The sequence below is a fragment of the Streptomyces sp. NPDC126499 genome (genome assembly GCF_040302485.1).
Taxonomy (GTDB): domain Bacteria; phylum Actinomycetota; class Actinomycetes; order Streptomycetales; family Streptomycetaceae; genus Streptomyces.
The window spans coordinates 1-57,671 of the sequence record NZ_JBEOUO010000005.1; the positions used below are offsets into that span (position 1 = coordinate 1).

Below are 57,671 nucleotides of genomic sequence, written 5' to 3' on the forward strand. Positions count from 1 at the left end.
CTCCTGCCCACAGTCGTCACTCTTCCTCCCAGGAGTCCCCTGATGGACACCCCTCTCTCCACCATCGCCGTCGTCGGTCTCGGCCGGCCCGACGGCGGGCTCGCCGGTGGGTCCGGCAGCGGGTCCGGCGGCGGGTCCGGCGGCGGCCGGCCCGCAGGACGGCGCGTATGGCGGGCATGGGGCAGCATTCGCGTACGGCGGGTACGGCGGTTACGGGGCGTCCTGCGCGTACGGCGGGTCCTTCGGGTACGACGTGCACGACGGCTACGACGGCTACGACACGGAACCGGACGTCGACGAGCTCACCGATCTCCTCCAGGCCGTCCTGTGGTTGGAGCAGGTGCCCGGCACGGCGGGCCTTCTGCCGTCCTCGGCCGACGTCCAGCGCCGCCTGGAGCGGGCCCGGCTGCTGCAGCCGCTGCGGCTGCTGGTGCGGGACACCTTCCACGGCCGCTCGCGCGAACTCGACGCCCTGCGGGCGTACATCGCGCTGCCGACCGAGCCCGCCGAGCCGCCCGTGCTCCTGCACGGCATCGGCGGCATCGGCAAGAGCACCCTGCTCGCCCGCTTCCTGCTGGACGGTCTGCGCGAGGCCGCGCCGGACGGATTCCCCTTCGCCTACGTCGACTTCGCCCGCCCGACGCTCTCCCTGCACGAACCGGCGACGGTGATCGCCGAGGCGGCCCGCCAGCTCGGCATCCAGTATCCCGGCCGCCGCGCCGCTTTCGACGCCCTCGCCGACCGGTGCGGCGAGACGGCCGCCGCCCAGCGCGGCGAACGCGACCGGATCGACGAACTGTCCCGGCTCTCCGCCACCCGCGCCACCATGGGCCGCGCGTACTCGGCCGGGTTCCACGCCCGCGCCAGCGCCCGCGAACAGGAGCTGGCCCGCGAGCTCGCCACCCTGGTCGCCGAGGCGGTCGCCCCGCCTCCCGGCACGATGGAACCGCCGCTCGTGATCGCCCTCGACTCCTTCGAGGAGGCCCAGTACCGCGGTTCTCCCGTCCTCTCCCGCATGTGGGCGGTGTGGACGGCGCTGCGCGCCGCCTATCCCCGGCTGCGGTTCGTGGTCGCCGGGCGGGCCCCCATCGACCACCCGGCGCGGGTGCTCGCGCCGCGCACCATGGAGCTGACCGAGCTCGACGAGCAGGCCTCCGTCGACCTCCTCATGTCCTGCGGCGTCGACGACGAGCCGGTGGCGCGCACGCTGTACGGGCACGTCGGCGGCCATCCGCTCAGCCTGAAGCTCGCCGCGCGCACCGCGCTGGCCCTCGGCGAGGACACCGGCTCGCTCGGCGGGCTGCTGCACGACCTGACCTCGCGACGGCGGCTGCGGGGCAGCGTCGACCGGATGCTGATCCAGGGCACCCTCTACGAGCGGATCCTCCATCACATCGCCGACCCCGACGTGCGCGCCCTCGTCCAGGCCGGTCTGGCGCTGCGGGTCATCACCCCGGAGCTGGTCCGCGAGGTGCTCGCCGGGCCCGCCGGGGTGACGGTCACGCGGGACGCCGAGGCGGACCGGCTCTTCGGCATGCTGACGTCCCGGCTCGACCTGATGGAGTCGGCGGGCCCGCGCGCGATCCGCCACCGGCCCGACCTCCGGTCGATCATGCTGAGGCTGTCCGACAGCGCGCGGACCGATCTGATGCGGGCCGTGGACGGCCGGGCCGTGGCCTACTACGCGGCCCGCGACTCCGTACCGGACCGCGCCGAGGAGATCTACCACCGACTGCGGCTCGGCGACAACCCCCGTACCGTCGAGGCACGTTGGCGTCCCGGCGTGGAGCACCACCTGGCGGGCGCGGACCGGGACATGGCGCCCCGCTCGGCGGCGTTCCTGCTCGGCCGGATCGGCGGGCACGTGCCGGACCGGCTCATGGCGGAGGCCGATCAGGAGGACTGGGAGCGGATCGCCGCCCGCGAGGTGGAGGACCTGCTCACCCAGGGCTACCCGGAGGTGGCCGCGCGGCGGCTGGCCGAGCGGCAGCCGTGGACACCGTGCAGCAGGCTGCACGCCCTGCTCGTGGAGACCCTGGCCCGCTCCGGACGGGGCGCGGACGCCCGTGAGACCGCCGAGCGGGCCGTGGACCGGGCGGAGGAGGCCGGGTGCGCGGAGACCCGTCTCGAACTGCTGCAACTGTCCGCGCGCCTCGCGCAGGACGCGGGCGACTTCACCGACGCCGACCGCGCCCTGAAGGAGGCCGAGGCGGTGGCGGCGGGCCTCGGTCTGCCGTACGAGTCCCTCGGCGTCCTGGTGGCCCGGTCCCGGCTCGCGGCGGCCGCGCACGCGGACTCCGGCGAGACGGACGCCCGGCTCGCCCGCAGCCTGCGCGGCCTGCCCGACGAGGCACTGGCCCGCCAGCCCGCCCTGGCCCGCGCCGCCGCCGTCTCGGCCAGCCGGGTGGACCCGCCGGCCCTGGCGCGCACCCTGCGGCTCGTGGGGCTGCCCGGTGACGACGAGGCCGTGGTGGCGGCGCTCGCCCGCTGGATCGAGACGGCGATGACGGACGAACCACGGCTGCGCGAACCACTGGCCCGCATCCTGGCCTCGGCCGCGGCGGGCGCCCGACCGTCGAGCCCGCCCGCTCCGTCGGCACTGTCCGGGCCGCCGGTGCTGTCCGGGCCGTACGGGGACGACTCCTACGGGAGCGACCCGTACGGGAGAGGCCCCGCCGAGATCGGCCCGCACGGAAGTGGCCCTGCCGAGATCGGTCCGTACGGGAGCGACCCGTACCGGGGCGGCCTGCACCACTCCCCCGTCGAGGAGGCGCTGTGGGAGGCCCGGCGGCACGGCACCCTGGACAGTCTGGCGTGGCGGGCGCTGACATTGAGCGACCGCAGCGGTGATCTGCTGCGCGGGGTGGCCGAGGCGGTCGACGCCGGCCGGTCCGGGGCAGGAGGGCGCCCCTGGTACCGGCCGGTGCCCGGCGGCACGGACCTGGTGGGGGTGACTCCGCCGCCCGACCAGGCCGAGGCGGCATGGCGGGACGAGCCCTATCTGACCGCCGAGGAGCTGCTCGCGGTGGAGACCGCGGCCATGGAGGCGGGTCTGGCCGACCGGGAGCTGCGGGGCCGGCTCTTCGCGGGCGTCAAGGACCACTTCCGGGCGGCGCTGCCGCCGCAGCCGACCCCGTTCGCGCAGGTCCGGTCCGATCTGCGGACCATGAACCGGGTCGAGCGGCTGATGGAGGGCGAGGTGCCGCTGGAGCTGTGGCTCCGCAACGCCATCCGCCTGGCCGCGGAGCCGGGGCCGGTCGCCGTCTTCCAGCGGGCGCTCGACCATGTGGTACGGGACGCGGCGGGCGAGCCGGAGCTTCCGGCGGAGTTCCTGTCCGCCGAGTTCAAGGAGGAGATCGTCGTACGGGACGACATGATGCCCTTCGAGTTCCTGCACGAGGGCTTCCTCGCCGGCGGGGCCGTCGCCCGGCTCACCGTGCCACCGTACGAGTCGGGCAGGCCGCTGCGCCCCGCCTATCCGCACGCGGGCACCGGCTGGCTGATCGCCCCCGGCCTCCTCGTCACCAACCACCATGTGGTGAACGCCCGCAACGGCATCGGCGGCGGCCGGAAACGGGTCGCGGAGGAGGACCTCCAGCTCCAGGTGCGCAACTCGCGCTCGCGCTTCGACTACGGGGCCGACCAGGCCGAGACGGAGGAGGCGACCGCATCGGGGCTCGTCGCCTGGGACGAGGAACTCGACTACGCGGTCCTGCGCCTGACGGAGGCTCAGCCCGAGCGGCAGGTGCTGCGGGTGGCGACCTCACCGTTCGAGATCCCCGGCACCGACGCCCCGGCCGTGAACATCATCCAGCACCCCAAGGGCATGCCGAAGCGGGTGGCGTTGCGCAACAACACGGTCTACCAGGCGGACGAGAAGAACCTGGCCTACTTCACCGACACCCAGGGCGGCTCCTCCGGCTCCCCCGTCTTCACCGACCGGTGGACGGTGGTCGCGCTGCACCGCGGCGCCCGCCGGATCAGCGGCGTCGAGTACCGGGGCAGGACGAGCGCGGTCGTCAACGTCGGCACCCAGATGAGCCGGATCCTGGCCCATCTGCGGGGGAACCGACCCGAGTTGTACGAGGAGATCATGGCGGCGCAGACGGCGCTGCCGCCGGAACCGGACCTTTGAGACAGCACCATGTGAGAGGTGACGGGAGATGCCGTACGGATCACGGAGGGGCTCGCACAGCGGGTCACCGGTCGCGACCGGCCCCGAGCAGGTCTTCGGCGATCTGGGCGAGGTGGCCGCCCGGGTCCGGGCCCGGCTCGAAGAGGAGCTGGAGATCCAGGAGTCCGCCCTGGAACTTCCGCCCGGTGCCGCCCCGGCCGCCGAGATCGGGCGCTTCGCGCAGGAGGAGCGGGCCCGGGTCCTGGAGGCGGGCGTCTTCGGCCTGGAGAAGCTGGCGCGCGGCCGGTCGGACGAGATCGACGAGGACGAGTACTTCGGGGTGGAGGCGATCGTCCTCCTGGAGGGGCGGCCCGCGATCCTGGTGCAGGGGCAGGACTTCGCACCGCAGCCGGGCGACTGGTCGGTGCTCGACGCCGAACGGGCCGCGATCCGCGAGTCGATCGCCCGGGTGGGCCGGGTCGAGGTCACCGGCCACCCGAACCTGGACTGGGTGGGGACGGCCTTCCTCGTGGGCCCTGACACGGTGATGACCAACCGGCACGTGGCCGTCGAGTTCAGCCGCGCCGAGGACGCCGGCTGGGCCTTCCAGCAGGGCATGACGGCCCGCGTCGACCCCGGCGAGGAGCTGCCCCCGCACCCCGCGCCCGGCCCGGTGCCGGCCACCGGCCCCCTTCCGTACGAGATCACCGAGGTGATCGGCGTGCATCCGGACGTCGACCTGGCCCTGCTGCGGATCGCCCCGCCCGACGGCGAGCCGCTGCCCACGCCGCTCGCCGTCGCGGCCGACGCGCCGGCGGAGCTGTCCGGCCGGCCGGTGTACGTCGTCGGCTACCCGGCCTGGGACGGGCGCCGCAACGAGCCGGAGTCCATGCGGCGGATCTTCATGGACGTCTACAACGTGAAGCGCCTGCAGCCGGGCACGGCCACCGAGTTCACGCCCGGCGGCCTGGTCATGCGGCACGACTGCTCGACCCTCGGCGGGAACAGCGGCTCCCCCGTCTTCGACCTCACCGACCACCGGGTCCTCGGTCTCCACTTCGGCGGGCGGTACCGGATGGGGAACGTGGCCGTGGCGCTGTGGGAGCTCCTGGAGGACCCGCTGCTGGCGAAGGCGAACGTCAACTGGGTGTGACGGCAGCGGCCGGGCAGCGGCCCGGCGGCAGGGGCGTGCGCTACGCGTCGCCGAGGAGCCCGAAGACCGGGAGGAGACCGTGCGGCCGCCGGTCGACGGGCAGGGGCTCGACGAAGTGGACCCGGGCGCCGAGGGCCTCGGCGCCGCCGTCGACCGTGCGGTCGTCGCCGACCATCAGGGTCTCGGCCGGGGCGAGGCCGAGGCCCTCGCAGGCGAAGCGGAAGATGCCCGGGTCCGGTTTCTGGACTCCGAGCTCGCAGGAGAGGGCGTAGACGTCGACCCACTCGTCGAGGCCGTGGGCCCGGAAGACGGGGCGCAGGTCCCAGCCGACGTTGCTGACGACGGCCACCCGGACGCCGCCGCGGCTCAGTTCGCCGAGGGTACGGGCGGCGTCGGGGTAGGGGCGCCAGGCCTCGGGGGTCTTGTGGCGCTCGTAGAGGGCCTGGCACAGCTCCGGTTCGGTCACGCCGGCCTCGTGCATGAGGGCCGTGTACACGGCGCGGTGCCGTTCGGCGTCGAGGTCGCGCTCGGCCCACAGCGCCTTCAGCCGGCCGGGCATCCGTCGCGGGTGCGAGCCGCCGGGCATCGCGCCGTGGAAGGCGAGCCGTTCCACGGCGCGGGCGAACTCGTCGCCGGCCAGCCGGATGCCGGTCGCGGCGAGTGCCGCGTCCAGCCAGTGGGCGACGGGCTCGATGCGCAGCAGGGTCCCGGAGAAGTCGAACATGACGCCTTTGATCACCCTCAGATCGTACGAACGGCCGCGCGGGAACTCCAGGACCCCCGCACGGAACATACCTCCGGGGGTATGAGCGAGGGAGGTCCAGCCGGGAGAAGACGCGGGGTGGGGAGGCCGAGGCGGACGGACGGACGCGAGGAAGGGCGGACGGGCGGACGGGCGGACGGGCAACCGGGTGGACGACCGGGGAAGCGTCGGACCGGACGAGACAGCCTGTCGCGGTCCGTGGCGATCGAGGTGACGCGTGCCAGGGTCGGCCCGGACCACGGTGATTTGCCGGTCCCCCGGGACGGTGCGCTAATGAAATCCCCTGGTACTGCACGTGCCACCAGCGACATGGGAGCAGGCATGACCGACGGTCCCGAGCCCATCAGTGCCGACGCCCTCCGGGCCCTTCGGGAGGAGCTGGCCGAGCTGCGCGCCGAACGCGACGCGGCGGCCGCGACGCTGGGGGACGACGACACGGTCGGCGACGACGCCGACGCGGCGGACGAGCTGCGGCGGGCCTCGGACGTCGCCCGGCTCGACCGGCGCATCGCCGCGATCGAGGGCCGGGTCCGCGAGGCGGGCCTCGCGGGTGCGCCGCCCACGGACAGGGTGGGCGTGGGCAGCACCGTCACCGTGCGCTTCGAGGACGGCGGCGAGTCGACCGTCCACATCGGCGAGCTCGCCGACGCGGACGACCCGGCCCTGGTGACCTCCGACAGCCCGCTCGGCACCGCCCTGATGGGCCGACGGGCCGGCGACACGGTCAGCTACCGGACGCCCGGCGGCCCGATGTCCGCGACCGTGGTCTCCCTCGGCGACTGAGGCTCCCGGAGGCCGACCCGGCGCGCCGGACGGCGGAGCGGATCACGCTCCTGGCGGCACGCCCGCCGACGGCCCGGTGACGGTACGAGGTGGGACGCCAGGTGCTGGTACGGCACATGCCCGGTGACGGTACGGGGTGGGACGCCCGGTGACGGCGGCGCATGCCCCGTGACGGTACGGCGTGGCGTGCCCGGTGGTGGTACGGGGCGGGACGCCTGGTGGTGGTACGGGGCGGGTCCGCGGGCGCCGGCCCCGGCGGGGCCCGCCGGCCTCGTCCTCGTACGCCCGGACCCCGGTTGCGGGGCTCATGGGCCGGGGTTTGAGTGGGAAGGCCCCCCACTCGTTCAGGAGCTCCAGATGTCGATGGCGTTCGGTTCCCCCTTCGGTCCCTCCGATCCGTTCAGCGAGCTGTTCAACCGGTTCTTCGGCATGTCCCCCGCCTCCTCGCCCCCGGCCGTGCAGCGCGTGCCCATCGGGCGGCTCCTGACGGAGTCGTCCCATGAGCTGCTCCGCCTCGCGGCGCGCAAGGCCGAGGAGGACGGCACGACGGACCTCGACACCGAACACCTGCTGTGGGCGGCCACGCAGGTGGAGCCTTCGCGCAGGATCCTCGCCGAGGCGGAGGTGAGCCCCGACAAGCTCGCCGAGCAGATCGCCACGGTGCTCCCCCGCGAGTCCGGCGAGCCGTCGTCCGAGCCCGGCCTCACCCCGGCCGCCAAGCGGACCCTGGCGCTCGCGCATGCCCGTTCGCAGGCCGGCGGCGGGTCGTACATCGGTCCGGAGCACATCCTGGGCGCGCTCCTGGGCGACCCGGACTCGGGTGCCTCGCGTTTTCTGCGCTCCGAGGGCGTCGACGCGCGGAAGCTCGACGGGCTCGCGGACCGGGCGGCCCGCACGGAGAGCGCTCCCGCCGCGCCGAAGGAACCGGCCACGACCCTGGACGAGTTCGGCCGGGACCTGACCGAGGAGGCCAGGGCGGGCAGGCTCGACCCGGTCGTCGGACGGGCCGAGGAGATCGAGCAGACCGTGGAGATCCTCTCCCGGCGCTCCAAGAACAACCCGGTGCTCATCGGCGAGCCCGGCGTCGGCAAGACGGCGATCGTCGAGGGCCTGGCCCAGCGGATCGTCGCGGGCGAGGTCCCCGACACCCTGAAGGACAAGCGGGTCGTCTCGCTCGACCTGTCCGGCATGGTGGCGGGAGCGCAGTACCGCGGCCAGTTCGAGGAACGGCTGAAAAAGGTCATCGAGGACGTCCGGAAGGCCGAGGGCGAGATCGTCCTCTTCATCGACGAGCTCCACACGGTCGTCGGCGCGGGCGCGACCGGCGAGGGCTCGATGGACGCCGGCAACATGCTCAAGCCCGCCCTGGCGCGCGGTGAACTGCACGTGGTCGGCGCGACCACGATCGACGAGTACCGCAAGCACGTCGAGAAGGACGCCGCACTCGAACGCCGCTTCCAGCCCGTCCTCATCCCGGAGCCGACCGTCGAGGAGACCGTGCAGATCCTCGAAGGGTTGCGGGACGCCTACGAGGCCCATCACCAGGTCCGGTTCGCCGACGGGGCCCTCGCGGCCGCCGCCGAGCTGTCCGACCGCTACATCAGCGACCGCTTCCTGCCCGACAAGGCCATCGACCTGATGGACCAGGCCGGCGCCCGAGTACGGCTCCGCAGCACCGGCCGGTCCACCGAGGTCGTCGAGCGCGAGGACCGGCTCGCCAAGCTGCGCCGCGAGAAGGACCAGGCCGTCGCGGGCGAGGAGTTCGAGAAGGCGTCGGAGCTGAAGCGACGGATCGCGGAGGTGGAGGCCGAACTCGCCGGCATCGAGGAGCGGCGCGAGGGCGTCGTCTCGGTCACGGCCGCCGACATCGCGGACATCGTCTCCCGTCGTACCGGAATCCCCGTCGCGCAGCTCACCACCAGCGAGAAGGAACGTCTTCTCCGCCTGGAGGAGGAGATGCACGCCCGGATCGTCGGCCAGGACGAGGCGGTCAGCGCGGTCTCCGAGGCGGTGCGCCGCAACCGCGCCGGCATGGGGGACCCCAACCGGCCCGTCGGTTCCTTCCTCTTCCTCGGCCCCACCGGCGTCGGCAAGACCGAACTGGCCAAGACCCTGGCCGAGCTGCTCTTCGGTGACGAGAACCGGATGATCCGGTTCGACATGAGCGAGTTCCAGGAGAAGCACACGGTCGCCCGGCTGGTCGGAGCGCCTCCCGGGTACGTCGGCTACGAGGAGGCCGGCCAGCTCACCGAGAAGGTCCGCCGCCGGCCGTACAGCGTGGTGCTGTTCGACGAGGTGGAGAAGGCGCACCCGGACGTCTTCAACACCCTTCTGCAGATCCTGGACGACGGGCGGCTGACGGACGGCCAGGGCCGCACGGTGGACTTCCGCCACTGCGTCGTCATCATGACGTCGAACATCGGCGCCCACCGCATCCTCGCCCACCGGGGTGACGCGGCCGAGCTGAAGGACGAGCTGATGGAGGACCTGCGGGGCCGGTTCCTGCCCGAGTTCCTCAACCGCATCGACGACATCATCGTCTTCCACAGCCTCACCGAGCAGGACCTGTCGGAGATCGTCGAACACCTCCTGGACCGCAGCAGACACCGCGTCCACGCCCAGGGGCTGAAGCTGGAGGTCACCGAGGCGGCGAAGAAGCTGCTCGTCGCCCACGGCTACCAGCCGGAGTTCGGTGCCCGTCCGTTGCGCCGCACCATCCAGGCCGAATTGGACAACCGGATCGCCTCGCTGCTGCTCGGCGGGGAGGCCAACCCCGGCGACACCATCGTCGCCGACGTGATCGAGGACTCCCTGCACTGCACGATCCGCCGCGCCGCCGAGGGGATTCCGTCGGAGGGTCTGGGGTAGACGCGCGACGAACGCACGTGGAGACGTACGGAACGCGGGCGGGAGCGCACAACGGGCACGCGGACACGTGGACACAACGGCACGAGGGCACGAGGGCACGAGGAGGAGGACGTGGTTCCGAAGGCCGCGCTGAGCGAGTACCACCGGCGCCGGGACTTCTCCCGGACCGCCGAGCCGAAGGGCGGAGGGACGTCCGCCGCGCCGGGTGCGCGGCCGTCGTTCGTGGTGCAGATCCACGACGCGACCGCGATGCACTTCGACTTCCGGCTCGAAGTGGACGGGGTGCTGAAGTCCTGGGCGGTCCCCAAGGGACCGTCGGCCGATCCGCACGACAAGCGCCTCGCGATGCCGACCGAGGACCATCCGCTGGAGTACCGCGACTTCGAAGGGGTGATCGCCCCCGGCGAGTACGGGGCGGGCACGGTCATCGTCTGGGACGAGGGCACCTACCGGAACCTGTCCGAGGACCGCTCCGGCCGCGAGATCCCCTTCGCCGAGGCCCTCGACCGGGGGCACGCCTCCTTCTGGCTGGACGGGCACAAGCTGCACGGCGGCTACGCCCTGACCCGTATCCGCGACGGCTCCGGCGGGGAGCGGGAGGCGTGGCTGCTGGTGAAGCGGGCCGACGGGCGCGCCCATGAGGGCGACGGCGGCACCGATCCACGCCGGGCCCGGTCCGCCCGCACCGGCCGCACCCTCGGCCAGGTGGCGGGGGACGCCTCGTGACGGCGGCCCGGAGCGGGGCGAAGGAGATCCGGGTCGGCCGGCACACCGTGGAGGTCGGCCGTCCGGAGAAGGTCCTCTTTCCGGCCGACGGCATCACCAAGGCCGATCTGGCCGACTACTACCGGCGGGTGGCCGCCCGGATGCTGCCGCATCTGCGCGGCCGCCCGCTGATGCTCGAACAGCGTCCCGACGGCATCGACGACCCCGGCTTCATGCGGAAGGACGTCCCCGGCCACTTCCCCGACTGGCTGGCCCGGGTGGAGCTGCCCAAGGAGGACGGGACCGTCACCTACGCGCTGTGCGAGGACGCGGCCTCCCTGGTCTATCTGGCAAGTCAGGCGTGTGTCACCCCGCACCGCTGGCTCTCCCGCGCCGACCGGCCCGACCACCCCGACCGGCTGGTGTTCGACCTGGATCCGCCCGGCGACGACTTCGACGCCGTCCGCCGGACGGCGCGGCGGCTGCGCGTGCTCCTCGACGAGCTGGAGCTGCCCTCGCTGCCGATGTCGACCGGCTCGCGCGGCCTGCACGTGGTGGTGCCGCTGCTGCGCCGGGACTCCTTCGACGACGTACGGGCCTTCGCCCGGGAGGCGGCGGACCTGCTGGCCGACCGGTACCCGGACGAGCTGACGACGGCGGCTCGCAAACGGGACCGCCGCGGGCGGCTCTACCTGGACGTCCAGCGCAACGGGTACGCCCAGACCGCCGTCGCCCCCTACGCCGTCCGGGCCCGCCCCGGCGCCCCCGTCGCGGCGCCGCTGGCCTGGGACGATCTGGACGATCCCGACCTGACCGCCCGCCGCTGGACCCTGCCGGACGCGGACCAGCTCCTCGCCCGCGACCCGTGGCGTGACCCACCGCGCGGCCGCTCCCTCGCGGCGGCGCGGCGCCGGCTCGCCGCCCTGCGGTCGGACCGGTGACCTTTGCCGTAGGCCGGGCGCGTACCCGACCCCAGCCGTTATCTCGGCCCAGGAGAGTGGTGGGACCGGACGGTGAAGGCTTGGTGACTCAGACTCCGATCCGTGTCCAGGTGTCGCCGGCGCGGAGCCAGAGGAAGCCGTCGCGCCCTTGGGCGCAGCGCATCACGACAGGACCGGGGAGTCGCAGCTTCTCCTGGGCGGTGATCACCCAGGCATCACCGACGAGCTCCGCGCGGCTCAGCTCGACGTCGGGGCGGTTGTGGAACCGGTGGCTGAGGATCATCCGGGTGCCGCGGACGGCGATGCCGTCGGTGTCTTTCACAGGGTTGCGGTAGTTGCTGACGTCACCGGTGGCGGGGTCCACTCGGGACAGGAAGGCACCCTCGTGGCTGTACCAGGCGAGCCAGGCCACGGCCTCCTCGGTGGCGCCTGCGCTTCCACCAAGGGGCCATACCGGTAGCCGTCCTTGAGGGCTCCAGGTGTGGATGCCGTCGGTGTCCCAGCGGGCCAGGCCGGCACTGGTCTCCGGGTGGTCCCCGTAGATGCCCTCGTCACCGTAGGAGGTCCAGATGCCGCCGTCGCGGTCCGTGACGATGTAGTCGATGTCGTCACCGATACAGAGGTGACTCACCGGGTGCCCCCCAGGGGAGTACACCACCGCGTTCCTCTCCCAGCTCCCGTCCCGGTCCCGCCTTGTACGGCCTGATGCCAGCAGAAAACGTGACCACGAAAGCAGGGCCAGGTGGCTCGTCCCCGGGCTTATGCCGGTGACACGGATGCGGTGTTCCGCTCCGTCCGAGATCACGACCAGTATGCCGTCACACGGAGCCGTCACACTCCATCCGACCCAACCCTTGACGTACGGGGAACGACGCAGGTGCCGTTCCTGAACCAGCACCACCGCAAGTTCGCTACCCGGTCCGACGCTCCACCACAGGGCCCGCCAGCCGGCCCGGGCATCCTCAGGGGGCAAGCTCCACACGACCGGCGGTTCGCCACGTGCCATCGACATTCACCTTTGGGACTCCAGGGCACAGCGGCACCCGAAGACGCGCACGTTACCGGACGGCGACTGTAGCCCTTCGACCGACCCCTGGCCCGGAGCGTTTCTCTTTGATGGGTCGGTCGGTTGACGGGCGTGTCCGTCCGATCGCTGGTTACCGATGCGATGCGGACACGCGCCGGGGCCGGACCCGTCCTCGGACGGGGCCGGCCCCGGGGTTCGTCGGTCGTGGGGAGGTCAGACGCGGTCCGCCGCGATCAGGAGGTACTGGAAGGAGCCGTCCTTGTACGACTCGATGAACGCCTCCTCGATGCCGGTGACCAGGGAGGAGGTGGCCCGCAGCTCCCAGTACGGGAGGGTGTCGGCGGTCAGGTCGATCACCGCCTGCGGCACGAGGCGGTTGTCGGCCATCGCGCGCAGGTATTCGCGGCGGGAGTGGATGTTGCACTCGAAGTGGGCGTTGATCTGGGAGACCCACTTCGAGGGCTGCCCGTACTTCGGGTTCCAGCAGCCGGTGATGGTGACGTAACGGCCGCCGACGGCGAGGACCCGGGAGTGCTCGGCGAAGAGGTCGTGCAGGTCCACGTACATGCTGGACTCGTTGTTCCACGAGCCGGCCATCTGCCCCGTCTCGAACGGGGTGTCGAGCATGTTGCACACCCGGGCGCGGACGTGGTCCTCGATGCCGAGTTCCCGGGCCCGCCCGTTGGCGAAGTCGGCCTGCTTCGCGGACAGGGTGACGCCCTCCACCGTGCAGCCGAAGCGCTGGTGGGCCATGACCATCGAGCCGCCGCGGCCGCAGCCCGCGTCCATCAGCGTGTCGTCGCGCCCGATCGGGCCGAGGTGGTCGAGCAGGATCTCGGCCTGCGCCGACTCCAGACGGTGGAGCTCGGCGATCAGCTTCTTCTCGTACTCGCTGTCCTCGGGGTCCCCCAGAGCGGCGTGGTCGACGGCGCCGACGCCGTAGTGGTGGTGGTAGAGCCCGTCGACATCGCCGAGGCGCAGGTTCACGGGCCTGGCCTCGTTGTTCCAGTAGCGGGCGATGTCCCCCTGGTAGGGCGTCGCGGGCGACGGGACGAACGCGGAGGCGTTGTCGGCGGTGGTGAACTCGGTGCTGGTCACAGATAAGGGTCCGTTTCTTACCAGAAGTCGGGCAGGCTGTAGCGGTAGGTGTTGGTCTGGTGCCAGTAGTGGTTGCCGTCGACCCACACGGCCACGCCCTTCAGGAAGCGCAGCACGGTCGGTACGGGGCAGGTGGCGGCCAGTTCGGCGGCCTCGGCCTCGAAGGCGTGCATCAGGTCGTTGTGGACCTCGACGGCCTTCAGATAGGCCTCCTTGTCGGAGAGGCCCTCGCGTTCGGCGATCACCACGGGCAGGTTGAGGTGCTTGCCGGGGCTGTTGAGCTCCTTGGTGTAGGAGTACAGGTCGTTGACGATGGTGGTCGCGTTCCCGGCGAGCGCGATGACCCGCTGCATGGCGGGCTGGGCGTGCAGGTCCGCCGGCAGTTCGTAGCCGCCGACGGTGTCGGTGATGGTCGGGCAGGGGCGGAAGTTGTTGAACTGGCGCATCGCCAGGTACTCCCACACCTCGGGTACGTGGCCGGTCTCGGCCCAGGCGGCCTCGGCGAGATAGCCCATGTGCAGCCGGGCCATGTCGTGCCGGTAGCGGTCCGCCTGGGAGGCGGTGGCCGACTGGACGAAGTACGCCATGGCGGAGCGGTAGGCGCGCCGCGGGGCGTCCGAGCCGAGCGACTCGGCCCAGCCGGGGGCGTACTCCGGGGTGGTGTGCAGCGGGTCGAGGGCCGTGTGGGCGAGCAGGAGCCGGCTGCCGAGGCCGATCGGGGAGCCGCCGTGGTCCTCGCAGTAGCAGTCGTCGACGGCGTTCTCGGCCACCATCAGGCGGGTGGCGATCATCAGGTGGTCGACCGTCGGGGCGTCCGGGTGGCAGGCGACCATGTAGCGCCCGACGGAGAAGCCGTCGAACTCGCCTTCCCACTCGTCGGGGAAGAGGTCGACCTCGTCGACCGCCCAGTCCTTGATCCGGCGGCTGACCTCCGCCACCCGGGCCTGGTCGGGCTCCGGGATCGGGTGGTGGTAGAGGCCGGGGATCGGGGTGCCCTCCGCCGGGGCGGGGGCCTGCGGCGGGGCGGGCGGCTCGGGCCGCCGGGCCAGGGAGAGTGCCGTGGTCCCGAGCCCGCTCGGTCCGCGCAGGATCCGTGCGAGCTCGGGGTGGGGCGGTGCGGGTGCGGCGGCGGGTGCGGCCGGCTCGGAGGGTGCGGCCGTCCCGGCGGGCGGGAACGGGAGGGCCGGCGCGCCGGGCAGCGACGGCCGTGCGGGCGGGGCGGACGAGGAAGGGGAGGGCGGGCTCGACTGCACAGGGGAAAGCCCGGGATCGGGCATCCGTGGCTCCTTGCTGGGGTGAGTGGGCCGTCCCGGCCCGGGGAAGCCCGGCGCGGCCCTCGGAAGGTTCCTCGACGGGCGTACTAGTCGCGCCTGCGGGCGATCTGCACGTTCTCCAGCACACCGAGCGCGTCGGGGACGAGGACGGCGGCGGAGTAGTACGTGGTGACCAGGTACGAGATGATCGCCTGCTCGCTGATGCCCATGAAGCGCACCGAGAGGCCCGGCTCGTACTCCTCCGGCAGTCCGGTCTGGCGCAGCCCGATGACGCCCTGGTTGTCCTCGCCGGTACGCATGGCGATGACGGAGCTGGTCTGCTCCTTGCTGATCGGGATCTTGTTGCAGGGCAGGATCGGGACGCCGCGCCAGGCCGGGACGAGCTGGCCGCCGAGGTCGACGTGGTCGGGGTAGAGCCCGCGGGCGTTGAACTCGCGTCCGATGGCGGCGATCGTCTTGGGGTGGGCGAAGAGGAACTTGGTGCCGCGGCGGCGGCAGAGCAGTTCATCGAGGTCGTCCGGGGTGGGCGGGCCCGAGTGGGTCTGGATCCGCTGCTTGAAGTCGGCGTTGTGGAGGAGGCCGAACTCGCGGTTGTTGACGAGCTCGTGCTCCTGGCGCTCGCGCAGTGCCTCGATGGTGAGCCGCAGCTGTTCCTCGGTCTGGTTGTGCGGCCCGTTGTAGAGGTCGGCGACGCGGGTGTGGACCTTGAGGACGGTCTGGGCGACGGAGAGCTCGTACTCGCGCGGATTGAGCTCGTAGTCCACGAAGGCGCCGGGCAGTTCGACCTCGCCGACGTGGCCGGCCGACATGGCGATCTCGGCCTCGCCGTGACGGTTCTGCCGCTGCTTCGGCAGGGAACTGAACGCCTGGATGTGGGCCTCGAGGGCGGGCGACTGGGCCATCACGGAGGCGAAGTCGGAGCGGGAGAGGGTGAGCAGGGTGCCGGGGGTCTCGGCGGTGGCGGTGTAGTCCCACGTGGCGTCGGCGTCCAGGAGGGCGTTCTCGCCGAACCGGTCGCCGTCGGCGAGGACGGCGACGGAGACCTCGTCCCCGTACTTGCCGGTGGAGGTCTGGTTGACGCGGCCGTGGGCGATGAGGTGGATCTGGTCGGCGGGGGCGCCGCGCTCGACGAGGACCTCGCCGGCGCGGAAGTCGCGCTGGACGCAGCGGCCGGCCAGGGCGGTGAACACCTCCTCGTCCTCGAAGCCGCGCAGCAGGGCCAGTTCGCCGAGCTCGCGGGGGATCACGCGGACGGCGGCGCCGTCCTGGACGAACTCGATGACCCCGTCTCCGACGGTGTAGGTGAGCCGGCGGTTCACCCGGTAGGTGCCGCCCTTCGTCTCCACCCAGGGGAGCGTGCGCAGCAGCCACCGGGAGGTGATCTCCTGCATCTGCGGGGCGGACTTGGTCGTGGTGGCGAGGTTCCGGGCAGCCGCGGTGCTCAGGCTGGACTGCTGCCGCGGCGGCTCCACCTGAGTCTCCGGACCGGTCTCAACGGTCATGGAACGAGCACTCCTTCGGAAGGCGGAAAAGCGGAAAACCCGATGCAATCACCGGGAATCCGGGCCAGACCGGCCAGATCGGCCAGATCCTGGGGAACAGTAACGCTCCGTGCGCACGGTGTGCCGCATGGGACCGGAGGCATTACCTCGATGCGGTGATCTTGTCCGTCGCGGGGTTTATCCCGGTGACCGACCACATTCGAGCCAGTCGCGCGAGGGCGCCCGGGCGGCGTTCCGTCGCCGCGCCCGAGCGCCCCATTGCCTTTCCTGTCACGCTTCGTGAGGTTTCACCGGCGGGGATGCGCAGCGTTCGCGCGGTGCTCCGGGGCCGCGTCGCGGCGGCGGAAACGCCGGTGTCGTCTTCGTGGGGAGAGGTTTCCGGCCACCGTCAGGGCCGGACGCGCTCCGTGGACGGTCGGGCCGTCGAGAGCGGCTCGGCGATGTCCTCCAGGGAGCGGCGTTCGGCGTTCACCGCCAGGAACACGGCGACGAGGCCGGCGACGCACATGAGGGTGGCGCCGACCTGGAAGGCGAGGACGGTGTCGGCGACCACGCCCGACTCGGTGAGGCCGGCGAAGATCAGGGGGCCGCTGATGCCGCCGGCCGCGGTGCCGAGGGCGTAGAAGAAGGCGATGGCCATGGCCCTGGTCTCCATGGGGAAGACCTCGGAGACGGTCAGGTAGGCGCTGGAGGCGCCGGTCGACGCGAAGAAGAGCACCGCGCACCAGCAGGCGGTGAGGGTCGCCGCCGACAGGGAGCCCCGGCCGAAGAGCCAGGCCGTGGCGAACAGCAGGAGGCCGGACAGCAGGTAGGTGGAGGAGATCATGACGCGGCGGCCGACGGTGTCGAAGAGCCGGCCGAGCAGCAGCGGGCCGACGAAGTTGCCGGCGGCGATGACGGCGAAGTAGTAGCCGGTGTGGCCGGTCGGCACGTCGTAGAAGGTGGTGAGGATGGCGCCGAAGCCGAAGGTGATCGCGTTGTACAGGAACGCCTGGCCGATGAAGAGCGACAGGCTGAGGACGGCGCGGCGCGGATAGCGGGCGAAGACGGTCTTCGCGATCTCGCCGAAGCCGACGCTCCTGCGCTGGTGGATGGTGATGTCACGGGCGGGCGGCGGGAGCTGTTCGCCCTTCTCGCGTTCGATCTCGCGCTCGACGGAGGAGACGAGCTGCTCCGCCTCCTCGCCGCGGCCGTGGATGAACTGCCAGCGTGGGCTTTCCGGTACGTGCCGGCGGACGAGCAGGATGACCAGGCCGAGGACCACGCCGAGGGCGAAGCTGAGCCGCCAGCCGAGGTTCTCGGGGAAGATGTCGGTGTCCAGCATGACGATGGACAGCAGGGCGCCGCCGATCGCGCCGAGCCAGTAGCTGCCGTTGATGATCAGGTCGACCCGGCCCCGGTAGAGGGACGGGATCAGTTCGTCGATGGCGGAGTTGATGGCCGCGTACTCGCCGCCGATGCCGAAGCCGGTGAGGAAGCGGAAGAGGAAGAACCACCAGACCTCGGTCGACAGCGCGGTCAGCGCGGTCGCGGCCAGATAGACCGCCAGGGTCACCATGAAGAGCCGTTTGCGGCCGTAGCGGTCGGTCAGCCATCCGAAGAACAGCGCCCCGGAGCAGGCTCCGGCGACGTACAGGGCGGCGGCGACGCCGGTGACCTGCGCGGAGGTGATGGCGAGTCCGCTGCCGTCCTCGGCGATGCGGCCGGCGACGTTGCCGACGATGGTGACTTCGAGACCGTCGAGGATCCAGACGGTGCCGAGGCCGATGACGATCATCCAGTGCCAGCGGGACCAGGGCAGCCGGTCCAGGCGCGCCGGTACGGCGGTGGTGACCGTGCCGGTCTCCGCGGGCACGGGCGCGGACGACGATGGGGCCGTCATGTCAGCATCTCCTCCTGCTTGTGGTTTCTCCTCGTCAGGCGGCGCCGCCACTGGCGCCGTCCACGGCGTTCGCGCCCGTGCCGGTCGAGCTCTTCCATCAGCCGCCGTCCCCGGTGCTCGGGGTCGAGCTCGTCCAGGACGCGGTCGACCTCGGTGAGCATCGCCCCGTACAGCTGCCAGCGGGCGGGCTCGCGCAGCGCGAGGGCGAGCAGCAGGCCGGCGGCCCGGTCCCGGCAGACGCGGGCGGCCCGCAGTTCGCCGGCGAGCCGTGTCTCGGCCGCCTCGGCCGCCTCGCTGCCGGACACGGTGACGAGGACGGCGAAGCTGACGAAGGCGTCGGCGGTGTGCTGGGCGGTCTCCTGCAGGGCGAGGGCGGTCGGGCGGGGCAGCAGGTCCCGGCCGGCGCGCTCCTTCGCCAGGTCGGTGATGGTGCGGGTCAGCACGCGCAGCACGACGGCGCAGATCTCCAGCGTGTCGAGGCCGGTGCGCAGCACGATGCGGTGCAGCAGCCCCTCCTTGACGCGCGGGTTGAACCGGAGGCTGTCCTCGGCGGTGCGCAGGGCGCCGTCGACGTCGGCGACGTCGTTGTCGAGCCGGCGTGCCTCGTGCAGCCGGGCCGCGGCCCGTTCGTACGGGGGTGCGCCGGTGAACTCCTCGGCCACGTCGAGCAGCAGTCGGCGCATCCGCCGGGCCAGGTCCTCGATGGACTCCCCGGCCGTGTCCACCCAGACGGGCGGCGCGAGCACCAGGTTGAAGAGCATGCCGACGACGGCGCCGATCAGGGTCTCCAGGACCCGGTCCCAGGCCGTGTGGGCCACCTGGGTGACGCCGAGCACGAGCATCGCGCTGATGGCGACCTCGGGGATGAACTCCTCCACCTTGACCAGCCGTCCGACGAGGAGGGAGGCCAGGATGACGAGGGCGAGGCTCCACCAGGAGAGGCCGACGAGCACGCTGAACGCGATGGCGATGAGCACGCCCACGACGACGGAGTTGACCCGGCGCAGGCTGGTGGTCAGGGTCGAGTAGAGCGTGACCTGGACGACGAGCAGCGCGGTCAGCGGCGCGGTCAGCGGCACCGGCTCGCTGCTGAGCCAGAGCGCGACGACGTACGACAGGGTCGCCGCCGCCGTGGACCGTACCGTCTGGACGGCGAACGGATCGCGCCGCAGCTTTCTCATCAGCTCGGTGTCCCGGGCACTCCGCCTTATGGGCTGCGTCACGTGCTCCCTCGCTTCGCCGTACGGTGTCCCGCCCGCCCGAGCGTGCCATCCCGCCCCCGTCGGCGCTCTTCCGGCACACCGGGCCCACGTCCGTGTGCCCTCCGAAGGGGGAGGGCACGTCACACGCCTGCCCCGCCCGGCGCGGTCCACGCCCGGGGTCGGACGACGGGGAGTCCGTACGGCGGAGGGCCGGGCGCCGGGCGGCCGGGAGCGCGGCCGGGGGGCGGCGCGACCGGGGGGCGCGACCGGGGAGGGTGGCGCGGCGGTCTCAGCGGCCCTTGTGCAGTAGCTCGTTGACCAGCGCGCCGTCCGCGGGCAGCACCCGGCCGTGCCGCAGCGTCATCCCGAGGGCTTCGGCAAGACCGTTCAGGCCGGTGTCCACGGCCGCCTCGACGGCCACGGCGAGGCCCGTGACGGCCGCCCGCCCTTCCCGTACGCCCGTCAGGGCGAGGCCGGCGGCGAGCAGGAGGGCGGCAGGGCGGCGCAGCCGGGGCGAGCGGGCCGGACCACAGCCGGCCGACCCGGAGGTGGCGCCCGGTCTCCCAGGGCGGCGCCCGGGTGTGATCACGCGCCCCCGGCCGGCCGACGGCCTCGGCAGCCCTGGTGTTCCTCCGCTGCCCGCCGGGCGAGGAATCGCCTCGCCGCCTCGACCGTCTCCGTGCGGAGCTCGTCGACGGTCACGCCCCAGCCTCCTCCCAGCAGGCCAGGTGCCGGCCGCGGTCGACGAGTTCGCCCAGCGCCTCGGGGTGACCGAGGCGGTCCGAGAGTTCCGCCCAGATCAGGTCGGCGCCTGCGGCGGGATCCAGTGTCCCGTCGACGATCTGTTCGGCGACCCAGGTGACCTCGGCCCACAACGCGGCCCGGGGGTCGTCCGGTGCGCGGAACGACAACCCCAGCTCCTCCAGCACGAGGTCGAACAGCGGGGGTGCGTCCGGCTCTTCGCTCCTTGTCAGTCCGGCCAGGAGGGCGAGCGAGGGACTGCTCACGCCGGCGAGCAGCGCGTCGAGCCCCGCCTGGACGAGCCGGTCGGATCCGACATGCCGGCCGAAGGCCCTTTCCTTCGCGAGGTGATGGAGCTGCTGGAGGGCGTCGGAAGGGGCGGGGTGGTTCGGCGCCGCGGAGGGGGCGGCGCTCACCGCTGCTCGCCGCCACGGGAGTGGAGCACGGCCGTCGCGATCTCCCGCACCCGGTCCATGGTGATTCCCGTGCGCTGTTCGACGGCGAGAGGGTGGTGGGTGGGTTCGAGCTCGACATAAGGCCGCTCGCCGACCGGGCGGGTGTGGACGTGGGTCTTCAGGTTGAGGGTCGTGGCCGGGTAGACCGGCAGGTCGGTGGTGAGCCAGCCGAAGTACGGCTCCTCGCTCTCGCGGCCCGGCCTGTCCCACAGGTCCGCCGCCCGGGAGAAGTTCGCACGGCTGAGCGAGACCCAGACGCCCCAGGAGAACACCTCGCCGGCGTCGACGACGGGTATCTCGATGAGGCCCTTGACGAAGTAGTGCTGTCCGCGGACCACGCACTGGTCCGACGAGAGCAGGCAGTCGCCGGCGTCGGCGAAGGCCGGCTCCCACACGGCCGGGGCCTCGGCCGTGTAGTTCATCGGCAGCTCAGGGTGGTGGGCCCCGCAGCACGTGCAGGTGAATCCGGGATCACTCGTCATGGGGCTGGAGCCTAGTGACGGGCGTCGGTGCGGCGTCGGGCGGGCGGCGCGGTCGTCCACGCCGGTCAACCTCTTCAAGGACGCCGGGCCCGGGGCGGAGTGTCGTCATGGCGGCGGTGCGTGACCGAGGGGCTGGCCCAGCAAGAGATGGTTAGGTTAGCCTTACCTCACCGTCGCCGACCCGTCCCGCGAGGAGTCACCTTGAGCGCCGCCCACGACACCGTCCCGCCCGAGCAGACCGCGGCCGAGCACGTCCGTTCCGTACTGGCCAGGGCCATCTCCCTCTCCCTCACCCTGGACGGCCAGGACGTCGACCTCATCGGCATGCACTCCGTGGACGCCGAAGGACGGATCACCCTCCATCTCCCTGCCGACAGCCCCCTGGCCCTCCGGGTCGCCACCGGGCCGGACGACGGCCCCGCCGCCGTGCTGGAGTTCACCGACATCGCCCCCACGCCGCTGCGCGACCGGGTACGGGCCAGGGTGACGATCTCGGGGCGGCTCGCCCCGATGGTGGCGTACGGCGGCGCCGCGGCCCGGCTCGAGCCGGCGCGGGTGACGCTGCGCACCGCGACCGGGACCCACGAGGTCGGCCTCGGCGCGTTCACCCTTGCCGAGGCCGACCCGCTCGCGGTCGAGGAGGCCGCGATGCTCACGCATCTCGCCGACGCCCACGAGGAGATGGTGGCGGACCTCGTGGTCCTCGCCGGATCCCGCCTGCCGCACGGCGTGGTGCGGGCCCTGCCCCTCGCCGTCGACCGGTACGGCATCACCCTGCGCTGCGAGTACCGCGAAGGGCACTGTGACCTGCGCCTGCTGTTCCCTGCCACGGCCCGCGACGCGGCCGAGGCCGGGGAGCAGGTCAGGCGGCTCCTTGCGACGCCGCGCTGCGCGCACCACCACCGCCACCCGTCCCCCCGCCCCTGACCCGTCAGCACAGCGCGTCCCACTGGTGCAGTGCCCGGAGGGCGGCGGCACGGAGGCCGGGGGCCGCGGGGCCCGATCGGGCCTGCGGACCGGCGGGGCCGGCGGGGCCCGGGGTCAGGAGGAAGTCGGCGACCGGCGTGAGGAGAAGCGGGGTGCCGGCGGCGGGGGTGAGGAAGCGGGCCCGGTCCCAGGTGTGCCGGATGACGGTGCGGCGGAGCAGGATGCCGTGCCGGGCGAGGCGGGGCGGAGTACGGGAGGCCGCGGCGCGGCGCCGGTGTTCGGGGGCGAGCTCGCGGGCGAGAGCGGCGCGGACGGCGGCGAGCGGGCCGAGCGGGAGGTGCTCCGCGGCGCGGTCCAGGAGCGCGGCGGCCTCCGGGGCCAGCCGGTAGGCGGCGAGGACGGCGGCGGTCTCGGCGGCGTCGAAGGAACGGCCGGTGAGCGCGGCGACATCGAGGAGGGCGAGGGGGCCGGGGGGCGGCGCGGGCCGGTGCAGCCGGGACTCGGCGAGGGCGATGAGGCACTCCACGTGTTCGTCGGCGACCAGGTACGGCCGTACGGGCACGGTCGACCCGTCGCCGGGAAGCGCGGCCGTGCTGAGGTGGACGCGGTACCAGGGGTCGGCCAGCGGGTCCTCGGCGGGCCAGTGGACCGTGACGGCGGTGTGGTGCGGGCGCTCGCCGAGCAGGGACACGTCGACGTGCTCCACGGGGTGGTCGGTGACCACCCGGATGACGGCCTGCCAGAGCGCCGCCTCGTCGGGGGCGACGAGTTCGAGGCCGTCCAGGGGGCGGAGCAGACCCGGCGGGTAACAACCGGCGAGCGGGAGACCGCGGATGGCGCGGACACCCGTGGCGCGGGCGAGGTCGGCGGCCAGGCGGGCGTAGTGGGCGGCGCGGTCGCGGGCCCGGCGCAGTTCGGCCCGCGCGGGCTCGCCCATCCGCACCCCGTCGCGGACCAGCGCGGAGAGCACCAGATGCGGCAGATGGCGGCAGGACCGGGCGCGGTGGAGCAGTTCGGCGGGCCCGTCGGCCGGGTCGGCGTCGAGCAGCCGGTACAGCAGTGCGGTATTCACGGACGTCCGCCTCCGAAGGTAGGGTCAGGGCCCGGCTCCACCGGCGGGCGCGAGGGGCGGGCGGCGGGCCCCGTACCGTCTCCGGCCGGCCCGCGGCACGACGATTCTGCCCAGCGGGGTTCAACACCCGGTCACCACACGCTCAACACACTCTCGACACCGAGTACGACGCTGTGGTTAAAAAGGTGACACAAATCTGACATGCGTGCCGACGGGGGTGGGCACCGTGTTCCGGGGTGTTGGGGGCACAATGGGCGATCTCCGTTTCTCGTTACTCGGTCTCATGCGGGCTCACCGGGGCACCACCGCGCTCAAGGTGGGAAGTCCGCAGCAGCAGGCGATGCTGGCGGTGCTCCTGCTGCGGCCGGGGTACGCGGCGAGTGCCACCGATCTGATCTCCGCGCTGTGGGGCGAGGAGCCGCCGGGCGCGGCGATGACCACGGTGCGCACCTACGCATGGCGCTGGCGCAAGGTGCTGGACGCCGAAGGGAAGGGTGGGGAGGGGCCGGCCGGGGGCAGGGCCGGGACGGGAGCTCGGGCCGGAACCGCGGCCGGGGCCGAGCGTCCGGCGTCGAGCGTGCTGGTGTCCATGGGTGATGGCTACCGGCTGGTCCTGCCGAAGCTCGCCGTGGACGCGGCCCGGGCGGAGGCACTGGGCACCGAGGCGGAGCGCACCGCGCGGACCGATCCGCTGCGCGCCCGTGACCTGCTCAACCAGGCGTTGGAACTGTGGCAGGGCGAGCCGCTGGCCGGCATCCCCGGTCCGTTCGCGGAACGGCACCGGCAGCGGCTCGAAGAACTGCGCCTGACCCTGCTGGAGGAGCGCATCGGCCTCGACCTGACGCTCGGCCGCCACTCGCGCTGCATCCCCGAGCTGACCTCGCTGACCACCGAACACCCGCTGCACGAGCGGGCGTACGGGCTGCTGATGCGGGCCCTGTACCAGGCCGGGCGGCAGGCGGACGCGCTGGCCGTGTACCGCGGAGTGCGGCAGTTGTTCCTCGCGGAGCTGGGCGTCGCTCCGGGTGCGGAGCTGGATCAGCTGCACCGGAGGATCCTGGAGGGCGATCCGGCCCTGGCCGCTCCGGAGCCGAGCACGCTGACGGTCACGGCGACGGGGACGGGAACGGGGACTGGGACGGGGGCGGGGACCGGGACGGCAACACGGGCAGGGGCGCGCCCCGGGGAACCGGGTCCCGGGGAATCGGGGCCCGAGGCGGGGCGGCGGGCTTCGGAGGAGTCACCGGAGTCGTGGCGGGACACGGAGGCGGCCCGGGACGGCGGCGCGGAAGGGGCCGGTTCCGGTCCTCGCGCGGCCGGACCGGGCCGCCGGACCGAGCGGGAGGGCACGGACCCGGGTGAGGCGGGCCCAAGACCGGCCTCCGCACCGCCCAGACCGGCCCAGCTCCCGCCGGACGCCGCCGACTTCACCGGACGGACCGCACCCGTCCGGATGCTGGTCGAGGCGCTCGGCACCCCCTCGGCGCAGGCACTGGTGATCGCCACCGTGGTCGGCATGGGCGGGGTCGGCAAGACCGCGCTGGCGCTGCACGTGGCCCACCGGGTCCGGGAGAGCTATCCCGACGGCCAGTTGTACGTGGACCTGCGCGGCTCCGACCCCGTACCGGCCGATCCGGAGGCGGTGCTCAGCGGTTTCCTGGTGGCGCTCGGGGTGCCGGGCGACGCCGTGCCGGACGGCCTCGACGCACGTTCGGCGCTGTTCCGGTCCGTGGTGGACGGACGGCGGCTGCTGCTGGTGCTCGACAACGCCAAGGACGCGGCGCAGATCCGGCCGCTGCTGCCCGGATCGGTCGGCTGCGCGGTCCTCACCACGGGGCGCACCCGGCCGGCCGGGATCCCCGCCACGGTCCCGGTCGACCTGGACGTGTTCCAGCCCGCCGAGGCGCTGGACCTGCTCGGCCGCACCATCGGCACGGCACGTCTCGAAGCGGAACGGGAGGCGGCGCGCGAACTGGTGGTGGCCTGCGGCCATCTGCCGCTCGCCGTACGGATCGTGGCCGCCCGGCTCGCGGCCCGCCCGGGCTGGACCGTGGAGACCCTCAGCCGCCGGCTCCAGGTGGAGCGGCGGCGGATCGACGAGCTGCGGATCGGCGACCTGGCGGTCGCGGCGGCCTTCGAACTGAGCTACCGGCAGCTGACCGCCGACCAGGCGCGGGCGTTCCGGCTCGTCGCCTCGGTGGACGGTCCGGACATCGGGCTTCCGGCCGCCGCCGCGCTGCTCGACCTCGACGAGTACGACGCCGAGGACCTGCTGGAGGCGCTGGTGGACGTGGCGATGGTGGAGTCGCCGTTCCCGGGCCGCTACCGCTACCACGACCTGCTGCGGGCGTTCGCCCGGCGGCGTCCCGCGGAGGGGAAGGGCTCCTCCGCCTCGGCGGGGCACGGTACGGCGGCGGGCGGCGAGACGCCGGTCGGGGAGGTGGTGGTCGGAGAGGTGGTGGCGGCCCGGGACCGGCTGCTCGACCACCTCCTCGCCACGGCCTGTACGGCCTTCCAGCACGCGGTGCCGGGCGATCCGGCGGCGGGCGCCCTGGGCCCGGCGCACTCCCCGGGCGTGGCGCTGGCCGGACGTGAGGCGGCGCGGGAGTGGGCGGCGGCGGAGCGGGCGGGCGCGGCGGCGCTGGCGGCCCAGGTCGCGGCGGACGCGAGCGCGGGTACGACGACCGGGACGACGACCGCGACCGCGCCGACGGCTGGGGCGGTGACCGGCGTGCCGGGGACGGCGCTGCGGGCCGCGATCGACCTGCTGATCGCGCTCACCCCGTTCGTCCTCAGTCCGCCGAGCCGCCAACTGGCCACCACGGCGGACGCGTTGGCCGAGGCCGCGGTGCGGCACGGTGATGTACGGGCGGCCGGGCGGGCGCACTTCCTGCGCGGGAACGTGGCCCTGGCGGCGACCCGCCTCGACGCGGCCGAGGCGGCGGCCCGCCAGGCGGTGGCCGCGGCGCGGGCCGCCGGTGACACGGTGATCCTGCGCCAGGCGCTCAACGACCTCGGCCTGATCTGCCAGTTCCTCAGCCGCTTCGACGAGGCGGTGGACCACTACGACGAGGCGCTGGTGCTCGCGAACGAGCTGGGACACCGCTCCGGCGCCCTGGTGACGACCGTGAACGCCGCGCTGGCACGCGTACGCAGCGGGCGGGCCGCCGAGGCGGTGGAGATCTGTCACGAGGTGCTGGCCGAACTGCGGACCCGGCAGGACGACCCCGGGCGGGCGTACACCCTGTACGTCCTCGGCCTGGCGCTGCACGGACTCGGGCAGCACGAGGAGGCGTTGACCTGGTTCGGGGAGTGCCTGGCGGTGGCGACGGGGGCCGGTCTGCGGGACCGGGCCGCGCACGCGCGCTACCGGCTCGCGGACAGCCTGCGCTCGCTGGGCCGGGCCGACGAGGCGCTCGACCACGCCGGGCAGGCGCTGGTGCTCTGCGAGGAGCTGGGGGCGGAACGGGACCAGGCCCAGGCGCTGTGGGTGCTGGGCCGGGCGCTGATGGACCTCGGGCGCGGGGCCGAGGCCGGGGCGCGGCTGCGGCAGGCGTACGAGATCTTCCGCCGGCTGGGGCTTCCGGAGGCCGCCGAGGTGGCGGTGCTCCTGGAGGAGCCGGCGTTCGCGCTGGTCGATCCGTAGGGCGGGGGAGAAACGGTACTGCTCAGGATCGCGGAGGCGGATGCGGATGCGGATACGGATGCGGCGGCAGGGGCGGGGGCGGGACCGGCTCAGGAGCCGGTGCTGTTCCAGTCCTTGTCGTCGGTCGGGGTGGGGGTCGGGGTGGCCACCGTGCCGGTGACGGCCACGCCCTGGTCGGTGCCGGCGACGCCGTCGGCCATCGCCGTGCCCGCCGCGCCGAGGGCGATCACCGCGCCGAGACCGAGGCCCGCGACGACCAGGCGGATCCGGGTGGCACCGAGGGTGGTCGAACGCTTCGCCATGACTGCTCCCTAGGACGTCTTCCCTGGTGGGAAGGGGTTTTCCGGGGCTTCCCGAAGTGCTCCGGGCTGATGGCACCACCATGGCAAGGCGCGTTCAACGGCCGATCGACGCACGAGCACCGTGCGTCGATCGCCGTCGTTGATCGGGGGCCGAGCGGGGGCTGATCGGGGGCCGAGCGAGGGTTGACCGGGGTGTCGGTCGGGGCGTTGGTCACGTGTCGGCCGGGGCGTTGATCCGGGTGTTGTCGGGGCGTGGGACGGGCGCCACGTCAGAGGGACCCGTACGGGCTCAGCCTGCCTCGCGGATCTCCAGGGTGCAGCACTTCACGCTGCCGCCTCCCTTGAGCAGCTCCGAGAGGTCCACCCCGAGGGGCCGGAAGCCCCGTTCGCGCAGGCGGGCCGCCACTCCGGTCGCCGCCTCGGGCAGCACCACGTTGAGCCCGTCGCTCATGAGGTTGAGCCCGAACGCCTCCGCGTCCTCCTCCTCCACGAGCACCGCGTCCGGGAAGAGCCGTCGCAGCACCTCCCGGCTGCCGGGCGAGAACGCGCCGGGGTAGTAGACGATCTGGTCGGCGTCGAGGACGCCGAGCGCGGTGTCGAGGTGGTAGAAGCGCGGGTCGACGAGATCCAGGCCGATCACCGGGCGGCCGAGGAACTCCTGGGCCTCCGCGTGGCCCGCGGAGTCGCTGCGGAAGCCGCGTCCGGCCAGCAGGTGACGGCCCGTAAGCAGCAGGTCCCCCTCGCCCTCGTTGACGTGGAGCGGGTCGTGGGTGGTGAAGCCGTTGGCCCGGAACCACTCCAGGTAGGCGGGGCCCTCGGCGGCGCGCTCGGCGTCGCGGAACCGGGCGCCGAGCACACGGCCGTCGACGACGGTGGCGCCGTTCGCCGCGTAGACCATGTCGGGCAGTCCGGGCAGCGGGTCGATCAGGTCGACGCGGTGGCCCAGTTCGACGTACAGGTCGTGCAGCCGTTCCCACTGGACGACGGCGAGGTCGGTGTCGACCGGCTTGGCGGGATCCATCCAGGGGTTGATCGCGTAGCTGACCTCGAAGTGGGTCGGCCGGCACATCAGGAAGCGGCGCGGGCGGGCGGTGCGGGGCATGGAGGGCTCCCGGAGGTCGGGGTGCGCGCCGGAGAGGGACCGGACGGCGGGGACGAGGGGTTCAGGAGGAGGAGGCGGCGGGCCGGTCGGGGAAGCTCCGCAGCCCGCGCAGCGGACTGGCGAGGAGCACCGCGCCGGCCGAGAGCAGCACGCTCGCCATGATCCAGAGGGTGGTGCGGGCACCGAGCAACTCGCCCAGCCAGCCGCCGAGGAGGGCGCCGACCGGGATGGCGCTGAAGTTGACGGTCGAGGCGCTGGCCCGGATGCGGCCGATCATGGCGGGCGGGCAGTACGCCTGGTAGAAGCTGCCGGCGATGACGTTGCCGGCGATCACGCCGCAGACCGCGACCGCCCAGGCCACCGTGCTCACCGCGAGCGGCAGCCGCTCCCCCGCCAGCGGCAGGAGCAGGATGAACGGCGCCCCGACCAGTTCGCACAGCAGCAGGCCGCGTGCCGTGCCGAATCGGCGGGCGATCCGCCCGGCGAGCGCCGCCCCGGCCAGACCGCCGACCGACACCACGGCGAACACCGCCCCGACGCCGCCGGGCGTCACGCCCACGCTGCGGACCAGGAAGATCATCTGTACCGCCTGGATGCCGTTGAGGCCGAGGTTGCCGACGGCCGCGAAGCTCGCCAGCGTCCGCAGGTACGGGTCACGGACCAGGAACCGGACGCCCTCGCCGATCTCGCGCAGGATCCCGCGCCGCTCGGAGACCGGCGGCGGCTTCTCCTCGGCCCGGATGGAGCCCAGGAAGAGCGCCGAGACGAGGTAGGTGGCCGCGTCGGCGAGCAGACCGCTGGCCGCGCCGAACGCCTGGGCGAGCACACCGGCCAGGCCGGGGCCGGCGATCTCCGCCGCCGCGTCCCCGGACCGCAGCTTGACGTTGGCCTCCAGCAGGTCCTTCTTCGCGACCAGCGAGGGCAGGACCGCACCGTAGGCGGTGGACAGGAACACCTTCACCGCGCCGGCCAGCAGCGCCACCGCCACCAGCTGGGCCATGGTCAGCAGGCCGAACCAGCCGGCCACCGGCACGCTGCCGAACAGCAACAGCAGGAGCAGGTCGCAGACCAGCATCACCTTCAGCCGGGGCCAGCGGTCCACCCAGGCCCCGGCCAGCAGGCCGAGGAAGAGCCACGGCACCCAGGCGGAGGCGGTCAGCAGGCCGACCATGAACGGCGAGGCGTCCAGGGTGACGACGGCCACCAGCGCGAGCGCGACATTGCCGACGGCGGTGCCGAGGCCGCTGGTCGTCTCGCCGATCCAGAGCTTGCGGAAGTTTCCCTGGGCCCACAGGCCCCAGCGGCTCCTCGGCGGCGTGCCGTCCGCCGGGGAGGAGGCGGGCACCGGGGGCGGCTGGACGGAGGCGGTGGTCATCGCGGGTCACTCTCCAAGCTTCTCGGCCAGCACGGCGGCGATCCGGGCGAGCGGCTCCGGTCGCGTCATGGCGCCGTGTGTGCAGGGGATGCGGTGCTCCTCGACGCGGCCGTCGACGTACGGGCGCCAGGCCGTCCCGTAGGGCCAGTCGGCGGGCTTGTCGAGGGTGGCGCCGAAGAAGACGGCGTCGCCCCGGTAGCGGTCGGGCACGTGCTCGGCCATCAGCTTGCGGTGCTGGTCGAAGACGTCGGGCAGGATGCCGGCGGCTTCGCCGAGGAGTGCGGCGAGGGCGGCCTGGCCCTGCCCGTCGGCGGGATCGTGGCCGAGGGAGACGAGCAGTTCGGCGAGGGTGTCGACGGGGGCGTCGGGGGCGTCGGTGGGCGGGTCGCCGGCGGCGCCGTGACGGACGGGGTCGGCGGGCAGGCCGTCGAGCAGCGCGAGCAGGGCGACCTCCTGGCCCGCCGCGTCGAGGGCCACGGCCATCGCCTGGGCGACCACCGCGCCGAAGGACCAGCCGAGCAGGTGGTACGGCCCTTCGGGCTGGACGGCGCGGATCTGCCGTACGTAGTCCTCGGCGATCTCGCTGACGGAGGCCGGGGAGCCGCCGCCGAGCAGGCCGCGGGCCTGGAGGCCGTGGACCGGGCGGTCCGGGTTCAGGTGGCGCAGCAGTCCGGAGTAGACCCAGCTGATGCCGGCGGCGGGGTGGACGCAGAACAGCGGGGCCTTGGTGCCCCCCTCGCGCAGCGGGAGGAGCACGTCGAGGGCGCTGGGGGTGCCGGGGCTGCCGGGGAAGTCGGGGCTGTCGGGGGCGCTCTCGCTCGTGTCCGGGGGGAGGGTGAGGCGCCGGGCCAGGGACGCCACGGTCGGGGCGTCGAAGAGCGCCCGCATGCCGAGGTCGGCGCCGAGTGCGGTACGGATCCGGCCGAGCAGCTTCATCGCGAGCAGCGAGTGCCCGCCGAGGTCGAAGAAACCGTCGTCGACGGAGACCGGGCCGGGAAGGCCCAGGACCTCGGCGAAGAGGCCGCAGAGCAGTTCCTCGTGCGGCGTGCGGGGTGCGCGGCCGGCGGTCGCGGCGGGGAAGTCGGGGGCGGGGAGGGCGCGCCGGTCGACCTTGCCGCTGGGGGTCAGGGGCAGCGCGTCGATCGGGACGACGGCGGCCGGAAGCATGTAGCCGGGCAGTGACTCGGCCGCGAAGGCGCGCAGTTCGGCCGGGTCGAGCGGGCCGTCCGCCACGACATGGGCGACGAGCCGGGGGCCGGCGGTGCCGCCCTCCTCCTCGTGAGCGGTCACGGTGGCGGCGAGGACGCGGGGATGGCGGGTGAGCACGTGCTCGATCTCGCCGGGCTCGATACGGAAGCCGCGGATCTTGACCTGCTGGTCGGTGCGGCCCAGGTAGTCGAAGTCACCGTCACGGGTGCGGCGGACCAGGTCTCCGGTGCGGTACATCCGCTCCCCCGGCGCGTACGGGTCGGCGACGAACCGCTCGGCGGTGAGCGCCGGCCGGCCGAGGTAGCCGCGGGCGAGGCCGGCTCCGGCCAGGTACAGCTCGCCGGGGACCCCGGCGGGCGCGGGGTTCAGGTGCTCGTCCAGGACGTAGGCGCGGGTGCCGAGCACGGTGCGGCCGAGGGCCGGGCGCTCGCCGGCGGCGAACGGCCGGGTGAGCGCGTCGACGGTGCACTCGGTGGGGCCGTAGAGGTTGTGGCCGGTGGTGGCCGGGGCCTCGCGCAGCCGGGTCCAGAGCGACGGGCCGACCGCCTCGCCGCCGAGCAGGACGACCTGGGGCGCGGGGTCCTCCAACAGGCCCTCCTCGATGAGCTGTTCGGCGTACGAGGGGGTGACCTCCAGGACGTCGATCGCCTCCTGCCGTACGTGCCGGACGAGTGCGGCGGCGTCGCGGCGGACCTCGTCGCCGACGAGGTGCAGTTCGTGGCCGGCGATCAGCCAGAGCAGGCCGTCCCAGGAGGCGTCGAAGCAGAGCGAGGCGGTGAGCGCGACGCGCCGCGGGCGGCTGCCGTGCCGGAGCTCGGTGGCGCCGATCGGGCCGCTCGGGGAGCGGTGGGAGGCGAGGAGCGCGGCGATCGAACCGTGGCTCACCACGACGCCCTTGGGGCGGCCGGTGGAGCCGGAGGTGTAGATCACGTAGGCGGCGTCACCGGCGGTGGCGCGGAGCGGCGGGTTGCCGGACACCGGGCCGCTTCCCTCGCCGGCGGGGGTGGTGGCCGGGAGGGTGTCGGGGCCGCTTCCCTCGCCGGCGGGGGCGGTGGCCGGGAGGGTGTCGGGGCCGCTTCCCTCGCCGGCGGGGCGGGTGGCCAGGAGGCTGTGGGGGCCGCTCTCCCCGTACGCCTGGGTGGCGGTCGTCAGGGGTGCGGGGCCGCTCTCCCCGTACGTCATGGCCATGGGCAGGACGGGCAGGCCGGTCAGCAGTTCGGGCCGGGGCCAGCCGTCGCCGGTGACGACCATGGTGGGGGCGGCGTCGGCCAGCATGGCGGCGGTCCGGTCGGCCGGGTGCTCGGCGTCGAGCGGGAGGGAGGCCGCGCCGGACTTGAGCACGGCGAGCAGGGCGATCACGCTCTCCGCGGAGCGCGGCAGGGCGAGGGCGATCACCGACTCGGGTCCCGCGCCGGCGGCGACCAGGCGGTGCGCGAGGCGGTTGGCCCGGTCGTTCAGCTCGGCCCAGGTGAGCCGGGTGCTTCCGGCGACCAGGGCGGTCGCGTCGGGGGTACGGGCCGCCTGGGCCTCGAAGGCGGCGGGCAGCAGCGGGACGTCCGCCGGCAAGGGGGCTCCGGGGCGGGTGAGTTCCGCGTGCTCGGCGGTGGAGAGCAGGTCGATCCGGCCGATGGGGTGGTCGGGTCGGGCGGCGGCCGCCGTCAGCAGGCGGCCCAGTCGGACCGCGAGGGACTCGACGGTCTCGCGGTCGAAGAGGTCGGTGGCGAAGTCGATGGCGCATTCGAGGCCGGCGGGCGCACCGTCGGTGTCGAAGGACTCGCCCATGGCGATGGAGAGGTCGAACTTGGCGACGTGTCCGCCGACCGGTTCGACGGTGGCGGGGAGGCCTGCCAGGTCGAGCGGCGCCTCTCCGGCGGCGCCCGGCCCACCGGCCCGGCGACCGCCCTGGCCACTGACCTGACCACCGGCCTGGCCATTCACCTGGCCACCGCCCTGGCCACCGCCCCGCCCGCCGCCCTGGAGCAGCAGCATCACCTGGAAGAGCGGGTGGCGGGCGAGCGAGCGGGCCGGGTTGAGCTCCTCGACGAGCCGCTCGAAGGGGACGTCCTGGTGAGCGTGGGCGTCGAGCTGGGTCTCCCGGACGCGGTGGAGCAGGTCGGTGAAGGTCGGGTCGCCCAAGGTGTCGGTGCGCAGCACGAGCGTGTTGACGAAGAAGCCGACCAGGTCGTCCAGGGCCTCGTCCGAGCGTCCGGCGGCCACGGAGCCGATCGGGATGTCGGTGCCGGCGCCGAGCCGGGTGAGCAGAGCGGCCAGCCCGGCCTGCAGGGTCATGAACATCGTGACCCGGTGCTCGCGGGACAACGCGACCAGCGCGCGGTGCAGTTCGGCGCCGAGCGGGAGGACGACCCGGTCGCCGCGGTGTCCGCTGTCGGCGCGCCGGGGGCGGTCCAGCGGGAGCGACAGCTCCTCGGGGAGACCCGCCAGGGCGTCGCGCCAGTAGGCGAGCTGCCGGGAGACCAGGCTCTCCTGGTCGTCCTCGTCGCCCAGCAGCTCGCGCTGCCAGAGCGCGTAGTCGGCGTACTGGACGGGCAGCGGCTGCCAGTCGGGTTCCGCGCCGTCGCGGCGGGCGGCGTAGGCGGCGACCAGGTCGCGCAGGAGCGGGTCCATGGACCAGCCGTCGCCCGCGATGTGATGCAGGACGAGGACGAGCAGGTGCCGGTCGGTGTCGCCGTCGCCCGTGAGCGGCAGGAGGTGGGCGCGGAAGGGAAGGTCGCCGGCCAGGTCGAAGGGGCGGGCGGCGCACTCGGCCAGGGCGGTCGCGGGGTCGGCGGGCGGGGTGGTGCGGCGGTCGAGGAGGATGCGGGCGTCGCCCGGCGGGACGATCCGCTGCCGGGGTTCGCCGTCGTGCTCCTCGATGACGGTGCGCAGGATCTCGTGTCGTACGGCCAGGTCGTCGAGAGCGCGTTGGAGGGCGTCCGGGTCGAGCGGGCCGGTGACGCGCAGGGCGAGCGGGAGGTTGTAGAGGGCGCTGGGGCCTTCCATGCGGTCGATCAGCCAGAGCCGCCGCTGGGCGAAGGAGAGCGGAAGGGTGTCCGGCCGCTCGCCGGCGGTGAGCGCGGGCCGGGCCCCGGCGGCGCCTGCTCCGGATCCGCCGGCCGCGGCGGCGTCGAGGCGCTGGGCCAGTCCGGCCACGGTCGGCGCCTCGAAGACGTCCCGGACACCGATCTCGGCCGCGAAGACCGTGCGGACCCGGCTGACCAGCTTCATGGCGAGCAGGGAGTGCCCGCCGAGGGCGAAGAAGTCGTCGTCGGCCGAGACCGGCCCGGTCACGCCGAGCACCTCGCCGAACAGACCGCAGAGGATCTCCTCTCGTGCCGTACGGGCGGCCCGGCCGCCGGCGAAGAGCTGGAAGTCGGGGGCGGACAGGGCGCGCCGGTCGACCTTGCCGCTGCCGGTCAGCGGCAGCGCGTCGAGGGTGACGACCGCCGAGGGCACCATGTGCGCGGGCAGGCTGTCCGCCGCGAACCGCCTGAGCTCCAGGGCGAGTTCGACGCCCGGGGCGGTGACCGCGCAGTGGGCGACCAGGCGACGGTCGCCGTCGGCGCTCTCGTGCGGGGTGACGACGGCCTGGTGGACGGCCGGGTGGGCGGTGAGGACGGCCTCGATCTCGGCGGGCTCGATCCGGAAGCCGCGGATCTTGACCTGGTGGTCGGTGCGGCCCAGGTAGTCGATGCGGCCGTCGCGGGTGCGGCGGACCAGGTCTCCGGTGCGGTACATCCGCTCCCCCGGCGCGTACGGGTCGGCGACGAACCGCTCGGCGGTGAGCGCCGGCCGGCCGATGTAGCCGCGGGCCAGGCTGTCCCCGGCCAGGTACAGCTCGCCGGGGACCCCGGCGGGCGCGGGGTTCAGGTGCTCGTCCAGGACGTAGGCGCGGGTGCCGGGCACGGTGCGGCCCAGCGTGGGGCGTTCCGTGTCGGCGTACGCCTGGAGCAGGGTGTCGACGGTGCACTCGGTGGGGCCGTAGAGGTTGTGGCCGGTGGTCGCGGGGGCCTCGCGCAGCCGGGTCCACAGGGACGGGCCGACCGCCTCGCCGCCGAGCAGGACGACGCGTGGCGCGGGGGCCTCCAACAGTCCTTCGGCGATGAGCTGTTCGGCGTAGGTGGGGGTGAACTGGACGGCGTCGACGCCGGTCGTACGGAGGTGGTGGACCAGGGCGGCGGGGTCGCGGCGCAGGTCGTCGCCGATGAGGTGCAGTTCGTGGCCGGCGACCATCCACAGCAGGCTGTTCCAGGAGGCGTCGAAGCAGAGCGACGCGGTCAGCGCGGCACGCATCCGGCCGTGTGCCCGCTGGGGCCCGGCGAAGGTCTCCGCCTGGTGGACGGCGAGCAGGCCGGCGATCGAGCGGTGGCTGATGACGACGCCCTTGGGGCGGCCCGTGGAGCCGGAGGTGTAGATCACGTACGCGGCGTGCGACGGGTCGATCCGTACGGGCGGGGCCTCGGCGGGCTGCCCGGCCCAGGCCCCCTCCCCCGCGTCCAGGACGGTCAGACCCTCCACCACCTCCGGCAACGGCCAGGCGGACACGGTGAGCACGGCCGCCGGACGGGCGTCGGCCAGCATGTGGGCCGTCCGCTCCCTCGGATACTCCGCGTCGAGCGGCAGGAACGCCGCCCCCGCCTTCAGGACGCCGAGCACCGCCACCACCGACTCCACAGAGCGGGGCAGCGCCAGCGCCACCACGTCCTCCGCGCCCACACCCGAGGCGACCAGGCCATGGGCCAGCCGGTTGGCGCGCGCCTCCAGCTCCGCGTACGTGAGCCGCGCCTCCCCGAAGACCAGGGCCGTCAGATCAGGCGTGGCCGCCGCCTGGGCCGCGAAGGCGGCCGGTACGAGCGGCAGTTCGGCGGGCAGCGGGCGGTGGCCGCCGAGGAGGGCGGTGCGCTCGTCCTCGGTCAGCAGCTCGGCGCGGCCGATCCGCTGGTCGGGCCGGGCGGTCACCGCCGCGAGCAGGCGGCCGAAGCGGGCGGCGAGGGACTCGACGGTCTCCCGGTCGAACAGGTCGGTGGCGAAGTCGATCGCGCAGTCCAGGCCGGCGGGTGTGCCGTCCGGGCCGAAGAACTCCTCCAGCGTCACGTTGAGGTCGAACTTCGCGACCCCGGTGTCCGCCGGAAGGGCCTCCGCGCGCAGTCCGGCGAGCGCCGGATCGGCCCCGGCGTTGGACTGGAGGACCATCGCGACCTGAAAGAGCGGGTGCCGGGCGAGCGAGCGGGCCGGGTTGAGTTCCTCGACGAGCCGCTCGAAGGGGACGTCCTGGTGGGCGTAGGCCCCGAGGCCGGTCTCCCGGACTCTCCCGAGGAGTTCGGCGAAGGTCGGGTCGCCCGAGGTGTCGGTGCGCAGCACCAGGGTGTTGACGAAGAAGCCGACCAGGTCGTCCAGGGCCTCGTCCGAGCGACCGGCGACCACGGAGCCGATCGGGATGTCGGTGCCGGCGCCGAGCCGGGTGAGCAGCGCGGCGAGGGCCGCCTGGAAGGTCATGAACAGGGTGACCCGGTTGTCGCGGCTCACGTCGACCAGGGCGCGGTGCAGTTCGGGACCGATGGCCAGGGCGACCCGGTCGCCCCGGTGGTCGGCCCGGACGCCGCGCGGCCGGTCGACGGGAAGCGCGAGCTCCTCCGGGAGGCCGGCGAGGGTGTCGCGCCAGTAGGCGAGCTGGCGGGAGACCAGGCTCTCCTGGTCGTCCTCGTCGCCCAGCAGCTCGCGCTGCCAGAGCGCGTAGTCGGCGTACTGGACGGGCAGCGGCTCCCACGCGGGCGCGTGGCCGTCCCGGCGGGCCGTGTAGGCGGCGGCCAGGTCGCACAGCAGCGGTCCCATCGACCAGCCGTCCCCGACGATGTGGTGCAGGGCGACGACAAGGACGTGCTCCTCGGGGGCGACCCGCAGCAGGGTGACCCGTACGGGCGGTTCGGCAGCCAGGTCGAAGGAGCGGCGGGCGGCCCGGTCGACCTCGGCGTCCACCGACTCGGGGGCGCAGTCACGGCGTTCGACGGGCGGTGCGGCGTCGGCGGGGGCGAGGACCAGCTGGTGGGGTTCGCCGTCGTGCTCGGCGATCACGGTGCGCAGGATCTCGTGGCGTGCGGCCAGGTCGCCGAGGGCGCGTTCGAGCGCGGCGGGGTCCAGCGGGCCGGTGAGGCGCAGCGCGAGCGGCATGTTGTAGAGGGCGCTCGGCCCTTCCATGCGGTCGATGAGCCAGAGCCGCCGCTGGGCGGAGGAGAGCGGCAGCCTTTCCGGCCGCTCTCCTGCGGTCAGGGCGAGCCGGGCGCGGGCGGCGTCGAGGCGCTGGGCCAGACCGGCGGCCGTCGGCGCCTCGAAGACGTCCCGGATGCCGAGTTCGGCGCCGAGCGTGGCGCGGACCCGGCTGAGCAGCCGGGTGGCGAGGAGCGAGTGGCCGCCGAGGGCGAAGAAGTCGTCGTCGGCCGAGACCGGCCCGGTCACGCCGAGCACCTCGCCGATCAGACCGCAGAGGATCTCCTCGTGGGCGGTACGGGCCGGCCTGCCGGTGCCGCCGGCCGCCGCGAAGTCGGGGGCGGGCAGCGCGGACCGGTCGAGCTTGCCGTTGGCGGTGAGCGGCAGGGCGTCGAGGGTCACGAAGGCCGCGGGGACCATGTAGTCGGGCAGAGTGGCGACGGTGTGGGCGCGCAGCGCGGCCGGGTCGAGCGGGGTGTGTGCGACGACGTAGGCGGCCAGCCGGGTGCCGGCCGCGCCGTCCGTGGCGTCGGTGTGGGGCAGCACCGCGGCCTGGAGGACGTCGGGGTGGGCGGTCAGGACGGTCTCGATCTCGCCGGGCTCGATGCGGAAGCCGCGCACCTTCACCTGGTGGTCGGTGCGGCCGAGGTACTCGACCAGGCCGTCGGGGCGGCGCCGGACGAGGTCGCCGGTGCGGTACATCCGCTCCCCCGGCATGTGCGGGTCGGCGACGAAGCGCTCGGCGGTCAGGGCGGGGCGGCCGAGGTAGCCGCGGGCGAGGCCGGCGCCGCTGAGGTACAGCTCGCCCGGGACGCCGGGCGGTACGGGCCGCAGAGCGCTGTCCAGGACGTGGGCGCGGAGGTTGGGCAGCGGGCGGCCGACGAGCGGGCGCGAATCGCCGGACAGGCGGTGGTACAGCGCGTCGACGGTGCACTCGGTGGGACCGTACATGTTGAGCACGACGGTGTCGGGGGCGGCGCTGAGCGTCGTCCAGAGGCTCTGGCCGAGGGCCTCGCCGCCGACCATCAGGAGGGTGGGCGGGCAGCGGTCGAGCAGGCCCTCCTCGACCAGCCGCTCGGCCTGGCCGGGGGTGACGTCGAGGACGTCGGCGCCGGTGTGCTCGGCGTGACGGACGATCGCGGCGGCGTCGCGGCGGACGTCGTCGTCGAGCAGGTGGAGTTCCTGGCCCGCGACCATCCACAGCAGGGATTCGAGGGCCGTGTCGAAGGAGAGCGAGGCGGTCTGGGCGAACCGGAACCGGCGCCCCGGGCGGGCCTTACGGGCGGCGGCGACGGTCTCGCCGCGGTGGAAGGCGAGGAGGTCGGCGAGTGCGCCGTGGGTGACGACGACGCCCTTGGGGCGGCCCGTGGAGCCGGAGGTGTAGATCACGTACGCGGCGTGCGACGGGTCGATCCGTACGGGCGGCGCCTCGACGGGCTGCCCGGCCCAGGCCCCCTCCCCCGCGTCCAGGACGTTCAGACCCTCCAGGACCTCCGGCAACGGCCAGGAAGGCACGGTCAGCACGGCCGCCGGACGGGCGTCCGCGAGCATGTGGGCCGTCCGGTCCCTCGGATACTCCGCGTCCAGCGGCAGGAACGCCGCCCCCGCCTTCAGCACACCGAGCACCGCCACCACCGACTCCACGGAGCGCGGCAGCGCCAGCGCCACCACGTCCTCCGCACCCACACCGGCGGCGACCAGCCCATGCGCCAGCCGGTTGGCGCGCGCCTCCAGCTCCGCGTACGTGAGCCGCGCCTCCCCGAAGACGAGGGCGATCTCGTCGGGGGTGGTGGTCGCCTGGTCGGTGAAGGCGTCCGGGACGAGCGGGTCGGGGCCGGGGCGGGCGGTGTCGTGCCATGCGGCCAGCGCGGCGCGGCCGGTCTCGCCGAGGACGTCGAGCGCGGCGACCGGCTGGTGGGGGTCGTCGGCGGCCTGGGCGAGCAGGCGCGGCAGGGCGTCGGCGAGCCGTTCGGCGGTGGTCCGGTCGAACAGGTCGGTGGCGAACTCCAGGCCGCCCTCGATGCCGGCCGGGCTGCCGTCGGGGTGGTGGCGCTCGGAGAGGTTGAGGGTGAGGTCGAAGGCGGTGGTGGGCAGGCCCAGCGGCTCGTACGCGGTGCGGGTGCCGGGGAGTTCGGGGCCGCCGCCGGCGGTGTTGTCGAAGGCGATCATCACCTGGAACAGCGGGTGCCGGGCGAGCGTGCGGGCGGGGTTGAGCTCCTCGACGAGCCGCTCGAACGGCACGTCCTGGTGGGCGTACGCGGCCAGATCGGCTTCGCGGACCCGGGCGAGGAGTTCGGCGAAGCTGGGCCGGCCGGTGAGATCGGTGCGCAGCACCAGGGTGTTGGCGAAGAAGCCGACGAGTTCGTCGAGGGCCGGGTCGAGGCGGCCGGCCAGCGGGGTGCCGATCGGGAGGTCGTCGCCCGCGCCGAAGCGGTGCAGCAGGGTGGCGTAGGCGGCCTGGAGCACCATGAAGAGGGTGACGCCGTGGGCGGCGGCCAGGTCGGCGAGGCGCGCGTGCAGGTCGGCGTCCAGGTCCAGCGGGACGACGTCGCCCCGGTGGGTGGCGACCGCAGGACGCGGCCGGTCGAGCGGGAGCGGCAGCTCGTCGGGCAGCCCGTCCAGGGCCTCGCGCCAGTACGCGAGCTGGCGGGCGCCCGCACTCTCCTGGTCGTCCTCGTCGCCGAGCAGCCGGTGCTGCCAGAGGGTGTAGTCGGCGTACTGGACGGGCAGCGGCTCCCACACCGGCCGCTCGCCGCCGAGCCGGGCGGTGTAGGCCTCGGCGAGGTCGCGGAAGAGCGGCCGCAGGGACCAGCCGTCGCTGGCGATGTGGTGCATCACCAGGAGCAGGACGTGCTCGTCGGGCCCGTACGGGGACGCGGACGGCTCGGGGCGCAGGTAGGCGTGCAGGGGGATGTCGGCGGCCAGGTCGAAGGTGTGGCCGACCAGCTCCCGCACGGGCCGGTCGGTGAGGGTGAGCAGCGGCGCCGGAGGGGCGGTCAGGACCCGCTGGAAGGGGACGCCGTCGTGCTCGCCGAAGACGGTGCGCAGGGCCTCGTGGCGGGCGACGACGTCGCCGAGCGCGGCTTCCAGGGCGGCCGCGTCGAGGGGACCGGTCAGGCGGAGGGCGAGGGTGACGTTGTACGTGGCGGAGGGGCCCTCGGCCTGGCCGAGGAACCACAGCCGGCGCTGCGCGAAGGAGAGCGGCAGCCGCTCGGGCCGGGGCTCGGGGCGCAGTGCGGGCCGTGCCGGGTCGGTGGCGAGGCGGGCGGCGAGGGCGGCGACGGTCGGGGCCTGGAAGAGGTCACCGATGGCGAGTTCGGCGCCGAGTTCGGTGCGCGCCTTGCCGACCAGGCGGGTGGCGAGGAGGGAGTGGCCGCCGAGTTCGAAGAAGTCGTCGTCGATGGTGATGTCGTCGATGCCGAGGATCTCGCCGAAGAGCGCGCACAGGGCGCGCTCGCGTTCGTCGCGCGGGGCGCGGCCGGTGGAGTCGGCGCCGAGGTCGGGGGCGGGCAGGGCGCGCCGGTCGACCTTGCCGTTGGCGTTGAGGGGCAGCGCCGGCAGCACGACCACGGCGGAGGGGACCATGTAGCCGGGCAGGGTGTCGGCGGCGAAGTACTTGAGCTCGGCGGCGAGTTCGGGGTTCTCCTCGCGTACGGAGTCGAGGACCGCGCAGTAGCCGACGAGGCGGGTGTCGCCGGGGCGGTCCTCGCGAGGGATCACGATGACCTGGCGGACGGCGGGGTGGCGGGAGAGCACGGCCTCGATCTCGCCGGGCTCGATGCGGAAGCCGCGCAGTTTGACCTGGCCGTCGATCCGGCCGAGGAACTCGATCGCGCCGTCGGCCCGGCGCCGGACCAGGTCGCCGGTGCGGTACATCCGCTGCCCCCTCGCGTACGGGTCGGCGACGAACCGCTCGGCGGTCAGCGCGGCCCTGCGCCAGTAGCCGCGGGCGAGGCCCGCCCCGGCCACGTACAGCTCGCCGGGGACGCCGGGCGGCACGGGCCGCAGCCGGGCGTCGAGGACGTGGGCGCGCATGTTGTCGAGGGGGCCGCCGATGGGGGGCCGGGGGCCGGTCAGGTCGGCCGGGGCGAGGGGGTGGTGGGTGGCGAAGGTGGTGGCCTCGGTGGGCCCGTACACGTGGGCGAGGAGCAGGTCGGGGCAGTGGTCGAGGACGCGGCGCATGAGGGTGGCGGAGGCGGCTTCGCCGCCGGTGCAGACGGTCCGCAGGGCGCGGAAGGTCTCCGGGCTCTGCTCGGCGACCAGGTCGAAGAGCGCCTTGGTGAGGAAGACGGCGGTGACCTCGTGCCGGGTGACCACGGCGTGCAGGGCGGCGGCGTCCAGGCCGCCGGGCGGGGCGACGACGACGGTGCCGCCGGACAGCAGCGGCGTCCACAGCTCGTAGGTGGCGGCGTCGAAGGCGTGCGGGGAGTGCAGCAGGATCCGTTCGTGCCGTCCGTCCTTCCAGCGGCGGTCGGCGGCGAGGTCGACCACGTCGCGGTGGCGGACGGCGACGCCCTTGGGGGTGCCGGTGGAGCCGGAGGTGAACATCACGTAGGCGAGCCGGTCGGGGTGGACGGGCAGGCCGGGGGCGTGGGCCGGGGCATCGGCCTCGTCGCCGGGGCGGACCACGACGGCGGTGTGCGGGAAGCCGGGGTCGGCGCGGTCGGTGATCAGGACGGGCGCGGCGGTGTCGGCGAGCAGGGCGGCCATCCGCTCGGGCGGCAGGCTCGCGTGCAGGGGGACGTAGCAGCCGCCGGCCTTGAGGACGGCGAGGGTGGCGACGACCAGGTCGACCGAGCGTTCCATCAGCAGGGCGACCGGGGACTCCGGGCCGACGCCGGAGGCGACGAGGTGGTGGGCGAGGCGGTTGGCGCGGGTGTCGAGCTCGGCGTAGGAGACGGTGCCGCCGTCGTGGGCGAGGGCGACGGCGTCGGGGGTGCGGGCGGCCTGGGCCTCGAAGAGCTCCGGCAGCGAGCCGGCCGGTACGGGTGCGGAGGTGGCGTTCCACTCGCCGCTCAGGCGCCGGTGCTCCTCGGGGGTGAGGATGTCGAGGGTGCCGATCGGCGCGTCGGGGTCGGCCGCCGCGGCGGTGAGGAGCCGGCCGAGGCGGGCGAAGAGGGTGGTGACGGTGGCGCGGTCGTAGAGGTCGGCCGCGTACTCGGCCGATCCGCTGAGGCCGGCCGGGGTGCCGTCGGGGGTGTGCCGCTCGGTGATGCCGATGTTCAGGTCGAACTTGGCCACACGCAGGCCGAGTTCCTCGGGTGCCGACTCCAGGCCGGGCAGGCCGAGTTCTCCCTCCTCGTGGTTCTGCAGGACGAGCAGGGTCTGGAACAGCGGGTGGCGGCCGAGGGCGCGGGCCGGGTTGACCTCCTCGACCAGCCGTTCGAAGGGCACGTCCTGGTGGGCGAAGGCGTCGAGCTGGGCTTCCCTGGCCCGGCCGACGAGGGTGGCGAAGGAGGGGTCGCCGGAGGTGTCGGTGCGCAGCACCAGGGTGTTGACGAAGAAGCCGACCAGGTCGTTCAGGGCCTCGTCGGAGCGGCCGGCCACACCGGTGCCGAGGGGGATGTCGGTGCCGGCGCCGAGCCGGGTGAAGAGGGCGGCGAGGCCGGCCTGGAGGACGGAGAACAGGGTGGTGCGGTGCCGGCGGGCCAATTCCGCGAGGGCGGTGTGCAGTTCGGGGCCGTACGCGAACGACACGGCGTCGGCGGCCCCGGTCGGGGCGGGCGGGCGTGGACGGTCCACCGGGAGCTCCAGCTCCTCCGGCAGTCCGGCCAGCGTCTCGCGCCAGTAGGCGAGTTGGCGGGCCATCAGGCTGTCGGGGTCGGTGTCCTCGCCGAGCAGTTCGCGCTGCCAGAGGGTGTAGTCGGCGTACTGGACCGGCAGCGGCTCCCAGTCGGGGGCACGGCCGTCCAGGCGGGCGGCGTAGGCGGTGGCGAGGTCACGAAGGAGCGGGCCGAGCGACCAGCCGTCGCCGGCGATGTGGTGGAGCACGAGGAGCAGCACGTGCTCGGCGGGGGCCGGGGCCGGGGCCGGGGGCAGGGATCCGGGCGTGACGGCGGGGGCCGGTGCCGAGGGACCGGAGCCGGACGGGACGGCGAGGGCCGGTGCCGAGAGACCGGAGCCGGACGGGGCGGCGGGGGCCGGTGCCGAGAGACCGGAGCCTGGAGAGGCGGCGGGGGTGAGCGAGAAGACCGTGACCCGGAGGGGCGTCTCGGTGCTCAGGTCGAAGGTGCGGGCGGCGGCCCGGTCCCGCAGGGCGGGGTACTCCTCCGGTGCGCAGTCCACCGTCTCGAAGGCGGTCTCCGCCTCCGCGGACGGCAGGATCCGCTGCACCGGAACGCCCTCGTCCACCGGGAACACCGTGCGCAGGGCTTCGTGCCGGGCGACCACGTCCGCCGTCGCGGCGCGCAGGGCCGCGATGTCGAGCGTGCCGCGCAGACGGACCGCGAACGGCAGGTTGTAGAGCGCGGTCGGCCCTTCGATCTGGTCGATCAGCCAGAGACGCTGTTGTGCGTACGAAACCGGGATCACGGTGCTTCCTCTGCTCACGTCACGGCGTGGATGGGTTCGGTTGCCTCAGGCGGGGACGGCGGTGGTGGGCCGCACCGTGGGCCGGCAGTCCAGGAGGCCGACGGGGCGGCCCATCGCGACGGCGATCTTCCGCTCGCCGCGGTACGGGTCGCGGCCGTGCGCGCAGAGCACGTTGTCGACCAGCATCACGTCGCCGGCCCGCCAGGTCTCGCGGACGGTGGCGGCGTCGTAGGCCGCGTTGAGGGCGTCCACGTCCTCCCGGGACAGCGGCTCGCCGTCGCCGAAACCGGTGTTGAACGGCAGGCCGTCGGCCCCGAACTCGTCGACCATGGCCTCCCGGATGTCCGGGTCGAGGGACCACTCGTTCCAGAAGGCCAGGTGGTTGAACCAGACCTCCTCGCCGGTGTGCGGGTGGTGGACGGTCGCCGAACGCAGCTGGCTGGTCCGCAGGTTGCCGTCGGGCTGCCACTGCCACGTGATGCCGTTCGCCCGGCAGTACGCCTCGACGTCGGCACGGTCCTCGGTGCCGAAGGCGGTGCGCCAGCCGAGCGAGACGTAGTCGGAGTAGTTCCGGGTGAGGGTCCAGCCGGAGGACCGGCCGCGCTCCACCAGGTGGTCGGGGAGCGCGGCGAGGACCTTGCGGACGTCGGCGGTCGGGGTGGCGCCGCCCCGCTCGGGAGCGGTCAGGCAGGCGAAGAGCAGCCGCCCGGGGAAGGTCAGGGTGTAGCTGTTCTCGTTGTGCATCCGGATCGACTGGGCGGGCGGCAGGTCGGTGGACGAGTAGACGCCGTCGCCGAAGTCGCTGCGCGGGGTGGCCTTCTCCCGGTACGGGGTGGGCTCGGGGATCAGCACGTCACGGACGGCGGCGACGTCCGCGCTGGTCGCGACCGGCAGCCCGCGCAGGAAGATCGTGCCGTGCTCGTGGAGGGCGGCGGTCAGCGCGGTCTCGTGCTCGCGCAGCCAGGCGCAGGCCTCGGCGAGGTCGGCTCCGGCCGGCGCGTGGGCGAGGGCCGGGCGGCCGGGGTTCAGCTCCCAGGTCGGCATGGCGGCGCTCACCGCTGGTCGAGGGTGGCGAGCAGGCTCGCCGGGCGGATGTCGGTCCAGTTGGCCTCGATCCAGTCGAGGCACTCCTGGCGCGGGGCCTCGCCGTGGACGGTGGTCCAGCCGGCCGGCACGTCGATCCAGACCGGCCAGAGCGAGTGCTGGTTCTCGTCGTTGACCAGCACCAGGTAGCCGGCGTTGTCGTCCTCGAACGGGTTGCTCATGGTGGTCTCCGTAGGGTGAGAGGTGCTCTGGGGGTGTGATTCGAAGGTAGGGGCGCCGGGCGGGTGTGAGCGGCACAAGGGACGGCAGGTGAGCGGCAGTTACGGCGCTGCCGAGGGGCGGTCGCCGAGGGGCGGGGCGCGTGAAGGGGGTGGCAGGGGTGGGGCCGGGTGGGGTCACCTGGGCGTGAGACGGACCGGGAAGTGGTCCAGGCCGAAGTTGATGATCGAGCGGTTGTGGCGGACCGGCCCGGTCGGCTCGATGACGGCCGCCTTCTCCAGCGCGGCCGTGTACAGGGCGCTCAGCTCGGCCTTCGCCAGCGGGGCGCCGATGCAGTAGTGGGCGCCGAGGCCGAGGGCGAGATGCTTGTTGGGCGAGCGGTCGAGCCGGATCTCCTCGGGAGCCTCGAAGGCCTCCGGGTCCCGGTTGGCGGACCACACCCACACCGCGACCCGGTCCCCGCGCCGGATCCGCCGGCCGCCGAGCTCGACGTCCCGGGTGGCGGTCCGCAGGGTGTGCAGGCCGACCGAGGTCCAGCGCAGCAGTTCGTCCACGGCAAAGTCCATGGACACCTCGCCGCGCTGCAACCTCCGCCACAGGTCGGGGCGCTGGACGAGGGTGTGCAGCCCCATGGCGGCGGTGTGCCGGACGGTCTGGACGCCGCCGACGACGATGTTGTCCAGGTTGAGCACCACGTCCTCGACCGGCAGCAGCCGCCCGCCGACCCGGTAGGTGGCCATCATGGAGATCAGGTCGTCGCGCGGGTCGGAGCGGCGCAGCATCACCTGGTGCAGCAGGTACGGGATCAACTGCTGGTGACCGGCCCGGCGTTCCTCCGGGGTGCGGCCGAGGAAGGCCACGTCGCAGACCCGGACCACCATGTCGCGGTCCTTCTCGGGGACGTCGAGCAGGTCGCACATGACGGCGAGCGGCAGTGCCGAGACCACGTCGACGAGGTCCACCTCGCCCTGTTCGACGGCCCGGTCGAAGAGCTCGCCGGCCCGCTCGGCGATCGAGCGGGCGGCGCCGCGCACGCCGCCCTTGGAGAAGAACGGGTTGGCGGGCGCCCGCAGTTCACGGTGCCGGGGCGGGTCGGTGAGGGCCATCATGCGGCCCGAGCCGACGGGCACGTTGCCCTGCCCCGCGCCGAGCAGCGAGCCGGACTCCGAGCTGAACACGGCCGCGTTGCGCAGCACGTCCGCCGACTCCCGATAGGTGAGGACCGACCAGACGGGGCCGTCGTCGACGGTGTCGGTGAGGTGGACGGGTGCCTGCCTGCGCAGGTCCTCGACCAGGGCCGGGGTGTCGGGCCGGGCCCACAGGTCCGGGTCGGTGAGGTCGACGGCGGTGGTGGCCGTGGCGGTGGTGGTGGCGCTGGTGGTGGTCAGCATGACGGCTCCTGGAGGCTGCTGCGGTCGGTACGGGACGGGTCGGGGTCCTGGCGGCCGGTCAGGGGCGTGATGAGGGAGGCCAGAAGGTCGACCGGGCCCGGCCGGTCGACGGTGGCGAGGAGGTGCCCGCCGGGCACCACGCGGTGCCCGAAGGTGCCGCGGGTGTGGGCGGCCCAGCCGGTGAGGCCGGTGGTGGCGAGCATCGGGTCGTCGGCCCCGGCCAGGGCGTGGAGCGCGGAGCCGATCGGCGCGTGCGGCCGGTGCCGGTAGGTGGCGCTGACGGCGAGGTCGGTACGGATCGCGGCGAGGGCGAGCTCCACCAGATCCGGATCGGCCCGGACCAGCTCCTCCAGCCCGGTGAGCCGGAGCAGTTCGGCCGCGTCCAGGTCCCTGCTCCCGCGCCCGGCCCACTCGGCCGGGGAGGGCGCGCCGGCCGTCACCACGAGCGCGGGGCGCAGGTCGGCGGGCAGGGCGCGGGCGACCTCGTAGGCGAGAAGGGCGCCGAAGCTCTGCCCGTAGAAGCCGAACCGTCCGCCGGCGCCGCCCGTCAGGTACGGGGTGAGGGCCTCGGTGACGGCGCCGACCAGGGCGTCGAAGTCGGGCGGCATGGGGTGCCGGCTGCGGCCGCCGCGGGCCGGCGGGCGCAGCGCCCACACCTCGGCGACGGGGGCGAGGGCGCGGGCCAGCGGGGTGTAGGCGGTGGCGTCGCCGCCGGCGTGCGGGAAGCAGAACAGCCGGAACGGGCGGTGGGCCTGCGGCGCGGGGACGAGGAGCCAGTCACCCTCGGCGCGGGGGCGGGCGGTCCGCGCGGCCGGGGTGCCGACCGTGCCGCTGAGGGTGGCGGTCATCGGACGGCCTCGCGGCGGGCGGTGAGCGCGGGGCGGGCGGCGGCCGGGCCGGCCGCGGCGGCACGGCGTACGGCGGCGGTGAAGTCGGCCAGGTCGGCGGCGTCGAGGAGGTGGCGCAGCTGGAGTTCGACGTTCAGCTTGCGGCGCAGGAGGTGGACCACGCGCAGGGCGGCGAGCGAGTGGCCGCCGAGGGAGAGGAAGTCGTCGTCGGGCCGGACGGCGGGCACGCCGAGGACGGTGCGCCAGACCTCGGCGACCTGCTCGTCCACTCCCCCGGGCGCGTCCGGTGCGGCGGTCTCGGGGGCGGGGACCGGGGCGGGAGCGGGGACGTAGCTGGTGGTGGGGGCGGGGAGGGCGCGGTGGTCGACCTTGCCGTTCGGGGTGAGCGGCAGGGCGTCCAGGACGGTCACGGTGGACGGCACCAGCTGGGCGGGCAGGGTGCGGCGCAGCTCGGCCAGCAGATCGGCGGGGCGAACGGCCGCTCCGGTCACGTAGCCGGCCAGCCGCTGGTCACCGGGCGCGGCCTCGTGCACGGTGACCGCGGCGGCGGTGACCCCGGCGAGGGCGCCGAGCGCGTGCTCGACCTCGCCGAGCTCGATCCGGAAGCCGCGCAGCTTGACCTGGCGGTCGACCCGGCCGACGTATTCCAGGAGGCCGTCGGCGGTGTGGCGGGCCTGGTCACCCGTGCGGTACATCCGGGCGCCGGGCTCCGGTGCGAACGGGTCCGCAACGAACCGGCCCGCGGTCAGGCCCGGATGGCCCGGATAGCCGTGGGCGAGGCCCGGCCCGGCCAGGTACAGCTCGCCGACCGCGCCGGCGGCCGTCACGGGGGCGAGCCGGTCGTCGAGCAGGTGGGCCCGGACGCCGGGCAGCGGCTCGCCCAGGTGGGGGCCGGGGCCGGTGATCCGGGCGGTGATCGCGTCGACGGTGCACTCGGTGGGTCCGTACAGGTTGAGCGCGTCGATCCCCGCGTCGGCCAGTTCCCGCCAGGTCCGTACGGGCACGGGCTCACCGCCCATGAACAGCCTCGGCACCGGGCCGCCGGCCAGCGGCTCGCGCAGCAGCCGCCAGTGCGAGGGCGTCAGGTCGAGGTCGGTGACACCGCGTTCGGCGAGCAGCCGCACCAGACGGGCGGGATCGGCCCGCCGCTCGTCGTCGATCACCACCAGGGTGTCGCCCCGGCAGATCCGTATCCACTGCTGGACGGAGGCGTCGAACGACACGCTGGCGTTCCAGGCGACCACCCCGGGCTCCGGGCGGTAGGCGCCGCTCGCTTCCAGGGCGGCGGCGAGGGCGGCGACGGCACCGTGCGGGACCTCGACGCCCTTAGGGCGTCCGGTCGAGCCGGAGGTGTGGATGACGTAGGCGGAGTCGAGGGGGTGCGGGGTGACGTCGGCGTCGGTCTCCGGGTCGTCGGCGACGGCGTCGGGGCGCAGCACCGGGACGCCTGCCGGTACGGGCGGCGCCGCGTCGGCGCTCACCACGGCGGCGAGGCGGGAGTCGGCGGCCACGAAGGCGATCCGCTCGGCCGGATAGGCGGGATCGAGCGGCACGTACGCGGCCCCGGCCCGCCAGACGGCGAGCAGCGCCACCGGCAGGTCGGCCGTCCGTGCCAGATGCACCCCGACCCGGTCACCGCGCCGCACCCCCTGCGCCCGCAGGGCGCGGGCCAGACCGGCGGTACGCCGGTCCAGAGCGGCGAAGTCCAGGCTGCCGTCGGCCGCGTGCACGGCGACCCGCCCGGGGTGGGCGGCGACGACGGCCCGCAGGCGGGACAGCAGATCGGGGGCGGGAGCGGGGGTGCGGGCCGGGGTGGTGGCGGACGGTTCGGCGAAGGTGGTCATGGGAGATGCTCCTCGGGGTGGTCGGTGGAACGGATGGGTCGGATCACGTGGGGAGGCGGGCGGGAGGGCCGTGCGGGCCCGTCTCCCGCCGCGGTGGCACGGCGGACGCGGGGGTCGGGCGGGCCTGGCGCCCTAAGTGGTCCGGGCGGCAGGGGGTGCGGGCGTGGCGCTCGGTACGGGTCGGGCGGGCGGGGATCCTGGTGCGGGGCGGGCGGCGGGGAGCCGTACGGTCCGGGCGGAGCCGGCGGCCGATGCCGACCGAGCGCCCCGACGAAGGGGCGAACGGCGGGTGGCGGCCCAGTCGCCGACTCGGGGCCGCATGGCTCATGGGGCCTGGCGGGTCGATGCCGATCGAGCGCCCCGCCGGAGGGGGAACGGCGGGTGGCGGCCTGGTCCCCGACTCGGAGCCGCATGGCCGATGGGGCCTGGCGGGGCGATGCCGATCGAGCGCCCCGCCGGAGGGGGACGACCGGGCCGGCCTGGTGCCGACGCGGTCCGGACGGCCCGAGCGGACCCGGTGCCCGATGTCACCGGGCCCCGCCGAAGGCGGAAGACGGGTGACGGCCTCGCGTCCGACACGGCGCCGGAGGCCCATGCAACCCCGGCAACCGACGCCCCGCCGAAGGCCGAACGACCGAGGGCGGCCGACACCCGCCTCGGGGCCGGACGGCCCATGCGGACCTGGCCCACCACCTCGCCGAATCGGAACGGCCGGTGCCGGCCTGGCCGCGACACGGCGCCTGAGGCCCATGCGCCCCTGGCAACCGACGCCCCGCCCAAGGCCGAACGACCGAGGGCGGCCCGGCACCCGCCTCGGGGCCGGACGGCCCATGCGGACCTGGCCCACCACCTCGCCGAAGCGGAACGGCCGGTGCCGGCCTGGCCCCGACAGGAGCCGGACGGCCCAGACGGGTGCGGCGCCCGACACGGACCGGATGCCCCGGTACGGGCCTGGCCCACCACCCTCGCCGGAGTGGAACGGCCAGTGCCGGCCTGGCCCCGACACGAACCGGACGGGCCATGGGCGCTTGGCACCCGCCTCGGGGCCGGACGGCCCGTAACGACCTCGCGACCGAGCCGACCGAGCCGACCCAGCGCCCCGCCGTAGGCGGAACGCCCCCGTCTCGGCCCCTTGCCCCCGTGAGGGGCGGAAGCGCCGAGCGGCCGGGACGCCCAGCGGCGGCGGAACGGCCACATGGAGCGGGAACCCCTTGCCGGCCAGGCACCCCGGCGGGCCCGGTGTCCGACCCGGGCAACCGGCCACGGCCGGGACGCCCGTGGCCGGCCGGACGGCCGTCCGCGCCAGGCGACCCGCCGCGGGCGGCGGCCCGTGCCCGGCCCCGAGCACAGCCGGCCCCGCGCACCGCACCGGCCCCGCGGGCCGCCGGCACCCGGCCCCGTAGGCCACGCCCCCGCACCCCGCACCGGCCTCACCCGCACCGCCGCCTCCCCCATCAGGCGTCCGCCGCCAAGCGGGCCAGTGCCTCCGCGTAGGCGTCGAGGAAAGCGTCCGCCGTGGCGTCGTCCACCACCGCGCGCTGGTGGTCCACGGCGAGCAGCACGCGCTGCGAGACGGGGTCCTGGATGAGGGAGGCGCCGAAGGCGAAGCTGTTGGGTTCGTGGCGGAGGCTGGGTTCGCAGCCGATGCGGCCGTCTTCGATGCGGGCCGAGGTGAGCCGGCCGAGGGCGTGGAAGCGCAGGTAGCCGAACTGGCTGTCGAGCGCGGTGTCGGCCATCATGCGGGCCAGCCGGGCGAAGGGCACCCGGCGGTGGGGCATCATGTCGAGCTCTTCGCGGTGGACGTACCGGACGAGGGATGCCAGGTCGTCCGGGTCCGGTTCGGCGAGCAGGGGGACGGTGTTGAGGAAGAGCCCGTACACCTCGGTGCCGCCGAGCCGTTCGAGACGGCCGTTCATGGCGAGGCCGGTGGTGACGCGGCGGCGGCCGGTGATGCGGGCGAGGGCGTGGAGGTGGGCGGCGAGGGCGACCGACTTGACGGGCACGGCGAGCGCGTCGGCGACCGCGCGCAGCTGCCCGGGGGCGTCGGGCAGCACGCGCTCGACCGTGCGGGGCAGTTCGTGGACGTTCTCGCTGCCGGGCCAGAGCTGACCCGTGGCGCCGTGGAGACGGCGTTGCCAGTAGGCGACGGACTCCGGGTCGCCGGCGGCGGTCCGTTCGACGGCGACGAAGTCGCGGAAGGTGGTGCGGGGCGGCGGGGTGGGCACGGAGGAGGGGTCGGCGGCGAGTGCGGTGTGCCGTTCGAGGATCTCGGTGAGCAGGGAGGTGAAGCTCCAGCCGTCGAGGATGGCGTGGTGTTCGGAGATGGTGAGCTGGAAGGCGTGGTCGGAGAGGCGCTGGACGGTGATCCGGAAGAGCGGCGGCGCGGCGAGGTCGAAGGGCCGGTCGCGGTGGTGCGCGAAGACAGCCCGTATCCGCTCGTCCTGCGCCTGCTCCGCCTGCCCGCGCAGGTCGGTGAACTCGACCGGTACGGGCAGGGTGCCGTGCACGAGCTGGAGCGGTTCGCCGTAGCCGGAGAGGTCGAGGCCGGTGCGCAGCACGGCGTGCCGGGCCATGGCCTCGCCGACGGAGCGGCGGAAGGCGGTCTCGTCGAGGTCGCCGGTGATCCGGTAGGAGTTGACGTTGTGGTAGCTGTCGGTGCCGCCGGCGACCTCCATGTGGAAGACCATGGACAGCTGCATGGAGACCATCGGGTAGGCGTCGACGATGTTGGGGGGCAGCTCCGCCCGGTCGTCCTCGGCGACCATCGCGAAGGGCCGGTGGACGGCGGGGTCGGTGGGCACGGGGCGGGCCAGCGGCAGCAGTCGGGCGACGGTGGGGGCGTTGAAGACGTCCCGCAGGGTGATCTGCCAGCCCCGGTCGTGCAGGGCGCCGGCGAGCTGGACGGCGCGGATGGAGTCGCCGCCGAGGTGGAAGAAGTCGTCGTGGACGCCGATCCCGTCGACGCCCAGCACCTCCGTCCAGACGCCGGCGAACAGCTCCTCCTCCGGGGTGCGCGGCTCGACGTGCCGGCCGGCCGGGGTGGCGGCGGCGCGGCCGGGGGCGGGCAGCGCGGCGCGGTCGACCTTGCCGTTGACGGTGAGCGGCAGGGCGTCGAGGACGGTGACGCTCGCCGGGATCATGTAGTCGGGGAGCGTACGGGAGAGGAAGGCACGCAGGTCGTGGGGCTCGGCCGATAGGCCCCCGGCCGAGCCATCGACCACGCCACCGGCAGCGCCCCCGGCACCGCGCACGGTGACGTAGGCGGCGAGTCGGTCGTCGTGGACGGTGACGACGCAGGCGTCGACGTCGGGGTGGGCGGCGACGGCGTTCTCGATCTCGCCGAGCTCGATGCGGAAGCCGCGCAACTTCACCTGGAAGTCCGCCCGGCCGACGTATTCGAGGCCGCCGTCCGGCAGTCGTCTGACGACGTCGCCGGTGCGGTAGAGCCGGGCGCCGGGCGGGCCGTACGGGTCGGCGACGAAGCGTGCGGCGGTGAGGCCGGGGCGGCCCCAGTAGCCGTGCGCGAGGCTGCCGCCGCCGACGTACAGCTCGCCGGGGACGCCGGGCGGGCAGGGGCGCAGCCAGTCGTCCAGGACGAGGGCGGTGAGGTGTGCCATGGGTTCGCCGACGAGGCTGCGTGCGAAGCCGGCGCCGCCTTCGGCGATGTCGTGGGTCGTGACGTGGACGGTGGTCTCGGTGATGCCGTAGAGGTTGCAGAGCCGGGCGGGCGGCAGCGGGTCGAGGGCGTGCCAGCGCTGGACGACGGCCGGGTCGAGGGCTTCGCCGCCGAGCATGATCCACCGCAGCGCGGGCAGGGGGCGCGGCCGGCGGCGCAGCGCGGGTTCGAGCTGGCGCAGCGCGGAGGGGGTGAGGCAGAGGTGGGTGACCTGTTCCTCGTCGAGGAGGGCGGCGAACTCGTCGGGCGAGCGGCTGGTGAGGTACGGGACGACCGCGAGGCGGCCGCCGTGCAGCAGGGCGCCCCAGAGCTCCCAGACCGTCCAGTCGAAGGCGTAGCTGTGGAAGAGGGTCCAGACGGTGTCCGGGCCGAAGCCGAAGTGGTCGCGGCCGGAGTCGAGGAGGCGGCTGACGTGCTCGTGGGCGACGGCGACGCCCTTGGGGCGGCCGGTGGAGCCGGAGGTGAAGATGAGGTAGGCGAGGTCGCCGGGGCGGCCGGCGGCGGGCGGGCGGACGTCCGGCTGGGCGGCGATCTCCTCCGCTCGGGCGGCGAGGTCGAGGGTGTGCCAGGGACCGTCCGGGGCGCGGTCGGGCCGGTCGGTGAGGACCAGGCTGACGGCGGTGTCGCCGAAGACGAGGGCGGCCCGGTCGGCGGGGGCGGCGAGGTCGACCGGCACGTAGGCGGCGCCGGTCTTGAGGACGGCGAGGACGGCGACGGGTACGGCGGTGGTGCGTTCCAGGAGCAGGCCGACCCGGTCGCCGGGGCGCACGCCGCGGGCGAGCAGGGCGTGGGCGAGGCGGTTGGCGCGCCGGTCGAGTTCGGCGTAGCCGAGGGTGCCGTCGGGGTCGCTGACGGCGGGCCGGTCGCCGTGGGTGTCGGCGGCCCGTTCGAAGAGGTGGTGCAGGCAGTGACCCGGGTCGAGGCGGGCGGGGCGGTGCGGCGGGGCGGCGGAGGTGAGCCGGAGCACGGTGGCGTCCGGGTCGGTGAGGGCGGCGTCGAGGAGGGCGGCGTAGTCGGCGGCGAGCCGGCGCACGGTGCCGGGGTCGAAGAGGTCGGTGTCGTATTCGGCCTCCCCGCGCAGTTCGCCGCCGTCGGCGCCCTCGAAGACGGACCAGGTGAGGTCGAACTTGCTGGTGCCGTTGGAGCGGACGGCGCGCTCGGCGGTGGCGGCGCCGAGCTCGAGCGGCGTACGCGGCTCGGTGTGGGCGCCGAACACCACCTGGACGAGCGGCGGATGCTGGGGCGTACGGGTGGTGCCGAGCAGGTCGACCAGCTGGTCGAAGGGGACGTCGAGGTGGCCGAACGCGTCGAAGGCGCCGTCCTGCACGTCGGCCAGCAACGCACGGAAGGTGGCGCCGGGGGCGAGCCGGACGCGCAGCGGCAGTAGGTTGACGAAGTAGCCGAGGAGGTCGGCGAGTTCGGGACGGTCACGAGTGGTGACGGGGGTGCCGACGAGCAGGTCGTCGGCGCCGGCCCAGCGGCCCATGAGCAGGGCGAAGGCGGCGAGTTGGACCGTGTACGGGGTCACGCCCTCCTGCTCGGCGAGCGCCCGGACCCTGGCCGCGGTGCCGGGGGCGAGGTCGAACGGCTCGGTGGCCCCGCGCCGGCCGCGCTCGGCGGGCCTCGGCCGGTCGCCGGGCAGCTCCAGGAGGGTGGGCGCGCCGTCGAGGGTCCGCTTCCAGTGGGCCAGCTGCTCCTCGTACGAGGTGTGCCGCCCCTCCTCCGCCCAGTCGGCGTACTGGAGGGTGAGCGCGGGGAGGTCGGTGGCCCTTCGCTCGGTCAAGGCGACGTAGTGCTCGGCGAGTTCGCGCTCGAAGAGGTCGGCCGACCAGCCGTCCCAGACGATGTGGTGCACCACGAACAGGAGCGTGGTGCGGTCGTCGGCGAGCCGGATCGCCTCCGCCCGCAGCAGCGGTCCCGTGCTCAGGTCGAACGGCTCGGCGGCCCGTTCGGTGATCAACCGCTCGGCTCGGCCCGCCCGTTCGGCCTCGGGCAGCCCGCGCAGGTCGGTGACGGTAAGCGGCAGGGCGAGCGTGCGGTGGACGTGCTGTCGGGGGCCGTCGGCGTGCAGGGCGAAGGTGGTGCGCAGCACCTCGTGCCGGTCGACCACGCCGTCCAGGGCACGCTGGAGCAGCGCGAGGTCGAGCGGGCCGGTGACGTCGTACGTCCACGGGGTGGTGTACGTGGCGTCCCGGGGGTTCCACCGGTCGAGGAACCAGAGCCCGCGCTGGAGGGCCGAGAGGGGGGCGGTACGGGTCGGGCCCACGGACCGGGAGGACTCCGGCGGGACGGCCGGGGCGGCGGGGCCGTCCGGGGCGGCCGGGTGCGGGGTGACCGTCAGGTCGGCGGACGAGGCCGGCGCACCGGCGGACGGGCCGTCCGATGCGGCGATGACCGGGCCTGCCGACGTGCCGGCCGGGTTCGGGGGCGGCGTGACCGTCAGGTCGGCGGCCGAGGTCGTGGTGGCCAGGTCGGCCCGTACGGAGGGCGGCGGCCCGGCGGGGACACCGGCGGACGGGCCCGCCGGAGAGGGAGCCGGGCCTGCCGACGTGGCGGCCGGGGCCGAGGGAGGCGTGGCCGGTGGGTCGGCGGGGTGGTCGGCCGGCGCGGGGGGCGGTGGCGCGGGGGGCAGGTCGGCGGACGGGCTCACGGCCTCGTTCCCTTCGGTCGGGCGGATGGGCGGGCGGTCGGGGTGCCGGGTCATCGCGGGGTCAGCCGTTCGGCGATGGCGCCGACCGTCCGGCCGCGGAACACCGCCTGCGGCGGGACCCGGGTGCCGGTCTCCTGGGTGAGCCGCATGGCGACCCGTACGGCGGCCAGGGAGTTGCCACCGATCCGGAAGAAGTCGGTGTCGGGGCCGAGGTCCTCGGTCCGGCCGAGGACGGCCCGGACGGCGTCGGCGACCAGCCGTTCGGCGGCGGTGAGCGGGTCGGCCGGGGCGGTCTCGGGGCGCTCGGCGGGGGCGGGCAGGGCCCGGCGGTCGACCTTGCCGTTGGGGTTGAGCGGCAGCGCGGTGAGGATGTCGAGCGTGGCGGGCACCATGTGCTCCGGCAGCAGCACGGCCAGGTGGTCGAGCAGCGCGTCGGGGTCCGGCGCGGGCGCGCCTGGGGCGGTGGTGACGTACGCGGCGAGCCGGCGGTCGCCCGGGGCGGGCTCGTGGACGGTGACGGCGGCCTCCCGCACGGACGGGTGGCGGGTGAGCGCGTCCTCGATCTCCCCGGGCTCGACGCGGAAGCCGCGGATCTTCAGCTGGTCGTCGATCCGGCCGGTGATCTCCAGGACGCCGTCCGGCGTGCGGTGGCCGAGGTCGCCGGTGCGGTAGAGCCGTTCGCCGGGCGCGCCGAACGGGGAGGCGACGAACCGCTCGGCGGTCAGGCCGGGGCGGCCGACGTAGCCGAGGGCGAGTCCGCCGCCGGCCGCGTACAGCTCGCCGGTGGTGCCGTCCGGGACGGGGCGCAGGTGTTCGTCGAGGACGTGGACCGTCTTGCCGTGCAGGGGGCGGCCGATGGGGATGGAGGTGCCGGCGGTGTCCTCGCGGGTGGCGCGGTGGCAGGTGGTGAGGCCGAGGCTCTCGACCGGTCCGTAGCCGTTGGCGACGGTGAGCCGCGGGTAGTGGTCGAGGGCCTTGCCGACGTGGGTGACGGAGGCCCGTTCGCCGGCGGTGAAGGCCACGGCGAGCTCGTCGTAGGTCTCCGGGAACTCCTCCAGGAGGAAGTTGAACAGGCTGGCGGACAGCTGGAGTTGGGTGACGCCGTGGCGGCGGGTGAGGTCGCTGATCGTCTGCGGGTCGGGCCGCCCGCCGGGCTGGAGCACGCACACGCCGCCGAAGGCGAGGGCGCCGAACAGCTCCAGGGCGAAGGCGTCCCAGGAGACCGGGGAGCACTGGAGCCAGACCTCGTCGGGTCCGAAGCGGGCGTAGTCCTGGCCGAGGTAGGTGGTGGTGAGGGCGCGGTGCGGGACGGCGACGCCCTTGGGGCGGCCGGTGGAGCCGGAGGTGAACATCACGCAGGCGAGGTCGGTGCCGGTGACCGGCAGGCCCGGGTCGTGGCCGGGGCGGGCGGCGAGGGCGGTGGCCGAGGCGTCCAGGTCGAGGTGGCGGGCGACGGGGAAGGGCGGGCTCGCGTGGCGGTGGGTGACCAGCAGGGCGGCGCCGCTGTCGGCGACCGCGCCGGCCAGCCGCTCGGCCGGGAAGTCGGGGTCGAGCAGGGTGTAGGCGGCGCCCGCCTTCAGGGCGGCGAGCAGGGCGGTCACCAGGTCGGGACCGCGCTCGACGAGGACGGCGACGGTGTCGCCGCGGCCGATGCCGAGGCCGGTGAGGTGGTGGGCGAGGCGGTTGGCCCGCTCGTTCAGGGTGCCGTAGTCGAGCCGGTCCTCGCCGGACACCAGCGCGAGGGCGTACGGGGTCCGGGCGGCCCGGTCCTCGAAGAGCGCGTGTACGGGCGCCTCGACGGCGGCGGCGAGGGTGCCGATCCAGGCCTCGCACAGCTCGGCCATGGTGGCCGGGTCGAACAGGTCGGAGTCGTACTCGAAGCGGCCGGTGAAGTCGGTGCCGCGGTCGTCGACGGAGATCGACAGGTCGAAGCGGGAGACCGGGTTGGAGTACAGCTCGCGGGTCACCTCGGTCCCGCCGACGGTCAGCGGGCGGGTGTCGAGCGGGTGGAGTTCCAGGAGCAGTTGGCAGAGCGGGTTGCGGTCCTCGGTGCGGTCGTCGGGGCGCTCCGCCATGACGGCGCCGGCGATGGCGTCGAACGGCGCCTCCTGGTGGCGGTAGCCGCCGATCGCCACCTCGCGGACGTGCCGGACGAGGCCGGGGAAGTCCATGTCCTCCTCGACCCGTACGCGCAGCGGCAGCAGGTTGACGAAGTAGCCGATCAGGGCGTCGAGTTCGGACCTGTCGCGGACGCTGACCGGGGAGCCGAGCACGAGGTCGCGGCGCCCGGTCCGCCGGTGCAGGGTGAGCGCGAGCCCGGCGAGGAGCACCATGAACGGTGTCGCGTCCTCGCCTCGGGCCAGCGCCCGGACGCCCTCGGCGACCGGCCGGGGCATGACGAAGCGGTGGAAGGCGCCGTGGAAGGACTGGAGTTCGGGGCGCGGACGGTCGGTGGGCAGGAGGGGCTCGGTGGGCGCGTCCCGCAGGTGCTCGCGCCAGTAGTCGAGTTGCCGTCCGGCGGTGTCGTCCTGATGCTGCCAGAGGCTGTAGTCGGCGTACTGGACCGGGAGTTCGGGCAGCTCGGCGGGGCGGCCGGCGGCCAGGGACTCGTACAGTGCGGCCAGTTCGGACTCCAGGACGGGCA

The 57,671-nt window shown here is 74.5% G+C and carries 29 protein-coding genes and 1 pseudogene (1 of these 30 running past the window's edge); 8 read left to right on the top strand and 22 right to left on the bottom strand.

What is annotated here, in order from left to right:
* Window positions 1–106 precede the first annotated feature (106 nt).
* Together ABTZ91_RS08640 and ABTZ91_RS08645 are read left to right on the top strand one after the other, a co-directional pair.
* Window positions 107–4,135 carry a trypsin-like peptidase domain-containing protein gene (locus ABTZ91_RS08640; RefSeq protein ID WP_352076406.1) on the top strand — a complete coding sequence of 1,343 codons (4,029 nt, stop codon included), beginning with the start codon at window positions 107–109 and terminating at the stop codon, window positions 4,133–4,135.
* A 28-nt stretch (window positions 4,136–4,163) separates the two neighbouring features.
* The gene (locus ABTZ91_RS08645; protein ID WP_352076407.1) at window positions 4,164–5,267 is read left to right on the top strand and encodes a serine protease; all 1,104 of its coding nucleotides are present in this window, start codon (window positions 4,164–4,166) and stop codon (window positions 5,265–5,267) included.
* A gap of 40 nt (window positions 5,268–5,307) precedes the next feature.
* Here ABTZ91_RS08645 and ABTZ91_RS08650 read toward each other — a convergent pair whose 3' ends face one another.
* A complete protein-coding gene (locus ABTZ91_RS08650) occupies window positions 5,308–6,060 on the bottom strand; it encodes an HAD-IA family hydrolase (protein ID WP_352076408.1) in 753 nt (250 codons plus the stop codon).
* A 291-nt stretch (window positions 6,061–6,351) separates the two neighbouring features.
* Here ABTZ91_RS08650 and ABTZ91_RS08655 point away from each other — a divergent pair, with 291 nt between their 5' ends.
* The 4 genes from ABTZ91_RS08655 (at window position 6,352) to ligD (ending at window position 11,327) form a co-directional block, all read left to right on the top strand.
* Window positions 6,352–6,813: a GreA/GreB family elongation factor gene (locus ABTZ91_RS08655; RefSeq protein ID WP_352076409.1), complete on the top strand. Its 462-nt coding sequence runs from the start codon at window positions 6,352–6,354 to the stop codon at window positions 6,811–6,813.
* A gap of 357 nt (window positions 6,814–7,170) precedes the next feature.
* Complete coding sequence (locus ABTZ91_RS08660; RefSeq protein WP_352076410.1) at window positions 7,171–9,681, top strand: AAA family ATPase; 2,511 nt, start codon at window positions 7,171–7,173, stop codon at window positions 9,679–9,681.
* Between the two features lie 111 nt (window positions 9,682–9,792).
* Window positions 9,793–10,407 carry a DNA polymerase ligase N-terminal domain-containing protein gene (locus tag ABTZ91_RS08665; protein WP_352076411.1) on the top strand — a complete coding sequence of 205 codons (615 nt, stop codon included), beginning with the start codon at window positions 9,793–9,795 and terminating at the stop codon, window positions 10,405–10,407.
* Window positions 10,404–11,327: a non-homologous end-joining DNA ligase gene (gene ligD / locus ABTZ91_RS08670; RefSeq protein WP_352076412.1), complete on the top strand. Its 924-nt coding sequence runs from the start codon at window positions 10,404–10,406 to the stop codon at window positions 11,325–11,327. The genes ABTZ91_RS08665 and ligD overlap by 4 nt, the downstream gene beginning before the upstream one ends.
* Before the next feature lie 88 nt (window positions 11,328–11,415).
* Here ligD and ABTZ91_RS08675 read toward each other — a convergent pair whose 3' ends face one another.
* The 9 genes from ABTZ91_RS08675 to ABTZ91_RS08715 form a co-directional block, all read right to left on the bottom strand.
* Complete coding sequence (locus ABTZ91_RS08675) at window positions 11,416–11,958, bottom strand: hypothetical protein (protein WP_352076413.1); 543 nt, start codon at window positions 11,956–11,958, stop codon at window positions 11,416–11,418.
* Between the two features lie 609 nt (window positions 11,959–12,567).
* Window positions 12,568–13,452 (bottom strand): geranyl diphosphate 2-C-methyltransferase, encoded by an 885-nt coding sequence (locus ABTZ91_RS08680; protein ID WP_352076414.1) that lies wholly within the window; start codon window positions 13,450–13,452, stop codon window positions 12,568–12,570.
* Window positions 13,453–13,469: 17 nt separating this feature from the next.
* On the bottom strand, window positions 13,470–14,729 hold the full coding sequence (locus tag ABTZ91_RS08685) for a family 2 encapsulin nanocompartment cargo protein terpene cyclase (protein WP_352076415.1): 1,260 nt from the start codon (window positions 14,727–14,729) through the stop codon (window positions 13,470–13,472).
* Window positions 14,730–14,812: 83 nt separating this feature from the next.
* Window positions 14,813–16,228, bottom strand: a complete 1,416-nt coding sequence (locus ABTZ91_RS08690; protein WP_352076416.1) for a family 2B encapsulin nanocompartment shell protein — start codon at window positions 16,226–16,228, stop codon at window positions 14,813–14,815.
* Window positions 16,229–16,616: 388 nt separating this feature from the next.
* A complete protein-coding gene (locus tag ABTZ91_RS08695; protein WP_352076417.1) occupies window positions 16,617–18,110 on the bottom strand; it encodes an MFS transporter in 1,494 nt (497 codons plus the stop codon).
* Window positions 18,107–19,291, bottom strand: coding sequence for an aromatic acid exporter family protein (locus ABTZ91_RS08700; protein WP_352076418.1), 1,185 nt, complete (start codon window positions 19,289–19,291; stop codon window positions 18,107–18,109). Before ABTZ91_RS08700 ends, ABTZ91_RS08695 begins: the two co-directional genes overlap by 4 nt.
* 310 nt (window positions 19,292–19,601) lie before the next feature.
* Window positions 19,602–19,901: a hypothetical protein gene (locus ABTZ91_RS08705; RefSeq protein ID WP_352076419.1), complete on the bottom strand. Its 300-nt coding sequence runs from the start codon at window positions 19,899–19,901 to the stop codon at window positions 19,602–19,604.
* A gap of 109 nt (window positions 19,902–20,010) precedes the next feature.
* Window positions 20,011–20,469: a hypothetical protein gene (locus ABTZ91_RS08710; protein WP_352076420.1), complete on the bottom strand. Its 459-nt coding sequence runs from the start codon at window positions 20,467–20,469 to the stop codon at window positions 20,011–20,013.
* Entirely contained in the window at window positions 20,466–20,930 is a 465-nt protein-coding gene (locus tag ABTZ91_RS08715; RefSeq protein WP_352076691.1) for a DUF2199 domain-containing protein, read from the bottom strand. The genes ABTZ91_RS08710 and ABTZ91_RS08715 overlap by 4 nt, the downstream gene beginning before the upstream one ends.
* Window positions 20,931–21,191: 261 nt before the next feature.
* Between ABTZ91_RS08715 and ABTZ91_RS08720 the strand changes: the two genes are divergently transcribed.
* Window positions 21,192–21,917 carry a DUF2470 domain-containing protein gene (locus ABTZ91_RS08720; RefSeq protein ID WP_352076421.1) on the top strand — a complete coding sequence of 242 codons (726 nt, stop codon included), beginning with the start codon at window positions 21,192–21,194 and terminating at the stop codon, window positions 21,915–21,917.
* A 4-nt stretch (window positions 21,918–21,921) separates the two neighbouring features.
* Here ABTZ91_RS08720 and ABTZ91_RS08725 read toward each other — a convergent pair whose 3' ends face one another.
* Window positions 21,922–22,989 carry a hypothetical protein gene (locus ABTZ91_RS08725; protein ID WP_352076422.1) on the bottom strand — a complete coding sequence of 356 codons (1,068 nt, stop codon included), beginning with the start codon at window positions 22,987–22,989 and terminating at the stop codon, window positions 21,922–21,924.
* 283 nt (window positions 22,990–23,272) lie between these two features.
* Here ABTZ91_RS08725 and ABTZ91_RS08730 point away from each other — a divergent pair, with 283 nt between their 5' ends.
* Entirely contained in the window at window positions 23,273–26,635 is a 3,363-nt protein-coding gene (locus ABTZ91_RS08730) for a BTAD domain-containing putative transcriptional regulator (RefSeq protein ID WP_352076423.1), read from the top strand.
* Window positions 26,636–26,724: 89 nt separating this feature from the next.
* On the opposite strand, the gene ABTZ91_RS08735 is transcribed toward ABTZ91_RS08730, so the two are convergent.
* The 11 genes and pseudogenes from ABTZ91_RS08735 to ABTZ91_RS08785 all read right to left on the bottom strand — a co-directional run.
* Complete coding sequence (locus tag ABTZ91_RS08735) at window positions 26,725–26,937, bottom strand: hypothetical protein (protein WP_352076424.1); 213 nt, start codon at window positions 26,935–26,937, stop codon at window positions 26,725–26,727.
* Between the two features lie 289 nt (window positions 26,938–27,226).
* Entirely contained in the window at window positions 27,227–28,039 is an 813-nt protein-coding gene (ddaH, locus tag ABTZ91_RS08740) for a dimethylargininase (RefSeq protein ID WP_352076425.1), read from the bottom strand.
* 61 nt (window positions 28,040–28,100) lie between these two features.
* Window positions 28,101–29,414: an MFS transporter gene (locus ABTZ91_RS08745; protein ID WP_352076426.1), complete on the bottom strand. Its 1,314-nt coding sequence runs from the start codon at window positions 29,412–29,414 to the stop codon at window positions 28,101–28,103.
* Window positions 29,415–29,420: 6 nt separating this feature from the next.
* Window positions 29,421–43,331 (bottom strand): annotated as a pseudogene (locus tag ABTZ91_RS08750) (amino acid adenylation domain-containing protein); the annotation flags it as partial.
* A 69-nt stretch (window positions 43,332–43,400) separates the two neighbouring features.
* On the bottom strand, window positions 43,401–44,399 hold the full coding sequence (locus tag ABTZ91_RS08755; protein WP_352076692.1) for a TauD/TfdA family dioxygenase: 999 nt from the start codon (window positions 44,397–44,399) through the stop codon (window positions 43,401–43,403).
* A gap of 8 nt (window positions 44,400–44,407) precedes the next feature.
* Window positions 44,408–44,620, bottom strand: coding sequence for an MbtH family protein (locus ABTZ91_RS08760; RefSeq protein WP_128984835.1), 213 nt, complete (start codon window positions 44,618–44,620; stop codon window positions 44,408–44,410).
* Window positions 44,621–44,794: 174 nt separating this feature from the next.
* Window positions 44,795–46,009 carry a cytochrome P450 gene (locus ABTZ91_RS08765; protein WP_352076428.1) on the bottom strand — a complete coding sequence of 405 codons (1,215 nt, stop codon included), beginning with the start codon at window positions 46,007–46,009 and terminating at the stop codon, window positions 44,795–44,797.
* Window positions 46,003–46,857 carry a thioesterase domain-containing protein gene (locus tag ABTZ91_RS08770; protein ID WP_352076429.1) on the bottom strand — a complete coding sequence of 285 codons (855 nt, stop codon included), beginning with the start codon at window positions 46,855–46,857 and terminating at the stop codon, window positions 46,003–46,005. The genes ABTZ91_RS08765 and ABTZ91_RS08770 overlap by 7 nt, the downstream gene beginning before the upstream one ends.
* Window positions 46,854–48,701 carry a non-ribosomal peptide synthetase gene (locus tag ABTZ91_RS08775; protein ID WP_352076430.1) on the bottom strand — a complete coding sequence of 616 codons (1,848 nt, stop codon included), beginning with the start codon at window positions 48,699–48,701 and terminating at the stop codon, window positions 46,854–46,856. Before ABTZ91_RS08775 ends, ABTZ91_RS08770 begins: the two co-directional genes overlap by 4 nt.
* A 1,454-nt stretch (window positions 48,702–50,155) precedes the next feature.
* The gene (locus tag ABTZ91_RS08780; protein ID WP_352076431.1) at window positions 50,156–55,027 is read right to left on the bottom strand and encodes an amino acid adenylation domain-containing protein; all 4,872 of its coding nucleotides are present in this window, start codon (window positions 55,025–55,027) and stop codon (window positions 50,156–50,158) included.
* Between the two features lie 50 nt (window positions 55,028–55,077).
* Window positions 55,078–57,671, bottom strand: the 3' portion of a protein-coding gene (locus tag ABTZ91_RS08785; RefSeq protein WP_352076432.1) for an amino acid adenylation domain-containing protein. The gene runs 2,359 nt beyond the window's last position; 2,594 of the gene's 4,953 nt are visible here — the last part of the coding sequence; its start codon lies off the right edge, out of view; its stop codon occupies window positions 55,078–55,080.

Excerpts from the sequence above, each read along its gene's own strand:
- ddaH (WP_352076425.1), bottom strand. The coding sequence starts at position 28,039 with ATGCCCCGCACCGCCCGCCCGCGCCGCTTCCTGATGTGCCGGCCGACC.
- ABTZ91_RS08660 (WP_352076410.1), top strand. The coding sequence starts at position 7,171 with ATGTCGATGGCGTTCGGTTCCCCCTTCGGTCCCTCCGATCCGTTCAGC.
- ABTZ91_RS08655 (WP_352076409.1), top strand. The coding sequence starts at position 6,352 with ATGACCGACGGTCCCGAGCCCATCAGTGCCGACGCCCTCCGGGCCCTT.
- ABTZ91_RS08690 (WP_352076416.1), bottom strand. The coding sequence starts at position 16,228 with ATGACCGTTGAGACCGGTCCGGAGACTCAGGTGGAGCCGCCGCGGCAG.
- ABTZ91_RS08745 (WP_352076426.1), bottom strand. The coding sequence starts at position 29,414 with ATGACCACCGCCTCCGTCCAGCCGCCCCCGGTGCCCGCCTCCTCCCCG.
- ABTZ91_RS08685 (WP_352076415.1), bottom strand. The coding sequence starts at position 14,729 with ATGCCCGATCCCGGGCTTTCCCCTGTGCAGTCGAGCCCGCCCTCCCCT.
- ABTZ91_RS08650 (WP_352076408.1), bottom strand. The coding sequence starts at position 6,060 with ATGTTCCGTGCGGGGGTCCTGGAGTTCCCGCGCGGCCGTTCGTACGAT.
- ABTZ91_RS08700 (WP_352076418.1), bottom strand. The coding sequence starts at position 19,291 with ATGAGAAAGCTGCGGCGCGATCCGTTCGCCGTCCAGACGGTACGGTCC.
- ABTZ91_RS08765 (WP_352076428.1), bottom strand. The coding sequence starts at position 46,009 with ATGCTGACCACCACCAGCGCCACCACCACCGCCACGGCCACCACCGCC.
- ABTZ91_RS08770 (WP_352076429.1), bottom strand. The coding sequence starts at position 46,857 with ATGACCGCCACCCTCAGCGGCACGGTCGGCACCCCGGCCGCGCGGACC.
- ABTZ91_RS08645 (WP_352076407.1), top strand. The coding sequence starts at position 4,164 with ATGCCGTACGGATCACGGAGGGGCTCGCACAGCGGGTCACCGGTCGCG.
- ABTZ91_RS08695 (WP_352076417.1), bottom strand. The coding sequence starts at position 18,110 with ATGACGGCCCCATCGTCGTCCGCGCCCGTGCCCGCGGAGACCGGCACG.
- ABTZ91_RS08730 (WP_352076423.1), top strand. The coding sequence starts at position 23,273 with ATGCGGGCTCACCGGGGCACCACCGCGCTCAAGGTGGGAAGTCCGCAG.
- ABTZ91_RS08735 (WP_352076424.1), bottom strand. The coding sequence starts at position 26,937 with ATGGCGAAGCGTTCGACCACCCTCGGTGCCACCCGGATCCGCCTGGTC.
- ABTZ91_RS08760 (WP_128984835.1), bottom strand. The coding sequence starts at position 44,620 with ATGAGCAACCCGTTCGAGGACGACAACGCCGGCTACCTGGTGCTGGTC.
- ABTZ91_RS08775 (WP_352076430.1), bottom strand. The coding sequence starts at position 48,701 with ATGACCACCTTCGCCGAACCGTCCGCCACCACCCCGGCCCGCACCCCC.
- ABTZ91_RS08715 (WP_352076691.1), bottom strand. The coding sequence starts at position 20,930 with ATGAACTACACGGCCGAGGCCCCGGCCGTGTGGGAGCCGGCCTTCGCC.
- ABTZ91_RS08755 (WP_352076692.1), bottom strand. The coding sequence starts at position 44,399 with ATGCCGACCTGGGAGCTGAACCCCGGCCGCCCGGCCCTCGCCCACGCG.